51 protein-coding genes and 2 riboswitches (2 of these 53 running past the window's edge) are annotated in these 57,671 nt (G+C 38.5%); of the genes, 12 read left to right on the top strand and 39 right to left on the bottom strand.

All coding sequences use genetic code 11. The features are described from left to right. Positions 1-484, bottom strand: the 5' end (the start) of a protein-coding gene (gene aspA / locus D1B33_RS08385; protein ID WP_118875925.1) for an aspartate ammonia-lyase. It extends 953 nt beyond the left edge of the window; only the first 484 of its 1,437 coding nucleotides appear in the window; its start codon is at positions 482-484; its stop codon lies beyond the left edge, outside the window. A gap of 432 nt (positions 485-916) precedes the next feature. Here aspA and D1B33_RS08390 point away from each other — a divergent pair, with 432 nt between their 5' ends. Beyond that, the gene (locus D1B33_RS08390; RefSeq protein ID WP_118875926.1) at positions 917-2,308 is read left to right on the top strand and encodes a nucleoside-diphosphate sugar epimerase; all 1,392 of its coding nucleotides are present in this window, start codon (positions 917-919) and stop codon (positions 2,306-2,308) included. Between the two features lie 79 nt (positions 2,309-2,387). Here D1B33_RS08390 and D1B33_RS08395 read toward each other — a convergent pair whose 3' ends face one another. The 5 genes from D1B33_RS08395 to D1B33_RS08415 all read right to left on the bottom strand — a co-directional run bounded on the left by D1B33_RS08395 (position 2,388) and on the right by D1B33_RS08415 (position 7,104). Next, positions 2,388-4,091, bottom strand: coding sequence for a sensor domain-containing protein (locus D1B33_RS08395; RefSeq protein ID WP_118875927.1), 1,704 nt, complete (start codon positions 4,089-4,091; stop codon positions 2,388-2,390). Between the two features lie 266 nt (positions 4,092-4,357). Continuing rightward, positions 4,358-4,543 (bottom strand): transcriptional regulator, encoded by a 186-nt coding sequence (locus tag D1B33_RS08400; RefSeq protein ID WP_118875928.1) that lies wholly within the window; start codon positions 4,541-4,543, stop codon positions 4,358-4,360. 206 nt (positions 4,544-4,749) lie between these two features. Further along, entirely contained in the window at positions 4,750-5,178 is a 429-nt protein-coding gene (locus tag D1B33_RS08405) for a GatB/YqeY domain-containing protein (protein ID WP_118875929.1), read from the bottom strand. A 105-nt stretch (positions 5,179-5,283) separates the two neighbouring features. Next, positions 5,284-6,156 carry a tyrosine-type recombinase/integrase gene (locus D1B33_RS08410; protein ID WP_158582947.1) on the bottom strand — a complete coding sequence of 291 codons (873 nt, stop codon included), beginning with the start codon at positions 6,154-6,156 and terminating at the stop codon, positions 5,284-5,286. 135 nt (positions 6,157-6,291) lie between these two features. Next, the gene (locus D1B33_RS08415) at positions 6,292-7,104 is read right to left on the bottom strand and encodes a hypothetical protein (protein WP_118875931.1); all 813 of its coding nucleotides are present in this window, start codon (positions 7,102-7,104) and stop codon (positions 6,292-6,294) included. Positions 7,105-7,239: 135 nt separating this feature from the next. Between D1B33_RS08415 and D1B33_RS08420 the strand changes: the two genes are divergently transcribed. Then, positions 7,240-8,406: an aminotransferase class I/II-fold pyridoxal phosphate-dependent enzyme gene (locus D1B33_RS08420; protein WP_118875932.1), complete on the top strand. Its 1,167-nt coding sequence runs from the start codon at positions 7,240-7,242 to the stop codon at positions 8,404-8,406. A 58-nt stretch (positions 8,407-8,464) separates the two neighbouring features. On the opposite strand, the gene D1B33_RS08425 is transcribed toward D1B33_RS08420, so the two are convergent. Together D1B33_RS08425 and D1B33_RS08430 are read right to left on the bottom strand one after the other, a co-directional pair. After that, entirely contained in the window at positions 8,465-9,691 is a 1,227-nt protein-coding gene (locus tag D1B33_RS08425; RefSeq protein WP_118875933.1) for an AI-2E family transporter, read from the bottom strand. A 72-nt stretch (positions 9,692-9,763) separates the two neighbouring features. After that, entirely contained in the window at positions 9,764-10,717 is a 954-nt protein-coding gene (locus D1B33_RS08430) for an LCP family protein (RefSeq protein ID WP_118875934.1), read from the bottom strand. A 183-nt stretch (positions 10,718-10,900) separates the two neighbouring features. On the opposite strand from D1B33_RS08430, the gene msrA (D1B33_RS08435) reads away from it, so the two are divergent. Continuing rightward, a complete protein-coding gene (gene msrA, locus D1B33_RS08435; protein WP_118875935.1) occupies positions 10,901-11,416 on the top strand; it encodes a peptide-methionine (S)-S-oxide reductase MsrA in 516 nt (171 codons plus the stop codon). A 101-nt stretch (positions 11,417-11,517) separates the two neighbouring features. Here the strand turns inward: msrA (D1B33_RS08435) and recQ are convergent, their stop codons facing one another. From recQ to D1B33_RS08460, 5 genes are all read right to left on the bottom strand, one after another. Continuing rightward, on the bottom strand, positions 11,518-13,272 hold the full coding sequence (gene recQ / locus D1B33_RS08440) for a DNA helicase RecQ (RefSeq protein WP_118875936.1): 1,755 nt from the start codon (positions 13,270-13,272) through the stop codon (positions 11,518-11,520). Between the two features lie 209 nt (positions 13,273-13,481). Continuing rightward, the gene (locus D1B33_RS08445) at positions 13,482-14,930 is read right to left on the bottom strand and encodes an MFS transporter (RefSeq protein WP_118875937.1); all 1,449 of its coding nucleotides are present in this window, start codon (positions 14,928-14,930) and stop codon (positions 13,482-13,484) included. 67 nt (positions 14,931-14,997) lie between these two features. After that, positions 14,998-16,212: an FAD-dependent monooxygenase gene (locus D1B33_RS08450; protein WP_118875938.1), complete on the bottom strand. Its 1,215-nt coding sequence runs from the start codon at positions 16,210-16,212 to the stop codon at positions 14,998-15,000. Between the two features lie 19 nt (positions 16,213-16,231). Beyond that, positions 16,232-17,524, bottom strand: a complete 1,293-nt coding sequence (locus D1B33_RS08455; protein ID WP_118875939.1) for a phenylacetate--CoA ligase family protein — start codon at positions 17,522-17,524, stop codon at positions 16,232-16,234. Positions 17,525-18,047: 523 nt separating this feature from the next. Continuing rightward, positions 18,048-18,284 (bottom strand): hypothetical protein, encoded by a 237-nt coding sequence (locus D1B33_RS08460; protein WP_118875940.1) that lies wholly within the window; start codon positions 18,282-18,284, stop codon positions 18,048-18,050. Positions 18,285-18,817: 533 nt separating this feature from the next. Here D1B33_RS08460 and D1B33_RS08465 point away from each other — a divergent pair. Then, the gene (locus D1B33_RS08465) at positions 18,818-20,422 is read left to right on the top strand and encodes an ABC-F family ATP-binding cassette domain-containing protein (protein WP_118875941.1); all 1,605 of its coding nucleotides are present in this window, start codon (positions 18,818-18,820) and stop codon (positions 20,420-20,422) included. 147 nt (positions 20,423-20,569) lie between these two features. Further along, positions 20,570-21,256, top strand: a complete 687-nt coding sequence (locus D1B33_RS08470) for a hypothetical protein (RefSeq protein ID WP_118875942.1) — start codon at positions 20,570-20,572, stop codon at positions 21,254-21,256. A gap of 164 nt (positions 21,257-21,420) precedes the next feature. On the opposite strand, the gene D1B33_RS08475 is transcribed toward D1B33_RS08470, so the two are convergent. Both D1B33_RS08475 and D1B33_RS18825 read right to left on the bottom strand, forming a co-directional pair. Next, positions 21,421-21,621 carry a cold-shock protein gene (locus tag D1B33_RS08475; RefSeq protein ID WP_036179813.1) on the bottom strand — a complete coding sequence of 67 codons (201 nt, stop codon included), beginning with the start codon at positions 21,619-21,621 and terminating at the stop codon, positions 21,421-21,423. A gap of 246 nt (positions 21,622-21,867) precedes the next feature. Then, positions 21,868-22,353 (bottom strand): DUF1033 family protein, encoded by a 486-nt coding sequence (locus D1B33_RS18825; protein ID WP_325049436.1) that lies wholly within the window; start codon positions 22,351-22,353, stop codon positions 21,868-21,870. 41 nt (positions 22,354-22,394) lie between these two features. Between D1B33_RS18825 and D1B33_RS08485 the strand changes: the two genes are divergently transcribed. Both D1B33_RS08485 and D1B33_RS08490 read left to right on the top strand, forming a co-directional pair. Then, positions 22,395-23,039 carry a 5-bromo-4-chloroindolyl phosphate hydrolysis family protein gene (locus D1B33_RS08485; protein ID WP_118875943.1) on the top strand — a complete coding sequence of 215 codons (645 nt, stop codon included), beginning with the start codon at positions 22,395-22,397 and terminating at the stop codon, positions 23,037-23,039. Further along, positions 23,039-24,151 (top strand): toxic anion resistance protein, encoded by a 1,113-nt coding sequence (locus tag D1B33_RS08490; protein WP_118875944.1) that lies wholly within the window; start codon positions 23,039-23,041, stop codon positions 24,149-24,151. Before D1B33_RS08485 ends, D1B33_RS08490 begins: the two co-directional genes overlap by 1 nt. 41 nt (positions 24,152-24,192) lie before the next feature. Here the strand turns inward: D1B33_RS08490 and D1B33_RS08495 are convergent, their stop codons facing one another. The 11 genes from D1B33_RS08495 to dapF form a co-directional block, all read right to left on the bottom strand. Then, entirely contained in the window at positions 24,193-24,390 is a 198-nt protein-coding gene (locus D1B33_RS08495) for a DUF6501 family protein (RefSeq protein ID WP_118875945.1), read from the bottom strand. A gap of 291 nt (positions 24,391-24,681) precedes the next feature. Next, the gene (locus D1B33_RS08500; RefSeq protein WP_118875946.1) at positions 24,682-25,587 is read right to left on the bottom strand and encodes a TIGR01777 family oxidoreductase; all 906 of its coding nucleotides are present in this window, start codon (positions 25,585-25,587) and stop codon (positions 24,682-24,684) included. Between the two features lie 118 nt (positions 25,588-25,705). Beyond that, complete coding sequence (locus D1B33_RS08505; RefSeq protein WP_118875947.1) at positions 25,706-26,443, bottom strand: amino acid ABC transporter ATP-binding protein; 738 nt, start codon at positions 26,441-26,443, stop codon at positions 25,706-25,708. Positions 26,444-26,463: 20 nt separating this feature from the next. Then, positions 26,464-27,195 (bottom strand): amino acid ABC transporter permease, encoded by a 732-nt coding sequence (locus D1B33_RS08510; protein ID WP_118875948.1) that lies wholly within the window; start codon positions 27,193-27,195, stop codon positions 26,464-26,466. 85 nt (positions 27,196-27,280) lie between these two features. After that, the gene (locus D1B33_RS08515) at positions 27,281-28,132 is read right to left on the bottom strand and encodes a transporter substrate-binding domain-containing protein (protein ID WP_118875949.1); all 852 of its coding nucleotides are present in this window, start codon (positions 28,130-28,132) and stop codon (positions 27,281-27,283) included. A gap of 103 nt (positions 28,133-28,235) precedes the next feature. Beyond that, positions 28,236-28,419, bottom strand: a riboswitch (Lysine riboswitch). A gap of 158 nt (positions 28,420-28,577) precedes the next feature. Beyond that, positions 28,578-29,849, bottom strand: coding sequence for a 2-oxoglutarate dehydrogenase complex dihydrolipoyllysine-residue succinyltransferase (odhB, locus tag D1B33_RS08520; RefSeq protein ID WP_118875950.1), 1,272 nt, complete (start codon positions 29,847-29,849; stop codon positions 28,578-28,580). A 97-nt stretch (positions 29,850-29,946) separates the two neighbouring features. Then, complete coding sequence (locus tag D1B33_RS08525; RefSeq protein WP_118875951.1) at positions 29,947-32,751, bottom strand: 2-oxoglutarate dehydrogenase E1 component; 2,805 nt, start codon at positions 32,749-32,751, stop codon at positions 29,947-29,949. A 256-nt stretch (positions 32,752-33,007) separates the two neighbouring features. Further along, on the bottom strand, positions 33,008-34,411 hold the full coding sequence (locus tag D1B33_RS08530) for a sensor histidine kinase (RefSeq protein WP_118875952.1): 1,404 nt from the start codon (positions 34,409-34,411) through the stop codon (positions 33,008-33,010). Next, complete coding sequence (locus tag D1B33_RS08535; RefSeq protein WP_118875953.1) at positions 34,408-35,082, bottom strand: response regulator transcription factor; 675 nt, start codon at positions 35,080-35,082, stop codon at positions 34,408-34,410. Before D1B33_RS08535 ends, D1B33_RS08530 begins: the two co-directional genes overlap by 4 nt. Positions 35,083-35,307: 225 nt before the next feature. Beyond that, on the bottom strand, positions 35,308-37,332 hold the full coding sequence (locus tag D1B33_RS08540; protein WP_233549438.1) for a PAS domain S-box protein: 2,025 nt from the start codon (positions 37,330-37,332) through the stop codon (positions 35,308-35,310). Between the two features lie 74 nt (positions 37,333-37,406). After that, on the bottom strand, positions 37,407-38,375 hold the full coding sequence (gene dapF / locus D1B33_RS08545) for a diaminopimelate epimerase (protein WP_118875955.1): 969 nt from the start codon (positions 38,373-38,375) through the stop codon (positions 37,407-37,409). A gap of 348 nt (positions 38,376-38,723) precedes the next feature. On the opposite strand from dapF, the gene D1B33_RS08550 reads away from it, so the two are divergent. Continuing rightward, entirely contained in the window at positions 38,724-39,272 is a 549-nt protein-coding gene (locus tag D1B33_RS08550; protein WP_118875956.1) for a GNAT family N-acetyltransferase, read from the top strand. A 47-nt stretch (positions 39,273-39,319) separates the two neighbouring features. Here D1B33_RS08550 and D1B33_RS08555 read toward each other — a convergent pair whose 3' ends face one another. The 10 genes from D1B33_RS08555 to D1B33_RS08600 form a co-directional block, all read right to left on the bottom strand. After that, positions 39,320-40,396 carry an undecaprenyldiphospho-muramoylpentapeptide beta-N-acetylglucosaminyltransferase gene (locus tag D1B33_RS08555; RefSeq protein WP_118875957.1) on the bottom strand — a complete coding sequence of 359 codons (1,077 nt, stop codon included), beginning with the start codon at positions 40,394-40,396 and terminating at the stop codon, positions 39,320-39,322. A 403-nt stretch (positions 40,397-40,799) separates the two neighbouring features. Continuing rightward, a complete protein-coding gene (locus D1B33_RS08560; RefSeq protein ID WP_118875958.1) occupies positions 40,800-41,645 on the bottom strand; it encodes a CAP domain-containing protein in 846 nt (281 codons plus the stop codon). 229 nt (positions 41,646-41,874) lie between these two features. Beyond that, positions 41,875-42,783, bottom strand: a complete 909-nt coding sequence (locus tag D1B33_RS08565; protein ID WP_118875959.1) for a CobW family GTP-binding protein — start codon at positions 42,781-42,783, stop codon at positions 41,875-41,877. A gap of 308 nt (positions 42,784-43,091) precedes the next feature. Then, entirely contained in the window at positions 43,092-44,591 is a 1,500-nt protein-coding gene (locus tag D1B33_RS08570; RefSeq protein WP_118875960.1) for a lmo1851 family serine protease, read from the bottom strand. Between the two features lie 524 nt (positions 44,592-45,115). After that, the gene (gene deoD / locus D1B33_RS08575) at positions 45,116-45,820 is read right to left on the bottom strand and encodes a purine-nucleoside phosphorylase (protein WP_118875961.1); all 705 of its coding nucleotides are present in this window, start codon (positions 45,818-45,820) and stop codon (positions 45,116-45,118) included. A 119-nt stretch (positions 45,821-45,939) separates the two neighbouring features. Beyond that, a complete protein-coding gene (locus D1B33_RS08580) occupies positions 45,940-46,161 on the bottom strand; it encodes a YozE family protein (RefSeq protein ID WP_118875962.1) in 222 nt (73 codons plus the stop codon). A 151-nt stretch (positions 46,162-46,312) separates the two neighbouring features. Further along, a complete protein-coding gene (msrB, locus tag D1B33_RS08585; RefSeq protein ID WP_199677387.1) occupies positions 46,313-46,750 on the bottom strand; it encodes a peptide-methionine (R)-S-oxide reductase MsrB in 438 nt (145 codons plus the stop codon). Further along, positions 46,737-47,270, bottom strand: a complete 534-nt coding sequence (gene msrA, locus D1B33_RS08590; protein WP_118875964.1) for a peptide-methionine (S)-S-oxide reductase MsrA — start codon at positions 47,268-47,270, stop codon at positions 46,737-46,739. Before msrA (D1B33_RS08590) ends, msrB begins: the two co-directional genes overlap by 14 nt. Before the next feature lie 11 nt (positions 47,271-47,281). Continuing rightward, positions 47,282-47,860, bottom strand: a complete 579-nt coding sequence (locus D1B33_RS08595) for a YpmS family protein (protein WP_118875965.1) — start codon at positions 47,858-47,860, stop codon at positions 47,282-47,284. 103 nt (positions 47,861-47,963) lie between these two features. Further along, positions 47,964-48,905 (bottom strand): GDSL-type esterase/lipase family protein, encoded by a 942-nt coding sequence (locus D1B33_RS08600; protein ID WP_158582948.1) that lies wholly within the window; start codon positions 48,903-48,905, stop codon positions 47,964-47,966. A gap of 418 nt (positions 48,906-49,323) precedes the next feature. Between D1B33_RS08600 and D1B33_RS08605 the strand changes: the two genes are divergently transcribed. The 4 genes from D1B33_RS08605 to D1B33_RS08620 all read left to right on the top strand — a co-directional run bounded on the left by D1B33_RS08605 (position 49,324) and on the right by D1B33_RS08620 (position 53,897). Continuing rightward, positions 49,324-50,538, top strand: coding sequence for an ATP-grasp domain-containing protein (locus D1B33_RS08605; protein WP_118875967.1), 1,215 nt, complete (start codon positions 49,324-49,326; stop codon positions 50,536-50,538). Between the two features lie 29 nt (positions 50,539-50,567). Then, complete coding sequence (locus tag D1B33_RS08610) at positions 50,568-50,960, top strand: CotY/CotZ family spore coat protein (protein ID WP_158582949.1); 393 nt, start codon at positions 50,568-50,570, stop codon at positions 50,958-50,960. Positions 50,961-51,543: 583 nt separating this feature from the next. Beyond that, a complete protein-coding gene (locus D1B33_RS08615; RefSeq protein ID WP_118875969.1) occupies positions 51,544-52,779 on the top strand; it encodes an ATP-grasp domain-containing protein in 1,236 nt (411 codons plus the stop codon). A gap of 89 nt (positions 52,780-52,868) precedes the next feature. Beyond that, positions 52,869-53,897, top strand: a complete 1,029-nt coding sequence (locus D1B33_RS08620) for a YheC/YheD family endospore coat-associated protein (protein ID WP_118875970.1) — start codon at positions 52,869-52,871, stop codon at positions 53,895-53,897. 220 nt (positions 53,898-54,117) lie between these two features. Here D1B33_RS08620 and D1B33_RS18320 read toward each other — a convergent pair whose 3' ends face one another. From D1B33_RS18320 to D1B33_RS08645, 3 genes are all read right to left on the bottom strand, one after another. Next, positions 54,118-56,193 carry a PAS domain S-box protein gene (locus D1B33_RS18320; RefSeq protein ID WP_147370390.1) on the bottom strand — a complete coding sequence of 692 codons (2,076 nt, stop codon included), beginning with the start codon at positions 56,191-56,193 and terminating at the stop codon, positions 54,118-54,120. Between the two features lie 14 nt (positions 56,194-56,207). Next, positions 56,208-56,292: riboswitch (cyclic di-GMP riboswitch) on the bottom strand. Between the two features lie 132 nt (positions 56,293-56,424). Beyond that, a complete protein-coding gene (locus D1B33_RS08640) occupies positions 56,425-56,994 on the bottom strand; it encodes a hypothetical protein (RefSeq protein WP_118875971.1) in 570 nt (189 codons plus the stop codon). Between the two features lie 354 nt (positions 56,995-57,348). Continuing rightward, positions 57,349-57,671, bottom strand: partial view of an EAL domain-containing protein gene (locus D1B33_RS08645; RefSeq protein WP_118875972.1) — the end only. It continues 1,963 nt past the right edge of the window; 323 of the gene's 2,286 nt are visible here — the last part of the coding sequence; its start codon lies off the right edge, out of view; it ends in the stop codon at positions 57,349-57,351.

Consider the following 57,671-nt stretch of genomic DNA (forward strand, 5'->3'; position numbering starts at 1 on the left):
GCAATTCATTCATTAAGTTCAAAATCGCAATATGTGTTGCTGTCGGAAAAGCGTCGTTTGTGGATTGGGACATATTAATATGGCTATTCGGGCTAATCACATCATAATTCCCTTTCTCTTCTCCCATCAGTTCCAGCGCACGATTCGCAATCACTTCATTGGCATTCATATTAATGGAAGTTCCTGCTCCGCCCTGGATGGGATCCACAATAAATTGATCGTTCCAACGGCCGGTAATTACCTCATCACATGCTTCAATAATATATTTGCCTAGAGATTGATCCAGCATCCCTGTTTCCATATTGGCTAAAGCGGCTGATTTCTTAACCATTCCAAGCGATTTAATCAGCACAGGATGAATTCGATAACCTGTAATCGGGAAGTTTTCAATCGCTCTCATCGTTTGCACACCATAATAGGCATCATTCGGTATTTGTTTTTCTCCCAAAAAATCCTTTTCAATACGAAAATCTTTCAGTTCCATTCTACTATTCTCCATTTCTATCTTTTATACAAAGGTGCATTAGCTATTCCTGCTTTAAATAGAAATCTCAAGTTAATGCTTGAATGTACGAATACCCTTGCCAAGAATTTTCTCTGATTTAACAAAAGCAAACGTACTCTTACAAGTATATAATCAAGGAAGTGCAGAAATTAATCAATCAAAACATAAGACTTCTTATTTATTTTCATTCCCTTTCACTTTTCCCAGTAAACAAATTAGTTGGAAATATCTGGATTAAAGCCTGAAAATTTGAGCAGTTAGTTCTAAAGCGAAAATTTTCTAAATATGTTAATAGAGTGGTGCAACTCTGCTATTATAGAATAGAATTCGCATCAGATTTTTTTGTGATGCCGCACTTATTGCTATAATTTCTCGTTCCAGTGAAATATAATGAAGTTATGGAGGGCAAGCATGCTAAAAATTAAAAAAATCGACTTTATAAAAACAGTTTATGATGATTCTCTCTCACATAATATTTTTTCAATTGCAAATATCCAATTTTCCAATTATCCACCGATAAATGGGGCTCTTTTATATTGGAAAAAAAACACTTCACAATCTGACTTTACACCTGAAGGCGACTATAAATTTTTCTATGATATGGCGAATATTACATACTATGCTTCCGTAAAGTTCCCTAAAAACATCAAACTAACCAGAGACCAGCGGCAAGAGTTGGCCTATATCTTATTGGATGAACGGGGCTCAATCGGCACTTACAGCCTTAAAACACATCCAAGCCGCAAAAGAAAATTCAGTCCTCGAAAAGCCTTGGAAAAATTGAGCATTCCGGAAAATTTTGATGTAAAATCAATTCCATCCTATGTTGGTCCCATCATTGACGAAATTGATATGAATCAACTACTGGAATGGAATCCTTCCATATCAAAAAAATTCATCCATGATTATTGCTTTTGGAGATATAATCTCGTGAAACTCCACCCAAGCGAGTTTGAAGCGTTTTTGCCATACGTCGATTTTGCCTATGTTTGCTACGCATGCGACCAGTTGACAGAGCAATATCTAATCGAGCATCTGGAATTAGTCGATGTTGCCTCGCTGCAATATAATTATCCGGTATTATCAAGGCTTTCTGCTTCATTCAAAACTTATATTGTCAATGAATTAAAAAAGCAAAATGCAAAAATCAACAAACATTTTGAAGAAGAAATCCAATTATTTATTGAAGATGAAACTTATTTTAGCGAGTACAGCACGATCCACCTGCTGGACGATGAGGAAATGGAAGAAGAAGAGGAAATTGTGGACTATCAATTTTTTGAATTTGACCGTGGGCAATATAAATGGCCGGGAAGCGAACATATGATTAAAGGAATTCCCTCATTTGCAAGCCAGATTTATGATGATATGGGCTACCGAAAGCGTACCAATAAGGAAATGGACGAACATTTCGCCCAATATACACATGAACAGATTCGATTGATGAGCGCCATTTTGGAGCCGCATTGGCTGCACCGCTACCGCGATAAAATCGATTGGCAAGCCGCCTGCCAATATAACGAATATTTAACAGAGGAATTTCTGGCTGCCCACCTATCTTATATCAACTTTGAAGCATTGGGCGATAATTTATGGTGTGGGCTTTCCGAAGATTTTATTGAAAAGTATTTGAAACATTTTAATCACAACAAGCCAGTTCCGATTATAATCCGTCATTTAACGGAAGAACTGTACTTAAATTATAAAGATATGATCAAGGTCGATTCAGACTTATTGTTTCAGTATTATGATGCCATTGGCGACGAGCAATACGAGCGATTGCAGGAATTATTAAGCCAATAAGCGAATGAGGAAAGGTTTTCTTGTAGCGATACCTTACAAGAAAACCTTTTTGGTTTGTGTACTTTTCTATCGAGTTTTCCTAAAATTCATTTTGAAATTTGCTAGTAAATTCTGTTGCGTTTAGCGGTTTACTATAGTAATAGCCTTGCACATATTCGCAATTATAGCGCTTTAAGATTTCGAGTTCTACATCTGTTTCGACACCTTCAGCGACCACTTTTAATTTAAGCGCATGTGCCAATGATATGATGGCAGCAACCATAGCAATTCCCGACTCCCCTTGATTTATATTAACGATGAAGGTACGGTCAATTTTGAGTGTATCAATCGGAAATTCCTTCAGATATCCCAATGAACTATAACCTGTCCCAAAATCATCAATTGCAATTGTGAAACCGAGTTTTTTCAATTCATTGATTTTATTGATTAGTTCTTCATTATAATCCATCATGCTCATTTCGGTCAGTTCAATTTCAAGATGCTCAGGACGCACTTTTGTTTCATCCATAATTTTTACAAGCCGTTCAACAAAATCCACTTTCTTGAAATGCAAGGGGGAGATATTGACAGCTACCCTTACATTAAAATCGGATTGTTGTTCCCATTCTTTTATTTGAAGCGCTGTATTTCTTAATACCCATTCCCCTATGTCATGAATTAATCCACACTCTTCCGCAAAAGGGATAAATTCACTCGGCGGTATTTGCCCTAATTCCGGATCTCGCCATCGCAGCAGCGCTTCCATACCGATCAGTTTTTCCGTTTTCGCATCAATTTTTGGTTGATAATGCAGCTCCAGGGTATTTTCTTTTATGGCGTGGCGAAGCTTGGATTCGAATATGAGAATATAATCATTTTTGCCATGCAATTTATGTTCAAAAATTTTATATTGATTCCCTTTTCGAGTTTTGGCCACATACATGGCCAAGTCCGCATTCACGAGCAAACTTTCAACATCCGAACCATGGTCCGGATAAATAGAAATTCCCATGCTTATGCTCGAATAAATTTCGTTTTGATTTAGGATGAAAGGTTTTTCAAACATTTCGATTAATGTTTTTGCGGTCTTTTCCAATTGACCGATGTCTTCAAGCAAAAAAACAAATTCATCTCCGTTTAATCGATAGAAGGATTTTCCATCGTCCTCGATTGAGCCGAATCTTTCAGCCACTTCCAGCAAGAACATATCGCCCACATTATGGCCTAATGCATCATTAATATGACGGAAGCGATTAATATCTATAAAGAATAATGCAAACTTTGATTGTGATTCATGGCTCTTTTCGATCAGCTGATGCAAATTTTGCGAAAGAGATCGGCGATTCGGCAAACCTGTCAAGATATCATGGTTAGCAAAATGCGTGATAACTTGAATGTTCTTTTGGTCTGTTATATCTGTTCGTATCGAGATATATTGGTATGGTTTCCCTTTTTCATTTAAAAATGGAACAATAGTCGTCTGAACCCAATACAGTGACCCATCTTTTGCACGGTTGCAAATTTCACCATTCCAAACTTGCCCTTTACCAATTGTTTTCCACATAATTTTAAAAAAATCTTTGGAATGAAAATTGGAGTTTAAAATTCTATGATTTTGGCCGATTAACTCATCAGGGCGATATTTTGAAATCTCGCAAAATCGTTCATTTACTGCTTTAATTGTTCCTTTGGCATCGGTAACGGCCAATATGACGGCTTCATCCAATGCTGCTTTTATCTCTTTCAGTTCTTCATATGTATGGTCAATTTTGGATATTGTCGTCAATTGCAGATGATCATTCATAAAGTCCCTCCATTCTCAAATGGATCAGCTCTCACACAATAATTATTTTTAACTAGTATTACATTTTATTATACAAGAGTATTGTCTAATTTTGTATTATTTTTGTGACAATATGATGATATTGGTGTGGTGAATAAGTCACTCTGTTTCAAAAAGAAACAACCCTACTTGAAAGATATCAAATAAGGTTGCTAATTGACGTATTTAATTGACAATCGAATTTTCAAAACCACGCCTCCTTGCGATATCTGCAAATAGCATTGGGGCTAAACCCAGCTTGGCAGACCATGTTCTTCCGACAAACTCCCATTCATTCGTTTTGCTTGTTCATTATAAGCATCCAGCTGTTCTCGGGATAAATGCAAAACGTAATAATAAAAGTTAATTGGTTCTAGACCGAAATCCATACACTTTGCAACATAATATTCATAGCCTTCACGATATTTTGACATCTACTTTCCCTCCAATATGTTATATAACAGTTTTTATTTATTAATACTAATATAGTACAGGTTATTTTGTTCGTCAACTCATTTTCTGAAAAGAAAGTAAAATTTTTTTGTCTTTTCCCCATAAAAAAGGCGGTGCCTCATAGTCTTGGGACACCGTCTTTTTCCGCGGCAAAGTAAAACGCTGACGTTAAATCCTTGCCGGATTTTTATGAAATTAATTCTTTTACTACTTTTGAAATCGTTGCTCCGTCTGCTTTGCCGGCAAGCAGCGGTTTTGCAATTTTCATTGCTTCCCCCATGTTCATCTCTTTGTTGATGCCGGCTTCAGAAAGTGCAGAAGCAATTTCCTCTTCAGACAATTGTTTTGGCAGGAAGCTTTTCAATAGTTCCAATTTTGCTTCCTCCTGCTCAATTAGATCCGCCCGGTTCGCTTGTTTAGCGCCTTCCAATGATTGGTTGGTTTGCTTTACTTCACGATTTACGATGGCAATTTCTTCTTCACTCGACAATGCAGCACCCTTTTCTTTTTCTGCTAGATCCAGTGCCGACTTTAGAATTTGCAATACTCCCTTTGCCAGGACATTTTTTTCTTTCATTGCGGTTTTTAATTGTTCAAATACTATTTCCTTTAACATGCAAATCTTCCTCTCATTATCCAGAACTTGTTATTCACTTTTAAATATAGTGGAAAATTGATATCTTCGCCAATGTTGGGATTTATGCAAGAATATAAACCTCGCTTAATTTTCTTTAAATCGGTTGACTCTGTCGACCAATACGCTTTTCCGTGCGTAGCCATAGCGAAGATACAAGTCTTTTAACTGTTCATCTTGGTGTGTTTTTACTTCTGAATTCATCAGTGTATAGCGCATACTGGTAGGCGTTACTTTAAACCCTACCTGATTTGAAATGGTTTTGTAGATTCTTTCGATTGTTTTGACGGTAATCGGTTCATTTTGTTTATTGCCGAGTCCCAGCCACATATACGCGGCATTTTCACTTGATGGCAGCAAACTTTTGGTTTCATTTTTGTAAATCTCCAGCCAATCGATCATGCTATCTGATAAACAAAGCGTCCTAATACGTTTTCTCTGGAGAATGGTGATTTCCTGCTGCTTCAAATGCGTCCACTTCATCCTGGTTACTTCCGACGGTTTCGTTCCTAATTCAGCCATTATATTAACGATGCAGAAGTTTCTTAATGCCAACCATCGATGTTCTGGAATTAGTGCTGTTTCGATAAGTTCAAACCAATAATTTAAAATCTGTTCAATTTGTTGTTTTGTATAGTATTTCAGTTTTTCTTTTTGCTGTTTTAAGGGCGTTAATAAGTGTACAGGTATTTCAGCAATAACATTGCGCATCTGTAAAAAATGCAAAAAATGCTTTAAGGATGCCTTTTTGCGATTTATGCTTGCAGGCGAAGAATAATTTTCTTCCAACTGTTGGTTATAAGCCGCCACAATTTCCTTGATGGGTGTATCAAAAGTGTGCTCGTTTTTTAGCATGAAACTTAAAAATTGTTCTGTATCAATACAATACTGCTTAATGGTATGCGGTGATTTTCCAATTGACTCTAAGTAACTTCGATAAAAAACAAGATATTGATCCACATTCATCTCCCCTTGTTTACCATAGCGTAAAAAAAGTTGGTATTAATGAATAAAATGGGCGTGTGTCCACTTATATCCATTATAAAATAAATGTCGGATAATATTCAAATGATAAAAAGAAAAAAAGCTGAAAAATCAGCCTTTTTTAAGTATTCCTTTTATACTAATTTTGATTGCTGAAGGTTCAAATTCAAAATGACGAACAAATTCATCAATTATTCTTCTTTGCAACAGACGTATACTTTTCATTGTTTCCTCATGAACAGGAGAATTGAGGAACACGGATAAATAAATGACTTGCTCATAATCTTTCATCACAAAGGAAATCGAATCAACTTTAATATAGTCTTTATATTCCCTTGCAATATGTTGAATCAAATCAATATACACTTTTTTAGAGATGTCAATCAATTCTTGATGAAAATCCGGCTGGACGATTGTCGTCTCTCCCAGTTTCACTTTATTTTTCGAAAAAATTTCCAATCCCCTCTGGATTAACCGTTTGAAAAAGTTTTGTTCTACTTGTTTATATGGAACCGGCATTACATGTTTGCCTTGTGTGATCCGTATGAATTTTGCCATCTGAATTTCTCTGGAAGAACGAATATCTTCAATATGATGAAAATGATCGATAGGTTCAAGTTCCAGCCGTTTCGCAATTTTCTTTGTCATTTTATCGGATGTGCCAATAATGAGAATGCTTCGTACGTTATTCTCCTTCATTGCTTTCAAAACTTGTTCTTTATGTAAATCATCCTGGAAAATAGCTCTTCGAACAGCGGTCAATGTATTCTTTTCAAATTTGGCTGAAATACCGGCTTTTTTTTCGCCATTAATAATTAACAAACCATCATCTATAATTGCTTCTATTCGATTGTCATATGCAAATTGAATCGCACTCGTGCTCTTTCCTGTTCCGCTGGGTCCGCTTAAAGAATGGACAATCACTTCAACCCCTCCACTTCCATCATGTTAATAATATTTCACAAATTCCAATCTTCTTTAAGTTTTTTAATAGATTTCCTCTCTATTCAATCCGACTATGTTAAAATAAATCTTATATTTTTTTAAGGAGTGTTTCCCTTGGAAGTTGTACCATCAAAGAAAATGTCATTATTTGAACCCGCTATTTTTGGTCATTTAAAAAAATTTGCGAAAGAACAGGAAGAACAAAAAGGGCTGGATTTAATTGATTTAAGTTTAGGCAGTCCCGATCTTCCGCCTCATCCCATGTTGCTCCAATCCATGTCCGACCTGAGCAAGCGAGCTACATCTTACGGCTATACATTAACTGGCTCCAAAGAGTTCAATGAAGCTGTCTCCAGTTATTATCAGCGTGTGAACCATGTGGAAGTTGATCCTGATACAGAGGTGCTGCAAACAATTGGGTCACAGGAAGGTCTGGTTCATTTGCCAATTGCCTTTTGCAATCCAGGGGATATTGTATTAACAACCAACCCAGGATATGTAGCCTACGCTGCAGGCATCAGTCTTGCCGGTGCAACGCCTTATTACATACCGCTTGATGAAACGAACGGTTTTTTGCCGGATTTAGACGCGATTCCCGAACATATTGCACATAAAGCAAAACTGTTGATTTTAAATATGCCCGGAAATCCGGTACCTATGTCCCCTTCCATTGAATATTTCACAAAAGTCATCAAGTTTGCCAAAACCTACAACATTCTTGTGGTTCATGATGCAGCATACTCCGAGTTCTACTTTACAGGGAATTCGCCAATTAGTTTTTTAGCGGCACCAGGTGCCAAGGAAGTTGGGGTCGAAATTAACTCGCTTTCAAAAAGTTTCAGTCTTGCCGGAGCGCGTGTTGCCTATATTGTCGGCAATCCTAAAATGGTTGACATCATGAAAAGATTAAAATCGAATCTGGACTTTGGTATTTTTGATCCAATTCAATCCACTGCTGCCGTTGCCTTGAATCATGCTGAAGAAATTACAGCTGATTTAAGAAAGACATTTGCCAGCCGACATTCTATCTTGATGAAAGGTCTTCAAGAAATCGGATGGGAAGTTGCACCGTCCAATGGCGGCATGTTTGTCTGGACAAAATACCCCTATCCGCTCGATAGTATTTCTTTCACCTTTAAGGCAATCGAAGAAACAGGCGTTCTCATGGTGCCTGGAACGGCATTCGGCAGCAATGGTGAAGGTTTTGTTCGACTTGCACTCGTACAGGAAAATGAACGGCTGCAGGAAGCCGTAAAACGCTTGAAAACAATGGCGGTTTAACCGTTTTAAAAAAAGGAGACTTCTCAATCTGAGGAGTCTCCTTTTGCATGTCTTAAAACTATATTTCATATTTATTTTCTGAATCTGTTTCGAATCGATTATACCGTTTCTTCACTGATTCGAATAAATGGCTGACTAATACTTTTAACAGCGCATAACCCGGTATTCCCAATATGACGCCGGCTACCCCAAAGAGCGAACCAAATGTCAGCAAAGCAAAGATAATCGTGATGGGATGAATTGACAACGTTTTTCCCATTATATTCGGCGTTATAAATTTTCCTTCTATCAATTGAACAACTGTCCAAACGATAATTAATTTAACCAGCATAAATGGAGACGTTACGATGGCAATGACCAGGGCCGGTGTAATCGCAATCGCTGGTCCCAAATAAGGTACAACACTTGTAATCATAGCCAGCATACCCAACAAAAACGCATAGTCCAGTCCAATGATTAAAAATCCAATTGTCATCATTACGCCGATACAGATGGATACCAAAATCTGTCCCAGTATGTAAGAACTCACTTGCTTATCCATTTCCTTCATTACTTGGCCTACTTCGTTGCGCGCACGAGGCGGGAAAATGCGCAGAATGAATCTTGGCAGTTTTTCGCCTTCATAAAGCAAATAAAATAGAATGAAAGGAACGGTCACAAGCGACAGCAAGATACCGGTTAGTGTCGATACAAAACCTGTAATGCCTGTGGCAACACTGGAAGCAATATTCGCGAATGTATCTTTTATGGTGGAAACAAGGTCATTCGTAACATTCGTTAAAAATTCGTCATAATTGAAGTTCAACTTGGCAAACAGTTCATTAAACCCTGAATTATTCAGGTAAGTTACCGTTGATTCAATTAATGCCATAAAATAAATAGGAAATTCCTGAACCAAATTTGTAAATTGATCGCGCAAAAATGGATAGACGAGCAGTACAAGCAGTGTAAGAAGTGCTGCAACAATCACATATAAAATTAAGATGACAATGCCGCGGGGAACTCTTCCTTTGCCGCTTTTATCCGCCAGACGAACAAACGGCCGCAAAAGGTAATAACCGATTACCGCCAAGACACCCGGCAAAATGACGACTTCAAATAATACCTGTAGTGGATAAAAAATGAAAGATACTTTATCAAATACAAAAATAATGCATCCTAGCAGCAACAAAGATGCAAATAAAAAGATCAGGTTCTTGCCACCGAGAAATCGGATAAAACGCGTTTGAAAAAATGGAATTCTTTCTTTTGGCAATTGTTCCTTATATTCTTTTTCCCTTTCCAAAAAACCACCCCGACAACCTATGAAATTTATACACTTTTTATTTTACCATGACAGCGGTTTTTTAGATAAAATTTACTCCCCGTTCAGATCTAAAAAGTTGTGCAATTGCTGTTTATTGTACTCGACATCAATTTCGATGACTTCCCCTGCATGTGGATAGGATTGATAGCTATAGCTTCCCTCTACCGGAATAGCCATCTTTTCAATTTCAACTTGTCCGCCCACTGCAAGCGATAAAACTGTTTTCAACTCTTCTCCCGTTGTTAGGTCGGTCGTTATATATCCTTGTGCCGCGCCGATAAATTTAGGTAAATTGATAAAATTCATGGGATTTAATATTTCATTTTTTAATGCATCAATTACCTTCTGTTGACGCTGGACTCTTCCAAAATCCCCTTCCTCATCGTGACGGAATCTTGCATAACCAAGAAGTTCTTTGCCATTTAATTTGTGAACGCCTTTTGTTAATGTCACATCGATATTGGCCGACATGTCTTTTTCAACTTCCATTTCAATCCCATTTGGCGCCAAAATGTCAATGAGGGACTCAAAGCTTTTGAAATCGACCAGAGCGTAATGGTGGATCGGTATATCGAACATATTATTTAATGTATCTTTTAACAGTTGAACGCCTCCAAGATAATATGCGGTATTTAATTTATACGATTGGTATCCTGGAATATCTGCATAAATATCCCGCATAAAAGAAACTAGCTTTAAATCATTCTTGTCCTGGTTCCACGATAAAACCATCATCGTATCGGAACGGGAATTTTCTTCACCTCTGCTATCAACCCCAATAATTAAATAGTTTTTAATTGTATCGTGGGCTTCGTCTGCAACAAATTCCTGTTGCGGCAATTTGCCCTGTTCGGCCTGCTTCAGTCCGCTCCGATATTGAACAATCGAGTAGATGCCCGCTATCATTACGAAAAGCACAAGCAGTGTAAAAAAAAGCCGTCCCTTTCGCAGCTTTCTTTTTTTGCGACGAGTTGAACGAGTTTGATGCTTTCTATTTTCTTCCATAATCTTTCTCCCCTTCAAAAAGTTCAAATACGAGACGTTTCATATATTGAAAAGGTTCAATTTCCATTATTATACTACGCCATAAGCCAAGAAGCTTAATTAAATGCAGATTGTCCAATAATTTGTTTCTCTCTCCTAATGATGGTAAAATACTACTTATTTCAAACATCGGAGGAATTGACAATGGAAAAAGCAACATTTGCAGGCGGCTGTTTTTGGTGCATGGTCAAGCCATTTGTGGAATGGGACGGTATACATAAGGTAACATCTGGTTATATGGGCGGCACGCTCGAAAACCCAACATATGAGAAAGTAAAAGAAGGAAATACAGGACATTTGGAAGTTGTACAAATTGAATTTGATTCTAAAGTTTTTCCGTATGAAAAGCTTTTGGAAATTTTTTGGATGCAAATCGATCCCACAGATGACGGCGGTCAATTTCATGATCGCGGTGAATCGTATAAAACCGCAATATTTGTTCACTCTGATGAGCAGCAAAAACTTGCCGAAAAGTCAAAACAAGATTTAGCGGATTGTGGCCGCTTTAAAAAGCCCATTGTCACCGAAATCAGAAAAGCGCAAACCTTTTACCCAGCGGAGGACTATAATCAAGATTATTATAAAAAAGAGCAAAAGCACTATCTGGAGGACCGCGCTGCTTCAGGACGAGATAAATTTATTGAGGCTCATTGGAAATAATTTCACGGGCAATAAGGAAATTTAACAAAAGCCGACAAAGTCAAAAAGGATTTTGTCGGCTTCTGTTTTAGTTTAGGCAAATAGGCTATTTTCTGCTTTTGTTATACAAACTCCTTGATTGCTGCTATAAATTCCTTGCCATAGCGTTCAAGTTTATTTTGTCCTACTCCGCTTACCTCCAGGAACAATTGTTCATCTGTCGGTTTTTTCTCGCACATATCTTTCAAAGATTTATCCGAAAAGACAACAAATGGGGGGACCCCTTCTCTAGTGGCAATTTCTTTTCGAATTGCGCGCAAGTGTTCAAATAACGGATCATCATTCCTGATTGTAGTTATTTCAACTTTCGTACGGCGCCATACTTTTCTTTTCCCCATCAGTACATCTTTTCCTTCATCAGAAACGTAGATGGTTGGAAATTGGCCTGGCTGTACCAACAGAACTCTCTCGGAAATTAAAAACTCGATGAAATTTGCAATGTCTTTGGCACTCATTGCTTTTAATATGCCAAAAGTCGATAACTGCCGGAAGCTTTCCATTTTCTTATTGCGCGAACCAGCCAACACTTGTGCGGTTATGGTTTTGCCGAATTTTTGCCCCATACGGACAACACAGGAGAGAACCTTTTGTGCATCTTCCGTCACATCCATTTTTGGACGTTCATCGATACAATTGCTGCATTGTCCGCATTCCGTTGTATTTGTTTCGCCGAAATATTCGATGATGTAGGATTGCAGGCAATTTTCCGTATGGCAGTAGTCAACCATTCTTTGGAGTTTTTCCAGTTCAAGAGGAATACGGGAGCGGTCTTGTGCTTGATCGATCAAAAAACGCTGTGTTTGTTCATCCGAAGAGCTATACAGAAGAATACATTCACTCGGCAGTCCATCCCTTCCTGCCCTGCCGGCTTCTTGATAATAACTTTCCATATTGCGGGGCATCTGGTAGTGAAGGACAAAACGTACATTGGTTTTGTTAATGCCCATACCAAAAGCATTCGTTGCAACCATGACTTGCACTTCATCCTGCAAGAATCTGTTTTGTTCCCGTGTTCTCTCTTCTTCTCCCATTCCACCATGATATTTGGCAACTCCAACGCCGTTCTTTAGCAACAGCTCGTAAACGGCTTCAACGGATTTTCTTGTTGTTGCATAGATGATGCCAACCTCATTTAGATTGCTTTGAACATATTTTTTTATATATTGATCCCGATTTTCCCCAATCAGCACCTTGAATGAAAGATTATCCCTAGAAAAACCGGTGATAAAGGAATCATTCGAGTTAATATGTAATAACGAACAAATATCCTGGCTAACGGTCGGTGTAGCAGTTGCGGTTAACGCAATGACAGTCGGCTTTTTTGCCCAAAGCGACAATAGCGAGGAAACTTTTCGGTAGCTTGGTCGGAAGTCATGTCCCCATTGGCTAATACAATGAGCTTCATCGATTGCCACTAACGGAATATTCAATTGCGACAGTTCAGCTCGAAACTCATTATGTTCCAGACGCTCCGGTGCAATATACAGCAGTTTAATTGTTCCATTTTTCACATCGAGCATCGTTTGATTTATTTCACTATATGTTAAAGAACTATTGATATAAGCAGCCGAGATCCCATTGGAATGAAGCAAATCTACCTGATCTTTCATTAGGGAAATGAGAGGCGAGATGACAAGTGTTGTTCCTTCCATGCATAATGCCGGCACCTGGTAGCATAAGGATTTTCCTCCACCGGTGGGCATCACGCATAAGGTGTCTTTTCCGTTAAGCACGTTGTCGATGACTTGTTGTTGGCCAATGCGGAAACTTTGATATCCAAAGTATTGTTTTAGTATTTGCTGTGCCAAAAGCAATATGTACCCCCCTTTATTAATTCAAGTTCCATGATATTATACTATGAAACAAACAGAAACAACATTGTAGCCCTTGGAAAGCGCCAAATATAAAAAATCAGGTTTTTGAAAAGGATTTTAGTAAACAATCAGCCGTCATAAAATATAAAAAGAGATGTCCCAAAAATAGAGACACCTCCTTGAAATTAGCAGGATCGGATTGTTCTTGATTTCTACTGTGCTGTCACTGGCTCTGAAGCCTTCACCCTTTTGCGGGCTCTTGTTGAAATTAAAATAATGCAAATACAGCTTGCAGCAATTAGCGCACCATCCAATAATAATGGCGCACTCCAGCTTTCTGTTCGATCTCGCAAGACACCTGAAATGACCGGGGACAGCAATGCACCGAATTCAGCGATCAAGTTCCATAAACCAAACGCGGAACCGCGATGCTCTGCTGGTGCCAAATCCGATATAAACGCATGTTGAATGGATTGTACGGCAAAGAACAGCGTACCCGATATGAACAAAATCGTGGACATAACCGCTAAACTAGAAGCACCGCTCATTAAATAAAAGGCGAAAATGAATACAGATGCTGCGAAAGCAACGGTTAAAATAAATAAAATATTCCGTCGTCCATTTTCGATCGATGCAACTTTATCGGAAATATAGCCGCCTAATGGGAAGCCGATCAATCCTGCAATTGCATTAAATGATGCTACCAGGGCAGCGGTCAATAATGTACCGCCCCCGAAATCCTGGACGATTGAAACGGACCAGAAACTATAGAACCATAAGTGCCACATGATAGGAATAGCCGATAGATAAAGCAAAAATAAATTGCGGTTTTTTAGTACCGGCCGTACTTCCTTCTTCGTTTTGTAAATATAAAAAACAAAGCCTATCGAGAACACTGTAAAGATGGCGGCGATTAACCCCTCGGACAGACCGAGAGCATCCGTTATGATATAAACGCCCATAATGATTATTAGAAAGATGATCGAGTAGCTCCCTAAACCTTTGACGGAATTTTTAAATCCATCCGGTTTCGCTTTTGCATCGGCAGATTTAGGAATCACTCTTGACATAACAATCGCCACGATTATGGTACTCGCACCCAATAATAGAAATGGCGATTTCCATGCATTATTTCCCATAATCGGAACTGCCCATTCGATTAAATAAACGGTTCCTACTAATCCAAGTGTCAAACCTACCGATAGTCCACCCATTACAATTCCCATTCCGAGACCCAGCTTTTTGGGCGGCGTTACTTGGGCAATCAACGACCGGTCATTGGAGTAAAACGCCCCTTCACCAAGCCCTGTTAATACACGCAGGGCAATGAATACAAGCAATCCTTCAAACAGACCGGTCATAACTGTCGTAATGCCGGCCCATAATAAACTCAAGATTACCATGTTGCGATGCCCGTATTTATCGCCGAAGTATCCCCCCGGGAACTGAGTCAGCATGTAACCTGCAAAAAATAAACTTCCCAATAAACCACCAAGCGCATAAGGGTTTGATGAATCTGCCAAAAATGCTACGTCATTTGCGATCATCCAGGAAACGACCGGTCCTGTAATTGTCCGGTCAAAATAGGCAAAAACCCAACCTACAAATAACATTCCCCAAATTCGTTTATACGGCTGTTCTGCTTCTGTTGCTGTATTCATACATCATACCCCCTTTGGAACGAATCATGAAAGGAAGGCCATCCCGTTCCTTCCTTTCACTGAATTATCAATATTTTGTCGATAGTTTAGGCGGACCAGAACGTGGACCGAATGGACCTTCATCCAGCCACTTCCCTAGCGCAGGAATATGGGGCGCCAGGAATGCTGCCATTTCACGTTTTAGTCTAATCTCTTCATTTGTGCCTTGAATATGTTCAAGAGCCAAATTGGAACATTCGCGGTTCCATAATCCTGCCGATAGACGTTCATCCGCAGCTGCTTGAATAGCTGCGCGTCTTTGTTCCGGATCTGACTCTACCTTGAGTGCTTTTGCAATTCCATCAACCGCCACCGTTGCATCCGGTACCCCCGAATTTAGGCCGCGTGCCCCAAATGGAGCAAATAGGTGTGCTGCTTCACCGGCTAGAATGACCCGATTATTTTCATCGGTATATTTGTCGGCTACAACTTGGTAGAAGGTATACGTCGAGATCCATGTGATTCGATCTGCATATTTCGGATCCATCACTTTCGGCAGCCACTCGCGAACGCCTTCTTCGGAGCCATACCAATTGCGATCATCCTCATCAAATAACTGAAGATCAATTCGCCATCCTCCTGCGAACGGTACATGCATGACATTGCGTCCCCCTGCATCCGGATGTTGGTAATGGAATACTCGTTCAATAGGCAGTGGGTTTTCCCGGTCTTCTTCTACATCCACTACGATAAACGCATCGGATTTACGTGGACCTTCAAAGTTAATGCCGACTGATTGACGAACAACGGAACGTGCTCCATCCGCCCCAATAACATACTTTGCAAACCAAGAACCATTCTCTGTTTCTACCGTTGCTCCTTCTTCATTTGTTGATACGTTTGTTACAGGTTCTCCCCAAACAAATTCAACTCCTGCTTCCAGGCAGCGTCGATACATCGCTTTCTCAATTTCGTGTTGATGCAAACTTGAAAAGGCTGGCAATGTATTTGGCTTTGGCGGCTCATATACTCGTTTATATACTTCGTCTCCTTTATATAAGGATCGTTTAACCGGCCAGACGACCCCAATATTGGCTAATTCCATTCCCAGCCCCGGCGAAATGCCTTCCAGTAATTGAAGGGTTGCTTTGTGAATATAAATCGCACGGCTTCCCGCACGTTCACGCCCTTCCTTTTCCGCTTCCAAAATCGTTGCCTTGATGCCTTTGCTCTGCAAGGCAAGTGCTGCAGTCATTCCAACCGGACCCGCACCAATTACTAGTACTTCTCTTTCATTTGCCATTTTTAAACCCCCTATTATGTTATTTTTCTACTAAACATCTTTCTGGATTGTCATTTCGTAAATCAAGCACACGTTTTGCTTTCATTTCAAAACGAGGGAGCGTATTTTCTTCCACATGCTCTACTTCTATCCGTAACCCAATCCGCTCACGCAATAAATTCGAGAGAGATGGAACAATTTCTTGCGGTCCTTCAATTTGCAATTTAATCTGGTGCATCTCTTGTTCGATATAATAGATAATACGGAATTCCTTAATGGCACTAAATTCGCGGACAATGGCCTCTATTGACGAAGGATAAATATTCACGCCTCGAATGACGACCATGTCATCGGTTCTGCCCACAATGCCTCCAGGCAGGAATTGATAGTGATTGCCGCAAGCGCATTGTTCTGTTTGGTAGATGACCGCATCCCCTGTGCGATAGCGAATCATCGGATAACCAAAGCGCCCCAAGTTTGTAAGCACCAATTCGCCTTGTTCGCCAGGTTTTACATGCTGAAGCGTCTCCGGATTGATCACTTCCATTATGAATTCGCTTTCATTCACATGTATGCCTTTTTGTTCTTGACATGAGTAGCCGTATGCCCCCATCTCCGTCATGCCGATATGATCGAAAAGTTTTGCGCCCCAGAAATTTTCGATCTGGGCACGGGTTGATGGTACAGATCCCCCAGGCTCTCCAGCAGTAATAATGGTACGGATTGCCGAGTTTTTAATATCCAGCCCAAGCTTCTCTGCTACTTCAGCTAAATGCAGTGCATAGCTTGGCGTACATAAAAGAACCGTTGCGTTATTGCCAATCATGCTTTTCAGGCGTTCTTCAGATGACATTGAGCCTCCCGGTATCGCAAGTGCCCCTAATTTCCGGATTCCTTCATGGGCAGCCCAGAAACCGATGAAAGGTCCGAATGAGAAAGCCAGGTAACAGCTATCAGCTTTTGTAACACCGGAACTTTTTAATACTTCTTTCCAGCAATTCGCCCACCAATCCCAGCTTACTTGTGTATCCAGTACTTTCAGCGGCCTGCCTGTTGTCCCGGAAGTTTGATGATAGCGGATATAGCTATCTTGGGGATAGGAATGATTTCTGCCCAGCGGCGCATAGTCGATTTGATCTTGTGCAAGCTCCTTCTTCGTTGTAAAAGGAAGACGGCTTAAATCTTCAAAATCCTTAATAGGCAAATGAACTCCATCCAGCTTCTCTTTATAAAATTCATTGAAATTGGAGATAAATACCAAAAGCTCATTTAAACGTTGAAATTGATATTGTCTTAACCCTACTTCTGTTTCATAAACTTGATGAACTGTCATAGTAGCCCTCCTCATAAATCGAATTTTCTATATTTAGAAAATTGTTAATTATCAATATAGGGAACATGTTAAGGTCAAAATCAATTTTTGAAAAGGCTTTAATTCCGCTATGTGGAATTTCTGGCAACTTTTTTAGATAAATATACTTTTTTCTTTACGAGTTTTCTTAGTTTTGAAATAAAAAAGTCCTGTACTATTACAAGTCCTGTTTTAAAGTTCAAATGACATACGATATGAAAAAAACCACCTCAACATTATGGAAATATGTGTAAATGATTAAAAAGCATGTCAGTGCAGCTATTTACATATTGATTCTTATTTTTGCTTGAATCTTCCGTGCTGTAATAGAAACATTTTGTTTAAGTAAAGATTCAGAGGAGGAACGTAAATGATTTGAGTTAGTAATGCAGGTCTTCGTTACGTAGATCACAAACTATTTGAAAATATATATATTAAAAATGCCCTCCATCAATTATTCTGGAAGGCATAAGTAAAGCACCCTCAATTGAGAGTGCCCTATATTTTATACACTTGGTATTGAATCCGTTGTTTTGTTTTTACTTTCACACTTAGGACATTTAACGACTATTTCCAATTCTACCATTACACCATTTGTAGCTGGAACGTTACCAGTCGCTACTACTGATTCAGCAATGACTGAATCTGTTTTAATCATTTTAGTGGAACCTAATTCGCCCACATAATTAATATTCTGACCACATACATAACATGTCGTCTCTCCGAAAATTGGTTTTTCCATTTCTTTCACCTTCCTTCTATCTACTAAATTCGACAAAAAGACTTATTTTACCTTTGGAATAAATTTGACAATCTTGTTAACTTATAGTTACAGAAGATTGTCGAATTATAGAGACATAATTTAATTAAACACTCCTGGCATCGATTAAATTCGACAAAAGAAATGCATTCCCTTTGTAAGATAAATGTTGAAACCAACCTTTCTCCACTATATATGCCTATGTGTCTAATAATCTTTCTACTATGTAATAAAAATGCCGCAGTAATTAATGCTAAGTTTCACTTCAGCAAGTCTTGAATCGTAATTACTTTACCTAGCATGAAATAATTGTTACTCCCTCTTTATTCATTATTAGGATGATAATTAGAGAACATCCTCAACATTTACTTACCTATTTTGTTCCTTCTTTACAAACGCTATAAATTATTTAATTTAAATTGCATAATGTGTTATAATGAAAAGCATTGCGTATATAGATTTAAACATTGATAAACCGCATAATATCCATTCTTTTTAGATGAGGGAGGCAACACATGATTCAAGTTAGCAATGTAGGTCTTCGTTATGGCGATCGCAAACTATTTGAAGACGTAAATATTAAATTCACGCCTGGCAACTGTTACGGGCTGATTGGAGCGAACGGCGCAGGAAAATCCACTTTCCTGAAAATCCTTTCGGGTGAAATCGAACCGCAGGAAGGCCATGTTTCCATGGGTAAGGATGAACGTTTATCCGTATTGAAACAAAATCACTTCGAATACGATGAATTCAACGTGCTAGATACGGTTGTAATGGGTAACAAACGTCTTTGGGAAGTAAAATCGGAAAAAGATGCAATTTATATGAAAGAAGATTTTACAGATGAAGACGGTATGCGTGCTGCGGAATTGGAAGGTGAATTTGCTGACTTGAACGGTTGGGAAGCAGATTCGGAAGCGGCTACGTTGCTTAACGGATTGGGTATTGGCGACGAGCTTCACTACATGAAAATGGCCGATCTGGAAGGTTCGGATAAAGTCAAGGTATTGCTTGCTCAAGCTTTATTCGGCAAGCCGGATGTACTATTACTCGATGAGCCTACCAACCACTTGGATTTAAAAGCAATCAAATGGCTGGAAGAATTTTTGATCAACTTCGAAAACACAGTAATTGTTGTATCCCATGACCGCCACTTTTTAAACAAAGTTTGTACGCATATAGCGGATCTGGATTTCTCCAAAATCCAGATTTATGTTGGGAACTATGATTTTTGGTATGAGTCTTCGCAACTTGCATTGAAAATGGCGCAAGATCAAAATAAGAAAAAAGAAGAAAAAATCAAAGAACTGCAAGCTTTCGTTGCGCGTTTCTCTGCCAACGCTTCGAAATCGAGCCAAGCTACTTCCCGTAAAAAAATGCTGGATAAAATTGAACTTGAAGATATTAAACCTTCAAGCCGCAAATATCCTTTCATCAACTTCCAAATTGGACGCGAAATTGGAAATGACGTTTTGACGGTTGATGGTTTAACAGCTTCCCACGAAGGTGAAGTTCTGTTCAAAGATATCCGCTTTATGATGAACAAGGAAGATAAAATCGTTCTGCTTGGCAGCCCGCTTGCGAAAACGGCTTTGATGGATATTCTGATGGATCAAAAAGAAGCTGACAGTGGTACGTTTAAATGGGGCGTAACAACGTCTCAAAGCTATTTCGAAAATGACCATGATAAATATTTCACTGGCTCTGAAAAGTCATTGGTAGAATGGCTTCGTCAATACTCTCCTGAAGATGAAACAGAAAGCTTCCTGCGCGGCTTCTTAGGACGTATGCTATTCTCCGGAGAAGAAGTGAAAAAATCCCCTTCTGTGCTTTCAGGAGGAGAAAAAGTACGTTGTATGTTATCGAAAATGATGCTTTCAAATTCAAACGTGTTATTATTGGATGAACCAACTAACCACTTGGACTTGGAATCCATTCAAGCACTGAACGAAGGATTAATTCGTTTCAAAGGTGCCATGCTCTTCACATCACATGACCATCAATTTATCCAAACAATTGCAAACCGCGTAATTGAAATTCAAGAAGACGGTTCTATTTTGGATAAACAACTAACTTACGATGAATTCCTGGAGTGGAAAGACGCTCAAGGAGTTAAATAATTCCAGCCCCCCCTAACAAAGGTTCTGTTAGGGGATTTTTTTCGTCGCCACTTTAGTTTACATAACATTATTACGACAATTATATTGCTTTTATAAAAGAATTATCTATAGAATACAAATAAGTTCTTAATTGAGGAGGTTTTCGAATTGAAACAGCTTTTATTGATTTTATGTACCATTTTGCTTTTAGTTGGCTGCAGCAGCCAAGATGAGAAAGCAGGAGAAACTCAAGAAACTAAGGATTCTTCTATTAGCGGCGACACAGAAATCGCCGATAATAAAAAGCAAGCAAACAGCGATGAAACTGAGGCTGTTGATTTTAAAAGATATTTTAAACCTGATCAATCTATTGCCTACTTTCTTGGCGAGGGAAATGAATTCGCTAGTTACAAGGAAAAAACAATCTGGTTATCAGATGAGTATGTTGCAACCGTGGTTTATTCAGGTGCAACCGTGATGAAAATATACCGAGTGCTGGAAGATCGCATTGACTTGGTTTCAGATGAAATGATTGATGAAACGCATGAAGAGGCATCTTATCCAAATCCAGCTGCCCTCGATGAATTCTCTCCGATGGAAACATCTTTAGCGGGACCTCTGGAGGTTGGTACAATCTTTGGCAATTGGACAATTACCGAAACCAATTTGACACTTGAAACACCCTACAAAACATTCGAGAACGTATTTGTCATTGAAGAGTCAGGGGATGATTTTACGAATCGAAAATATTTTGCCCCCGATGTTGGTTTGATTAAGACCGAATCGATCATGGCCGTTGAACAAACAGAAGAAGTGGTTGTTACCTCCACATTGGAAAACATTGAACTTCCATAGTTAGAGATTCCCCATTTTTCTAAATATTGCATGGCTCCTATTGAATGCCGCCATTTCTCTTTACAGGGGGCTGTCTCAAACACACGTCCCCTCTTTTCTGATATAAAAAAGAGACATCCCCATCTTGGGATGCCTCGAAAAAACGAATGTTTAGTTAGTCAAAATTAAAGTTTTACAACATTAGCAGCTTGTGGTCCGCGGTTTCCATCAACAACCTCGAATTCCACTTTTTGACCTTCGTCAAGTGTTTTGAATCCTTCACCTTGAATAGCAGAGAAGTGTACGAATACATCGTTTTCGCCTTCTACTTCGATGAAACCAAAACCTTTTTCTGAGTTAAACCATTTTACTGTACCTTGTTTCATTTAAGAAAACCTCCAAAAAATATAAATATTAACAATATGCGCTTTTTACCGAAATAAAAATTCACATATTACGAAGAGTACCGACATTACACCGATCACTCTTTGTAATATGTGAATCATTTGTACCCGGTCTTGAACTTTTATTGTTGTCTTTAGTATACCATCTTATGACAATTTGTCAAACGATTTATCCAACTTTTTTTCCAATTTTCATTTATTTCAGTAAATTGTATAAAATCATTGGAGCTACTCTTTCAACCCTTCACAAATGATTCCATGATATACTTGGATATCATCCTCACATGCTTCACAATATACCCTTTCTTCGTCCTTCCAAAACGCAAAATAGTTATTTTTTTTTGATTCATACTTATATTGTTTGCGAAATTCAGCCAAAGTATGCGCCAGGCACTGTTGAAATTCCTTTTCAGAGAGAAATTCCTTTGTAAAAACAATCTGTTCTTCCCAACCATCAAATTTCCACCATGGTTCATATTCCGCTTTCATATAAATTATTTTGTACACTTTTGACGTACCTGCCTTTCCATTAATATGTATTCTAATGGAAAACTCTATGCTATGTCTAATCAGTTGACTTGCCCCGCTCCATCGCTCATTAAATAAAAGAATAATCATTGCAAATACTAGGTATGTATTAGAATCAAAACTTTGTACTAGAAACAAAATGTATTTTATAATAAGGATAAGTACATTTTGAAACTTTTCGACCATCCAATACGTAATACTATTAATAGAAAAAAGGAGGTACGAATATGCTCGGGGCTGCAAATTTATTTACACGACATGCACTCAACTTTCTAGCGACTTTTACACTCTTAGTAATATCCGGTTTAAATTTTGATCTTGGCTTTTTGTTCGTGCCCATAGCCATCGGAGTTTATTTCATTAGTAATGTTACTATAAAGGCGATCCAGAAAAAGAAGAAAACAAAAGAGCTTGGATTAACACGCTCTGAATATAGACATATTGAAGCCCAAATCAAGCTTGCCAAAAATCATATACAGTCACTATCACAACAATTTATTCGAGTACGCTCGGTTCGCTCTTTTAAATTGTTGAATGAAATGCTGAAGTTGTCAAAAAGAATCGTTGGCATCGTTCACCGGGATCCGCATAAATTTTATTCGGTGGAAGATTTCTTCTATTCACACTTGCCATCCGCGGTGGAATTAACAAAAAACTATACAACCTTGTCACAAAGCCAGGTCAAGGATACAGAGATTCATCTGGCTCTCGAAGATACGCGCAAAGCTTTAAAAGGGTTACATGGCACGATGGAAGAAGATTTAAAGTCCGCGCTCTCGTCCGACTTGGAAAATTTGCGGATGGAACTGGATTTTGTCAAACTTGAAAACGATAAAAAACGCCAGCAAATTGAATTTAGAGGTGGAAAGTAATGAATAAAAAAACGAGCCCAAATCAACCATTTGAAGAGTTTTCAAATTTTGAGGGCTCTTTTTTAAATCCGATTGATCTAAATGAACATACCTTTGCTACGCCAAACTTCCATTCCCTGAATGACGAAGAGCAGCCTCGTGCCTTGCTGCTTGCAAGCGAACTGGATGTTTCCCGTTATGAAAGTGTGCTGCAATTTGGTCAGGGCATTCAACAGGAGCTAAAAAGCTTTACACATAATATGCTTGTGCAAGTTCAGCGGAACGACACTTCCCCGATCCGGGAAATTCTACATAAGCTGGTGGAACATCTTGATAAAATTAATCCCGATGATCTGATTGAAAAAGAAACGAATTTTTTCCAAAAACTATTTCATCGCTCAAAATCGTCGATACAGGAAATGGTATCGCAATACAATCGCATCAGTAAACAAATTGACCGCCTCAGCATTCAATTGCAGCACTCTCAAAAAGGATTGCTTGCGGATATGAGGATGCTGAATGACTTATATCAGCTAAATGAAGACTATTACCATAACTTAACGATCTATATTGCGGCCGGAGAGATGAAGAAAAAGGATTTATATAATCATCAACTGCCAAAATTAAAACAGGAATTTGTGGATTCAAGCAATCCCATGGATCAGCAACGGTTAAATGACTTAAAAAACTCAATCGAATGGCTGGATAAACGTTTATATGACCTTCAAATCTCCCGTGAAATCGCCATTCAAACCGCAGCGCAAATTCGTATGATCCAGGAAACCAACAGAATGCTGGTGGATAAAATTCAAAGTTCGGTCATGACGACGATTCCGCTGTGGCAAACGCAAATCTCGATGCTTGTCAATATGAACAACCAAAGAAGAGCAAATCATGCTTCTCGACGATTAATGGAAACATCTCAACAAATGATTGGCAAAAATGCCAAAATGATTGAAGCAACAGCAAACGATGTTAAAAAACAAAACATTTCCCACTCTGAAATCGATGAATTTAAACAAACGCAGCTGAAACTCATAGATTCCATAGAAGAAACACTGCGCGTACAAGCAATCAGCAATGAACAGCAAGCATTAGTGGAATCAAAGATAATGGATATAGACAGAAAATGAAAAGCGCAGGTGTTTTTAAAACATCTGCGCTTTCGATTGCTTTATTCAAAATATTCTTTGTAGTAGCCACCCACATTGCCTGTATTATCGATAACAAAAATGAATTCTTCCGTTTCATTTTTCACTTCATATTCTTGCCCCACTGTCAGGACATTGGATACTAAATATTTCTTTGCATCTGTATTTATACACTTTACTTTACGTATTGTTTCGGCGTTTTTCCATTTTAAATTTAACATCATTTAACCTCGCTTTAATCATTCACTGTATGATACTTATTTTAATCTTTATTCTACCTTATTTCCACTCAATTGTGGAATAAACACAGGAATAATTGTGATTGATCATGAAAAATGTTACGCTTAAAGAGAGGTGATTGTCATGCACATAGGCGGTTTTGGTGGTGTGCCTACTTGGTTTTTTATCATCGCCATCATCTTTGCGATTGTTTTTATTATTATTGCGGAATGGAACTCCCGCAGTTAACCACGAATATTGGAATTAAATGATAAATACTAGAATCCCGTATTTTATAACGGCAGCAAATCTTTTAATGCCCCTTCCAGGGTCGGAAATTGAAATTTAAAGCCTTCTTCCTCCAAAACTTTTGGCTGTACATATTGCCCTTGAAGCACTAGTTTACTCTTTTCGCCTAACGCAATTTTTAATGCAAGCGATGGAACCGGCAACCAATGGGGACGCTTTAAAACCAATCCAATCGTTTTACCGAATGCCTTCATTTTCGTTGGGTTGGGCGCTGTAACGTTTACGGGACCCTGTACTCGATTGTTGTGTATTGCAAAATCGATTGCTCGGACAACATCCTTTACATGAACCCAGGAAATCCATTGTTCTCCCGATCCCACTGTACCCCCGGCAAAGAATTTATATGGCATGGCCATTTGTGTTAGTGCGCTTCCTTCTTTTCCAAGCACCACTCCAAATCGCATAAAAACTGTCCGTACACTATACTGCTTTACTCTTTTGGATGCGTTTTCCCAATCCTGAACTGTCTTCCCCAAAAAGTCATTTGGCACCACAGCTGATTTTTCCGTATATCTTTCAGTCAAAGATACCGTATAAATCCCTACCGCACTTGCGTTAATAAGGACAGCAGGTTTTTTGCTCAAAACCGAGATGATTCTTAATAGCTCATTTGTAGCGGCAATTCGGCTATTGTATATTTGCTGCTTGTGATGAGTTGACCATCGACCCGCATTCAGGGAAACACCCGCCAAATTAATAAATACATCGGCCCCTTCCAATTCCTGTTCAGGCTTCGCCCCCTCATTTAGCCATTCCACGGCAGCAACTTTTTCTGAACGATGCTTCTTGGCGTTTCTTGTTAAAATAATTACTTCATGACCATTTTGAATGAAAAACTCCATGCATTTCTCCCCTATAAATCCAGAACCACCGGCAATCACAATTTTCAATTGAATTCACCTGCCTTGTTTTCATTTCTACTAAACAAACCATCTTGTTCCATTATAATATAGACGAATAAAAAAAGATAAATTCCCTTTTCTATGTCGAGGGAATTTATCTTTTCGGTTATTGTTTGATTGTTCGTTTCAAGAATTCTTTTGTTCTTTCGTGTTTCGGGTTTACGAGTACTTGCTCCGGAGAGCCTTCTTCCACGATAACGCCTTTATCCATGAATACCACCCGATCCGAAACTTCGCGGGCGAATTCCATTTCATGCGTAACGATTAACATCGTATGACCTCCATCGGCAAGGTTGCGCATTACTTTTAGTACTTCCCCAACCATCTCAGGGTCGAGCGCGGATGTTGGTTCATCAAACAACATCACTTCCGGATCCATGGCCAAAGCGCGGGCAATCGCGACACGCTGTTTTTGGCCTCCGGATAGTTGTCGCGGTTTTGCATTTACATATTGATCCATTCCGACCGTTTTCAGATATTTCAGTGCATTAGCTGCCGCTTCTTCTTTTGAACGTTTTAAAACTTTTTGTTGGCCAACCGTACAGTTTTTCAACACATTGTGATTGTTGAACAGGTTAAATTGTTGGAAGACCATACCTAAATGGGTACGGTATTTTTTGATATCATGCTGGTCATCCAAAATATTTTCACCTTTATAGATAATCTCGCCCCCACTTGGCGTCTCCAGAAGGTTGATGCAACGCAGTAAAGTAGATTTCCCGGAACCTGAGGAACCGATCAAGCAAACCACTTCCCCTTTATTGACGGAGAAATTCACATCGCGAAGCACTTCATGGCTGCCAAATGATTTATTTAAATGTTTAATTTCAATTACTTTTTCCATCATTCTCTTTCCTTTCGCGCTTAAACTATCGGTTCTTCTCTTTTTGATTCTACGCTATAAGCATTTTGGCCATCCATCTTTTTCTCGATCATACGTAAAATACGGGATGCCACAAATGTCATGATTAAATAGAAGATACACGTTATGAAAAACGTTTCCGCAAATCGGAAGTTTGCCCCGGCAATTGACGTTGATGTGAAGAATAATTCGGTTACACTAATAACGCTTAAAACGGCAGAATCCTTAATGTTCATAATTAACTGGTTTCCGGTAGCAGGTAAAATATTACGGAAAACTTGCGGTAAAATAACGGAAGTCATTGTTTGGAAGTGCCCCATACCGATTGCTTCCGCTGCTTCATATTGGCCTTTGTCAATTGAAACAATTCCGCCCCGAACATATTCTGCCATATACGCACCTGTATTTAATCCGACCACAATAATAGCTGCGATAAATCGATCCAATTGAACTCCATATGCAGCCAGTCCATAGAATACAACCATTGCCTGTACAATCATTGGTGTGCCACGGAAGATTTCTACATACACTGTTAAAATAAAATTAAACACTTTTAAAATAACAGATTTAATCGATTTCTTTCGAACAGGAATAGTATGCATGATTCCGATAAATAATCCGATAAGAGCACCAATAATTGTACTAATTATTGCTATTAACAGCGTCATGTAAGCACCGTTTAAAAAACTTCGCCAATTCTCTTCAAGTATTGAGAGTATAATGTCTAAACTCATAAAAATCCTCCTAAATATTTTGCAAAACAAAGAGACTCATGAAAAAGAGAAACTGGCCACGGATTGATGTGACCAGTACCATCACTTATTGGGCTGCAGGTTGGTTTGCAACTGCTTGATCCATAATTTGTTGGCGTTCTTCTTCAGTAATTGCATTCAATGTTTCATTGATTTTTTCTAGGTTTTCGTCACCTTTAACCAGGCCGATTGCTACAGATACATCCGCTTCATCTACTTCAAAACCATCTTCCAATTCCACATAAGTAAAGTTTTCATTAGCCGAAGATGCAGAAATTGCTTCAGGTCTTTCAGCAACATAGCCATCGATCACACCAGACTCAAGTGCAACGCGCATATGCGAGAAACTTTTCATTGCCGTTTGTTTTTGAACATCAGGAATTTGGTCGATAACCGCATAGTTCGTTGTATTGATTTGAGAAGTAATTTTTGCACCTGAGAAATCAGCAAGGGATTTTGCATTTGCATAATCTCCACCTGATTTTGTAACAATTACAAATTCACTTGTATAATAGTTATCTGTAAAATCAATTACTTGTTTACGTTCATCAGTTGGGCTCATCCCTGCAATAATCGCATCAATTACTCCGGTTTGCAGCGCCGGTACTAAACCGTCCCATTCCGTTTTCACGATCACCAATTCTTTTCCCAAGCTATCCGCTACGCGTTTTGCGATCTCAACATCGTAACCGCCAGCATATTCGTTAGAGCCTTCGATTTTCACGGCGCCATTAGCATCATCTTTTTGAGTCCAGTTAAATGGCGGGTATCCAGCCTCCAGCCCTATTTTAAAAACGTCACTTTCTTTTGCTTTTGAATCAGAAGTAGAACCTGATGTACCTTCTTCAGAGCTGCCACAAGCTGCAAGCAGTAGCATTGCAAATAGTGCAGTCATTAGGAAACTTAATTTTTTTGCCATTTTTCTCTCTCCTTTATATAAATGAAGATTCTTTTTTTGTACTAAAAAAACGACCTAAGATGAACTTAGGTCGCCATTATAGCCCAAATCCTCTTACGTTCCCGGTTGAGATAGCACCCCTCAGATGGCTGGGACTCCATCTGAGACAGTCCTGCAATTTTTCACTGCAGACCCAGCATGCAATAGAGAGCCTACTACACACTTCGGCGACATTTCCTCATTTTTCATATCATTGTTTCGCTCTAAACTCCATGAAAACTAATAAATATCGCGCCTCTACCTCACAGTCGCGTGAGGTTTTTAATATTAAATTACTATTCACATACTACTATATGAATAGGTGGATGTCAACGTTCAATTATTTGAAAATAGAATAAAAGGAAAGAAGAAAAAACACATATTTCTACGATAAAAGCCTAGCGAGAATACGCTAGGCTTTTATCTATTAAGAATTTAGAAGCAAGTCTTCTGGATTTTCAATTAATTCTTTTACCGTTTTCAAGAATCCTACAGAGTCTTTGCCATCAATGATACGGTGGTCGTAAGAAAGCGCCACGTACATCATTGGACGGATTTCAATCTCTCCGTTAATTGCAACCGGACGTTGAACGATTGAGTGCATTCCCAAAATTGCCGCTTGAGTACCATTCATAATCGGTGTTGACATTAATGAACCGAATACCCCACCGTTTGTTATTGTGAATGAACCACCAGCCATGTCGTTTAATCCTAATTTTTTGTCGCGTGCTTTTTTCGCTAAATTCGCGATATCTTTTTCGATCTCCGCGAAGTTTTTGCTATTTGCATCACGCACTACCGGTACTACTAGACCTTCTTCAGTTGAAACGGCAATACCGATATCGAAGAAGTTATTTAAGTGAATTTCATCTCCATTGATTTGTGCATTCACGTATGGATATTTTTTAAGCGCAGCAACTACTGCTTTCGTGAAGAATGACATGAAGCCAAGTTTGATGTCGTTTGCTTTCACGAATTCTTCTTGTTTGCGTTTGCGAAGTGCCATAATGTTCGTCATATCGATTTCGTTGAATGTTGTCAACATCGCAGTAGATTGTTTTACTTCCAATAAACGTTTTGCGATTGTTTGGCGACGACGGCTCATTTTTTCGATTGTAATACGGTCGGAATCAGCAACTGGCGTGAACACAACCGGTCCACCTGTTACTGCTGCCGGTGCTGGTGCAGCAGGTGTCGACGCGGGTTCTGTACCGTGTGCTGCTACATCTTGAACGCGAACGCGGCCTTGTGGATCAACCGGTGAAATCGCCGCTAAATCGATTCCTTTTTCACGCGCTAATTTACGAGCTGCCGGTGACGCGACAACGCGCTCATTTGATGTTTCTTCTGCAACTGGCGCAGCTGTTGTAGGTGATTGTACTGCAGGAGCAGCTTCTGTTTTCGGAGCTTCTTGTGCCGGTGCAGCTTGGGCTGGCGCCGCAGCCGGTGCAGGTGCTGCACCCTCTCCAGCTTCAACCACAGCGATGACTTGGCCAACAAGTACTGTGTCGCCTTCTTCAGCCAATACTTGAGTTAAAACCCCAGCTTCTTCCGAAATGATTTCTGCATTTACTTTATCTGTTTCCAATTCAACGATAAATTCGCCTTTTTCCACACGATCTCCAACTTTTTTAACCCATTGTGCAATTGTTCCTTCTGTAATCGATTCTGCTAATTCAGGGACTTTAATTTCAGCCACTTTAATATCCTCCTTTGAAGATCATGTACAGCTATTTTGCAGCTGCACATGATTCGCTACTACCCATTTGTAGCTTATTTTTCAGTAATAGTATTCATTATTTTGCAAGTGCTTCGTCAATAACTTTCGCTTGAGCAATTTTGTGAGAGTCCATATCGCCTTCGGAAGTTGAAGACATTTCCGGACGGCCTACATATTTTACTTTTTTGCCTTCGCTAAGTTCCAGCAAGTATTCAAGAACATATTTCCAAGGCCCTTGGTTTTTCGGTTCTTCTTGTACCCAAACGATTTCTTTAGCATTTGGATATTTCGCAATAATGTCCGCTATTTTTTGCTGCGGGAATGGATAAAGCTGTTCTACACGAATAATATGGATGTTTTCAAATTCTTTACCGTCTTGGACACGGTCTGCCAAATCAATTGTTACTTTACCCGAAGCAAGCAAGATGCGTTCTACTTTCTTTGCATTTCCACCCAAGCCCGGTTGTTCAATAATCTCTTGGAATCCGCCTTCTGATAGCTGTTCCAAAGAAGCAGCTGCCAATGGATGGCGAAGCAATGATTTTGGCGACGTAATGACTAATGGACGAACTGCTTCAGTTCCCAGCATTTTTGCTTGGCGGCGCAGCAAGTGGAAATAGTTTCCTGCATTTGAACAATTGGCAACAATCCAGTTATTTTCTGCAGATAATTGCAGATATCTTTCAATGCGTGCAGAAGAGTGCTCAGGTCCTTGGCCTTCAATCGCATTAGGCAATAAAAGCACCAACCCTGATTTTTGTCCCCATTTCGAACGGGCAGAAGAAATGAAATTATCGAACATAATTTGAGCCATGTTCGCAAAATCCCCGAACTGAGCTTCCCAAATTGTCAATGCATTTTGGTTTTCCAAGTTATATCCATATTCAAATCCTACAATTGCCGCTTCAGTCAATGGTGAATTGTATACTGTAAATGAAGCTTTAGAACCACTAATATTGTGCAGAGGTACATGCTCTGCTCCATTATTTTTATCATGCAATACTAAATGGCGTTGAGAGAATGTTCCGCGCTGCGCATCTTGACCACTGATTCGGATTGGGTTGCCATCTTGTAAAATCGCCGCGAACGCCAATGTTTCTGCATGGCCCCAATCGATTTTTTCGCTTTCAAGCGCTTCTACTCGTTTATTCAGGATTTTTGCAAGTTTATTTTGCGGCTCAAAGCCTTCAGGCCAAGTTAGCAAATCTGCATTAATTTGTCTTAAATCCTCCGCTGATACACTCGTATCAACCTCTGGGTAGTCGTTTTTCACTTCTTCAGGCATTTTGATTTCAAAGTGGTCTTCTTTAGCCCCGACTTCTTTCACATGATCATAGGAAGCCTGCATCTCTGCGTAGATTTTTTCATCAAGTTGATTCACTTGTTCTTGTGAAAGAATACCTTCGTTCGATAATTTTTCACCGTAAAGCGCACGTACAGTCGGGTGTTTCGTAACGATTTGATAAGTCAACGGATTCGTTACCGTAGGATCATCCGTCTCATTGTGGCCGAAACGGCGATAGCCGATTAGGTCGATCAAGATATCCTTGCCGAATAATTGGCGGTATTCGAATGCCAAATTCGCTACTTGCAAAACAGCTTCCGGATCATCTGCATTCACGTGAATAACAGGAATTCCATAACCTTTCGCTACATCCGAAGAATAGCGTGTAGAGCGTGAATCATAATGTTCTGTTGTAAATCCGATCATATTGTTGGAGATAATATGAATAGATCCACCTGTCGAGAATCCAGCTGTATTGGCATAGTTAAATGTTTCTTGGACAATTCCTTCACCGGCAAATGCAGCATCCCCATGTACAAGAACGGCCAACGCTTTGCTTGGATCGTGTTTTGGCGACCCAGTATTTGTCGTATCCTCTTGTGCAGCACGTGTGGAACCCGTAATAACCGGGCTTACTACTTCCAAGTGGGATGGGTTATAAGCCAATTTAACTTTTAATCCCGATGGCTTAGTATGAGTCGCACCCATATGGTATTTCACGTCACCCGTCCATCCTTTGGAAATTTCCAAAGAACCGTCTTCAGGGAAGAAATAATCATTTGGAACGTGGGCAAAGTCTGCGAACATCATATCGTAAGGCTTATTAACAACGTGCGTTAATACATTCAGGCGACCGCGGTGAGCCATTCCGATTTGCAGGTAATTCATTTTTGTTTCGTCGGCTTTGCGAACGATTTCATCCAGCATTACAACCAATGTATCCAGGCCTTCAATCGAGAATCGTTTTTGTCCAACAAAAGTTTTATGGATAAATTTTTCGAAATCTTCAACGCGTGTCAATCTTTCCAATAACGCTTTTTTGTCTTCAGCAGTTAAGTTAAGCGCAGATTGTGCAGATTCTATTTTATCTTGAATCCATTGACGCTCTGCATCTTCTACATGTGCATATTCATATGCGATTTTTCCAGTATATTGTGATCGCAAGAAATCAATCGCTTGCTTGCCGTTGGTAACGCTTCCAGGAACATTATTAAAGAATAATGAAGCCGGCATCTCCATTAGATCTGCTTCAGTTAAGCTATAAGTTGACAATTCTAAGCGGGATGAATCCAATTTACGGTCTTTTAATGGATAAATATCAGCAGCTAAGTGACCGTGGGAACGAATTGCATCTGCTAATTGCACAGCTGAAAATACTTTTTGGATATTTCCAGGTTGGCTAGTTGCACTCCCAGTTGCAGCAACTTGTTCGTTTTCCGTAGCAGGAGAACCAAATTGCTGGAATAGCGCTACTAACTCTGGCTCAACTAGTTCAGGAGATTGCAAAAATAAATCATACTGCTCCATCACATATCCCAAGTTGGGACCCGAGAATACTGACCAAGGGGAACCAGCAAATACTACATTGTTCGACATGAGAATAACCTCCAAATTTCGCCCTAAGGCTGTTCCATTGTTGTATCTACAATATTATTTCATATTTTACCATTCTTCGACAATAGATTTTATCTATTGAATTCATTTACTTTCTTTATGAATCACATATTTGAAGAAGGTTTTTTTTCCATATCAATCTTACTACTCTTCACAAAAAATACAACTATTTTTCACAAATTCGGCAAATTCTTTAACAATTAAACTAGAATTGGTCTTGAAATAATAAAATTGTTCGTTATACTCTGAATTTTAAGGTAAACATAGTCCCGATTCCAATTTCGCTTGAAACATCCATTTCTATATTGTATTTATTGGCCAGCATTTTGGTAATGCTCAGTCCGAGACCTGTCCCTCCCCCTTTATTTTCCCTTGAAGCATCAACTCGATAAAATCGATCGAATATATAAGGCAGGTGTTCTTGCGAAATCCCGATTCCATTATCTTTAACCGTGATAAAAACACTCTCTGAAAGATAATTAACTTCAATTCTGACCAGTGGACTTTGCTCGTTATAGCGGATTCCGTTTTCAATCAGGTTGCGCATGATTTGCGCGAGGGCATTCTCTGTTACTCTCGGTTGTACCTCTTCCCCACTTTCAATTATTTCAATCTTGGCTTCAGGATAAATCATTTGAAGCTCCTCTTTCACGGATGATAGAGCATTCGCCACATTGGCGGTTGCTTCTTCATCACGATCTACTTTTCTAGCCAAATTCAGTAATTCTTCAATCATATTCTTCATTCGCGCCACTTCTTCCAATGAAGTATCCAAGGATTCCTTCAATACCTCCGGATCATCCTTTCCCCATCTCTTTATTAAAGAAAGATGTCCCTCAATCGCCTGAATGGGCGTTCTTAACTCATGGGATGCGTCCGACACAAATTGCTGTTGTTTTGCAAAGGAATTTTGCAGATCCGCCATCATGGATTGGTAAATTTTCAATAAGTCGCCCACTTCATCTTCTGCATCATATTCAAAATTTATTTTTTCTTCGAATCCTTTTGATTGAATGGACAGCATCGAATCTCTTAAGTCCTGTATCGGCCGAATCAGAATATTTGCCAAATAATACCCGATTAACCCCGCAATAAGAATTGCCCCTATTCCTGCAATCAGCATTGTTGTTAAAACATACTTCATCATGGATTGAAAGGCCGTCAATGGATGAATCAACTGCATGATTCCCGTAAAATTGCCAATGGTCACAAGTCTAGTCACTACAAAAGCGTCTTCATCATCCACTGTTTCTTTTGAAATGGCAGTCCCCCCCAATAATTGTTCAAACGATAATTCAACCGGAGCAGCGGAATTGATATTGTTAATGGTTAAAACCTCATAACCATCTTTGTTGAAAATTCGCACTGTTTGATTTTGATGGACAATGGCTTTAAATAAGCCTGTGTTTCCTTGAAAATCCTGAATAGAAAACGAATGGTCCTGGGAACGGAAAAAAGACGTAAGGTCATCTGCCGTTCTGGCGGCATTATTTTGCTCGTTTTGTATTAACCAAGAATACAGTGCCAGGTAAATCACGCTGCAGATTAGTGTATAGCTAATAAAAATGACAATGGCCGTAGAAAAGGTCCATTTTTTTTTGAGCGATTGTTTTTTTAATAAACGGGCATATTTGGTTTTCATTCTCTCACCACGTATCCAACCCCGCGAACGGTTTCAATATACGAATCCTGTTCTGTTTTTAATTTAGCGCGCAAATGGCGTATGTACACGTCCACGACATTTGTTTCCACTTCCGTATCATATCCCCAAACATCCTGAAGAATCTTTTCTCTTTCAAGAACGCGATTTTTGTTTTCACATAATAACTTCAGTAAATCATATTCTGTTTTTGTTAAGTCGATTTTCTTGTTTTCCAATTTTACTTCATATGATTCCGGATTAATGACCAAATCTCTTACTTGAATTAATTGGCTCACGTCTTCATCGATCTTTGCCGTTCTTCTTAAAATGGAACGAACTCTTGCCAGCAATTCTTCAATGGCAAAAGGCTTGACAATATAGTCATCGGCCCCGGCATCCAACCCTGCTACTCGATCCATGACAGCATCGCGTGCAGTAATCAATAAAATCGGAACATCGGATTGGGCTCTAACTCTTCTGCAAATTTCAATGCCATTCAAGCTGGGCAGCATCACATCCAGCAAAAGACAATCAAAGTTTCCTTCCAATGCAAGTTCCAGCCCCTCCCTTCCATCATGGGAGACGGACACCTCAAATTGTTCATGTCTCAACTCCAGTTCAATAAACCGAGCAATATTTTTCTCATCTTCAACAACTAAAATTTTCTTCATCACAAAATCACCCTTTTATTAATAGAAAAGCGAAGGCCGACAGGATGGAGGTCAGTTAGCCGTTGACACAGGACGTGTCGTTCTTAGGCTAATTTCCTCATCGTTTAGCTCCGACAACAACTGGCCGACAAAAACGCCACGTCGTGTGGAGCTGGCTTTCGCAGCTGGACATTTAAAAAGCCTCAGCTTAAGTTTAACTTAAGATGAGGCTTTTTTAAAATAATGCTATACATTTTCAAAAATGGTAAAGTTGTTTTTCGAAGATGCTTTCACACGGTATAGAGCTTTATCCGAACATTCCAATAATTTCTCCAAGGTTTGACCATGATCAGGATAAAGAGCGATACCAATTGACGCTGTTGGAGAAAAGTGATGATTGGAAATAAACCAGCCCTTCTTAAGCGTTTTATTAATTCGGTTGATGATTTTATTTATTTGTTCATGCCTTTTTTCTTCACTATAGTCAAGACCGGTTAAAATAATCGCAAACTCATCCCCGCCCATTCGAATGACGATATCATTGCCCCGCACCGTTTTTCCCAGCGCCTGGCCAAATTCATAAATAAACACGTCGCCAACATCATGCCCGAATTGGTCGTTCACTGTTTTAAAATTATCCCCATCAACATAAAGGACAGCCAATGACTCTTGATTTTTCTGGGCTTCTTCTAAAAGACGCGGGAATTCCTTTGCAAGATATCTTCGGTTAGGCAGGTGCGTTAACGTGTCATGGAAAGCCAGAAAAAGCAACTGGTTTTCGATTTCTTTGCGTTCTGTAATTTCTCTTGCCACTAAAATGATATAACTTCCCTGATCACGAACATAATCATTCACCACCGTATAGCTGCATTCTGTCCAGAAAATATCACCGGTCTTGGATTGGTGCGTCAACTCCACTTTGGCGTGATTCTGATTTTCAATATGGAGAAGCTTTTCTGTCCAAACACCTTTGCTGTCAGAAGTTAATAAATTGGTATATAACTGGCCCACCAACTCATTAGGCTCATACCCCAATACTCGGGTATAGACGGAAGAAGAGTATAAAATAACTCCCTCTTTGTTCATAAGGACAATTAAATCATTCGTATTTTCGGTAATCAATTTAAACATTTGTTCTATATTGCGCAGTTCATTAACCATGCCTTTTTTATCGGAAATATCGTAAAAAATGGAAATGTATTGCTGGATGTTTCCTTCATCATCTACAAAAGGAATCATGGTCGTGTCAGTCCAATAAATCTTGCCTTTTTTTGTATGGTTGCACAATTCCCCACGCCAAATCTCACCTTTTTGAAGAGTCGTGATGATATTTTCGACAATTTCCTTGGTGCTATTTTTACCGTTGATCACTTCCAAGGAATTACCAATCAGTTCTTCCCGACAAAATCCAGTTTGCTCTACAAAACGTCTATTGACGTCCAAAATTTTGCCGTTCCGATCGATAATCGCAATTTCCGCGGCACTGTTTATCGCTTTTTTGAAGTTAGACAAACCAATGGATGTTGTCCGCAATTCCTGTTCCTGCTGGATGAACTGCGTGATTTCCTGAAGGATGATGAATACCGCTGCCACATTGTTTTCCTGCATTAAAGGCGAAAATGCAGCAGTATAGCTCCTTTGCCTACCATCTTTATCTACAAAGTTTAATAATTTAGATTGTATGCTGACTCCGGTATACACTCGATCCAGATATTCTTTTAACTCATCCACGCTTTTGGAAGTGAAAGGCAATTCAAAGAGAGATTTTAATCTTGCATCTTCAAGATTTAAGTTGAAATCTTCTATAAATTGAGGATTGGCTTCCAAAAAACGGCCATCTGTAGAAACAAGCACAGTGGAAAGGAACGTGTTGGAAAAAACCGAGCGCATAAATAAATATTTATCTTCCACATCTCGATTAAAGGCAATTTCTTTTGTTATAGCTAAAACATAGATTTCATGTTGTTCAAAAATGGGAATAACGGTTGTTTCGTATTTTTTAACTTCTCCAACAATATAAGAATAATCTTGGTAATTCACTTGTTCCCTTTTCTCAATGGCTTGGTGGTAATTGTCAATAATCGTTTGATATTCACCATTTTTCATCATTTCGGTGATTGAATGTCCAATTGCATTTTCTGAAAGCAGCTGCATAGCAGGTGGATTTAGAAAAATATAACGAAAATCTTCACCATTTTTCTTCATGTAATAAACAAAATCTTTACTATTATTAAAAAGCAAATCAAATTGAGCTTTCGAAAAGTTTTGCATAGACAATTAAAACACCTCCTTCTTGGGAAAGTGCAAGCACTCCTTAAATAAGACATTTTAGATTTTCATTTCACCTAATAAGAAGCAAAAGAAGCCGTTTCTCTTTTTACAAGTTCAATGCATTTTTGATATAGTTTTTGTTCTTCTGTTTCTTTCAATCCAACAAATTTATAGGCTGTTCCCTCTACATTAAACACATAGGAAGCCGTTACTGTCGCATTCCCGATCAATGTTAAATCGTAAAAATCTCCTAAATTTTTAACTTCACATCTCACAAAACCGCCCGGATTGAATACAGTAATAACATCATCATTTACAATTCCATTTAATCTGGATACAAGTGCCGAGGCAGTCATCGCTGTTCCGCAGGCATTAGTAAATCCTACCCCTCTTTCAAATGTTCGCACAAAAATTGTATCATCATTCATAGGGTAAACATAACTTACATTGACGCCGTCCGAACAAAAGTCATTTTCACCGTTCAGCATCTCGCTTAAATTTTTCTGGTGAGCATTATCCTTGATATTAGCCTGATCCACGATTCCAATTAAATGTGGGTTTGGTACAGATACAGCTGTAAAAGGAATTGTCGAAGAAAACTCTTCGATTATTTGATGACGGATATTTGTTTGGCCGCGATAGTTCATTGGCAAACTATCTAATTGAAAAGATACTGGCGAGATTTCAACAGCATAAGTGGGAATATCCTCGAGTAATGATGGAGCCTTGCGCACTCTTAAGTTCGCTTTTATGGTTTCGATGATTGCTTCATCCCTGCCCAGCTTTTCGCACACATATCGAGCAACGCATCTTAAGCCATTTCCGCACATGGAAGCTTCCGAACCATCAGCATTGATTACGCGCATTTTGGCATCTGCCACCTCTGAAGGCAAAATGAGCAGCAGCCCATCTGCACCATCATGGCGATCTTTTTCGCAGAGCCATGTTGTAAAACCAGCCCAATCTATTTCATATTCATCTTCTGTTGAATAGAGGTAAAACGTATTACCTGAACCATGAACTTTTAATAGTTCCTTTTCCATTCTTGTTGCCCCGCTCTCTGATCTATAACTCTTTCTTTCTATAATAAATGTAAATGATTTCCGAATCAACTTAATATATATTATAACTACTTAATATTTTGTTCACAATTTTAATAAGAAAATAATTGTTTTTTCGATTAAACTTCTTGTATAAAAACGAAAATTTATTATAAAATAATAGCAGAAATTGTTTTGGAAGTTAGTTGTTTTTATGACTTTAAATAGAAAATAAATTTCTATAAAAATAATGTTTGACGTCCAGTTCCTTTAGGTATATTATTTTGTTCTGTTGCTGGTATTGCAGTAACTTTGAGATTTGCAACTATCCTAAAAAAGGAGGCGTTTCATTTGTTAAAACATCGTGATCTTTCCGAGACAAATGACTTATACCAATTATTGATTCACCCATCCGTTTTTCCATATGTTCGTCATAAAGCAACTTCACCGGAAGAGTATCTATTTATGACCAAACAACTGTTGGAAGAAGAACAGCTAGGAAAGACGATTTCAAGAACCATAACCGATGATTGGGGTCAGCCAATTGGTACGATTGCATTATACGATATACAAGATGGAGCAGGCTTCCTTGGTACATGGATAGGTGCACCATTTCAAGGCAAAGGATATAACCAGCCGGCAAAACAAGAATTTTTGACAGAACTCTTTTTTGAAAAGGACATTCATACTGTATTTTTACGCATTAGAAAAGAAAATGAAAAGTCTAAACGTGCATCGCAGAAATTGGGATATGTGATTGATGCAAAAGAAACAAATCCGGCACTATATGAAGAAATAAATGCCGGGGAAACGAAATTTGATTTATATAAAATTCCGAAAGATTTATTCTATATTGTTTCGGCAAACAACCAGGCCAACGAAGAAGAACAAGCAATGTAGCGTTCTATTTTTAAAGAAGGTGGTTCAAATCTGAACCACCTTCTTTTTTATTTCTCGTACTGAAGCAATAGTTTCACCATTTCGGCAGGCGTTTTTGGTCTTTCTGCTTTTTCCATCGCATCAAGATATTCCGGGCTTCTTTTTGTTAACGTTTCAATTGCTTTCATAAATGTACTTTTCGATAACATTTCCTCTTCCAGAACATGCGCAAATCCCTGCTTTTCGAACAGTTTGGCGTTCAGAATTTGATCTCCCCTGCTTTTTGCAGCTGATAGTGGTACCAATAGCATTGGTTTTTTTAAAGCCAAAAATTCGAAAATCGAATTCGAGCCAGCTCGTGAAACCACAAAATCTGCCGCATGCAATAAATCGGGCAATTCATTCGTTACATATTCAAATTGCTTATACCCTTTTAAACTGTCTAATGACGAATCACTATTTCCTTTTCCGCATAAATGAATTACATTGTATGTTTTCAAAAGGTCAGGCAAGTTGCTTCTTAAAGAGTCATTGAGAACGACTGAGCCTAAACTCCCTCCCATGACCAGCAGCACTTTTTTATGATCTGTAAATCCACATCTTTTTTTCCCTTTTAGGGCATTTCCGCTAAATAATTCTTCGCGTACAATGGACCCCGTACAGGTTGCTTTTTCGCTTGGCAAATAGTTTAGGGTGTCCTGGAAAATCGTGAATATATGTGAAGCGAATGGCAAGGCAATTTTGTTGGCCAAGCCTGGTGTAACATCCGATTCATGAATCACTACAGGAATTTTCGCTAATTTTGCCGCAATGACGACAGGAACAGAAACAAAGCCGCCTTTAGAAAAAATCATCGTCGGTTTAACTTTTCGAATAACCGCATACGCCTGCCCTACTCCCGCTAGTACTTTAAACGGGTCGGAAAAGTTTTTCATAGAAAAGTAACGACGCAATTTACCGCTCGAAATATGATGATACGGTACATCAGGGAAGCTCTGTGTGATTAATTCTTTTTCAATGCCATCATACGATCCTATATAATGTACATCGTATCCCTCTTTTCTAAGCGATGGAATAATGGCCTGATTTAAAGAGACATGTCCGGCCGTCCCGCCACCGGTTAAAATAATGGATTTGTGTTTCATTAAACGTTCTCCTATTCTGATACAAAAAATGATTGTACTAAAATTTATATGATTGCACTAAATGACAAATGAACTATCTGACAATCTTTTGCCAACATCACTTATTTTATTAGTCAAATCAATATTTTATCATAGAAATGCGATGGACGCTTGTTAAGTTCCTGCGACAACTTATGAAGTTTACTATAATAATGTTTAGGCAATTATAATGCCCTTGCTCTCACATTGGAGCCCTTTTAATCCGCTGGTTTTCCTCGTTTCCGCATTAGAACCTTCATTAGAAGCTATTCATTTCACTTTGCTCTGAACATACTCAAAGCTGGCTATAATGATATTTATTTCTATCCCAAAACAAAAAATACCGAGCCAGAAATTTCTTGGCTCGGTACGTACTTTCTTGAGATTATAATTGAATAAATTGTTGTGTCCAGTAGTTGCCGTTTTCAACATGCCCTACACCAATATGTGTAAAGTTTGCATTAAGGATATTTGCACGGTGTCCTTCAGAATTCATCCAAGCTTGAACTACTTCTTCAGGTGTTCTTTGTCCTTGTGCAATATTCTCGCCAGCCGCACGGTATGAAATGCCTGCAGCTTTCATTTGATCGAATGGGCTGCCTAATGTTGGACTATTATGTGAGAAATAATTATTTGCAGCCATATCTTCAGACTTAGCTTCCGCTACATCCATTAATGGTGCATAAGCTTCAAGTGGTGCAAGACCAGCTTTTGCACGTTCTGCATTTGTTAATTCAACAACTTGAGTCTCAAATGCCGATACTGAATCATCATTTGCAACTGGTGCTTTTGTTTCCTCAGTTTCTTTTACCGTTTCAGTTGGTTGTGCAGGAGCAGCCTTTTCAGGTGCAGGTGTTGCCGCTTTTTCAGCTTTTTTCACTGGAGCAGCTGGAGCCTTTTCAGCTAGAGCTTGTTTTTCCGGTGTTTCTTTCGCAACTTCTTGACCGTTCTCTTGTTTTTGCAATTCTTTCTTTGCAGATTCAACTAATTTCTCGATATTCTCTTGTGAAAGACCTACTTTTGATAAGTCTTGTAAATTAGCATTGTAAGTTACGCCGTAATCTTCCTTGAATTCTTTTAGAAGATTTTTATATTCATTAAGATTCACGACTTTTACAATTTGCTTTTCCGTAAACCCTTCTTGACCTTCATTGATAGATGCAGCATCCGCTGCTGGAGCTTGTGTAGAGATAAAACCAAGTGCACAAAATGTGATAACCCATTTTTTCATTTTGTATTCCTCCTCTCGCAACTAATCATATACGAGAATAATTGAAACATATGGTCCATAACTTGGTAATGCTGCCACCTAAATCTCCAAACCTAGAAAACAACCAGTCTCTAAAACTTTAAAAAAGGTAGGATTTTCCCCCAATCGAAAAACTTACAATTGAAAAGCTATTGACAACTTTTGAGAATCGAAACAAAAATACAAGTTTTTTTCATTTGTAACAACAATGTTAATTTCTTGACAAACTTTCAATATCAATTTCCTGAATGTTTTCACCAATCATGACAATTTTTGCTGGCATTTTTATGTATTCCGGAAGCCATTGAACCAAACCATAAGCATATTGAAAAAGAAAGGGATTACGAACACCTTCGATTGGAACGTACCCTTTTATTCGATAAACGGTTGATGGCAAAGATTGAATCCACTTCTCGAATTCCTCCTGAGTAAAACTATTGTCGAGTTCTACCAATCTCGAGCTCAATTGCAGTTGCTTTCCAATCTTTGCGGACTTTACATTTTCAGATGAAGCACGTGCGGTTGCTTGCAGCTCTTCCAGCAGATGCAAAGGTACCTTGCCATTCGTTGTTTGAAGGATAAAGGCGTTCGGGTTAACAGCTTGCAGCTCGTAAACGACTTTTGCTTGCTCCTTTTCGCTCAATAAATCCATTTTATTTGCTAAAAGTAAATGTGCGTGGCGGATTTGTTCCAGGAATAGACTTCTTACTTGGGGAGGAAGCGTTTCACGATCCAACCAAAGCTTACTATCTGCAACGGTCACGATTCCCTTTATATTCAACTGGTCTGCAAACAATGGAGAATACACTGCATCAAGAGCTTCGACAGGGTGGGCCGCTCCGGTTGTTTCAATAATGAGAACATCAAATTGCGAGTCTGCCAATAGCGATTGAATCTGCGCTTCCGTTTTTTCTGCACCGGAACAGCAAATACAGCCTTCCAGCATTTCTTTTAATGGAATTTCTTCATCAACTGCCTGAGAATCAAACGGAAGTTTCCCCAGTTCATTCATGATCACGGCAGGTTTTAATCCTTTTTCCTTTAGTTGCTGTAAGACATAGGTAAGCATTGACGTTTTGCCGCTTCCCAGAAATCCGCTAAATAAATATACATCCTTCATTTGCAAACACTTCCTTTACTATTTTAAATGCATGTCATTTCATGTTGCTTTAACCCAAGCCAACCTAGACAGTCTTGAAGTCACGGATTGCCCTCGAGCGGCTGAAAACTCTATCAGAGGTTTTTAACTTCTCTTGCGAAGGCAAAACGCACATTCGCCGAAGCGAGGCTAAAAGATCAGGAAATTATCCTAAGAACGACTTGTCCTGTCACAACTGCTGACTAACCTACACTCATTCTAAAAGGAAAGGGCTGTCATTGCTCTTATTGAACAAAACAGCCCTTTCCTCGAATTTATAGATCAAACGATTATTTCGTTGATTTTGTTAATATTTCTTTTGCTTTCAATACATGAGGATCTTCTTTTTCGATTTTTTCGCGAATCGAATCCATTAAAGCGTAAGTCGTTTCCCCAGTAAGTACCCCAGTTGGTTGGAGTTGCTCATCGGCCTGGAAAGCTACAACCGCATTTTCTGTTGCTTGATCAAATGTTTTATCCACCGTGCCGACTTCATAACCTAATGCACTTAAAATCAGTTCGGCAGATTTTACGGATTGAGACGAATCTCCGAGAGTAATTTCCATTTCAGGATTAATATAGGTTGCCGTTGCATATTCCGGATATTCAACGACTACGTCAGGTTTAATTCCTTTTTCATTAATCCAGTTGCCTTCCGGTGTCAACCATTTGCCGGTTGTATATTTCAGGTTTGCTCCATCCGGCAAATTGCTTACTGTTTGAATCGTCCCTTTACCAAATGAATTGAGTCCTACCACTTTGGCACCTGCGGATTCACTTAAGGCAGCCGCTAAAATTTCGGATGCCGAAGCACTTCCGTTATCAACCAGTACGACAATAGGCTGTTTGTATTTTTCGCCGCCTTTTGCAGAAATCACTTCCGGTTCACCTTCACGGCTTTGAACTTGTACAATTGGTTTTCCTTCCTCAAGGAATAAATTGGCGATATCGATTGCCGATTCCAGGAACCCGCCCGGATTTTGGCGTACGTCCAGGATAATGCTTTTCATACCATCAGCATCAAACTCTTCAAGCAATTTAACTATTTCATCGTAGGTCTTTTCACTAAATGACGTGATTTGAATATGAGCAATTTTATCGTCGCCCATTTCGCCATACACCGTTTCAATCGGAATATCATCACGTATAATCTTCACATCAATTGTATGGTCAGATTCGCCGCGCTGAATCGTTAATTCAACAGGAGTCCCTTTTTCGCCGCGAATTAATAAAACCGCTTCAGAAGCACTCATTCCTTGAATGCTCTCTCCATCGACAGAAAGAATGATATCTTCCGGTAAAATTCCCGCTTTTTCAGCAGGAGAATTTTTTATAGGTGATACGACGACGATATTTCCATTTCGTTCTTGAATTTCAGCGCCGATTCCCTGGAAGCTTGAAGAAAGATCCGTATTAAAACGCTCCGCTTCTTCCACATCCATAAAATCGGAATAAGGGTCTTCCAAAGCATCAAACATACCATTGATGGCACCTGTCACCACTTTTTCATCATCAATTTCTACATAATACTTGTCTTTCAATTCATCATAAGCATCATATAACTTTGAAAATTCTTCTCTTTCGACAGGTACAGCCACTTCTACTACTTTCTTTTCACCGAAAGTCAGTGCCAAAATTGTTAAACCTGCTGTTAATAAAATGGTTAGAAACATTAACATAATTAACGTAAAAGGTTTAATTCGAATAAACTTTCTCGCTGGCTTTACTTGTGCTTCTTGCTGTTCAGTTTGTTCTGTTTGCTCGCTGCCATTTTGGTTTTGATCATCCATCTAAATTATTCACCACTCTCATTTTACACTTACTACCTTTATTCATTTGCGCCTTGGCGGATTTGAGACGATCCCTTGGCATTCGCCGCAGTCAAAACATGTGAGCCCAGATTTTCGAACTGTGGCCAGTATGATGCAGGTTAGTTAGCCCGTGTACCTGCCGCTTCGCTTTCGCGCAAAAGACATCTGGCGCTGGTTACGGCAATTTTAGTCTAACTTGATCTTTAAACTGCCTCTTGAAATCTGTGGCATCCGCCTGAGGCATTCACCGGAGTTTCATCCCGGAGAATGAAATTAAATAAAATATATCAATATTGTACCATCTAAAATAGATAAAGATAGTCGATTTTTCTAAAATAAAATGTATGATTCCTATTCATGAACACCTGAAAGCCCTATTCGACCAAGGTCAAGTTAATTGTAATTTGCAAGGGTTCCATTGAAACATCCATCTTCCCATCCGCAAAGAAAGGCTGTCAAAAAATAGACAGCCTTCACACAACTAACTTATGAAAAAGCAACCATTACTCTTGTATTGCTGCTTCGAGTGCTACGACGATCATATCATTGAACGTAGTTTGGCGTTCTTCAGACGTTGTTGCCTCGCCAGTAATAATATGGTCTGAAACTGTTAAAACGGAAAGTGCCTGACGTCCAAACTTAGCCGCTAAAGTATAAAGTGCAGCCGATTCCATTTCCACAGCCAATACACCATATTGAGCTAATTTTTCATTTTGGTTTTCGTCTGAATAGAACATATCGGCAGTGAAAATGTTTCCTACTTTTAAGTTTAAACCTGCGTTTACTCCCGCATTATATGCTTTCAATAATAGATCAAAATCTGCCGTTGGAGCGAAATCGATTCCGTTAAAGATGATTTCGTTCATTTTTGAGTCAGTAGAAGCAGATTGGGCAATAATTACGTCGCGAACTTTTACATCTCTTTGAATTGCTCCACAAGTACCTACCCGGATTAATTTTTGAACGCCGTATTCTTGCATTAATTCTGTTGCATAAATTGAAATGGATGGTACACCCATTCCCGTTCCTTGAACAGACACACGCTTTCCTTTATATGTCCCAGTATATCCGAACATATTGCGGACTTCATTGTAGCAAGTTACATCTTCCAAAAAAGTTTCAGCGATATATTTTGCACGCAGCGGATCCCCTGGTAATAATATTATCTCTGCGATGTCACCTTGTTTTGCGTTAATATGGATACTCATTAGCAATCCCTCTTTCCAAAATTATCTCCTAATAAAATATACTTGCTTTTTTTTCATTGTGCAATGATTTACCTTCTATACTTTCATTTTTCCTGTTTCATGAACAGTATACAAACAAATTATTCATATTTTGCCGCATAAAGATCCCAAAGCTCGTCAAATGTTTGGGTGGTCATATTATCATCTGCAATCATTTCAATATAACTTGATATTTCGTCAAATGACATACTTGATTTAGGAAAACTATGATCCAAAAAAGCCGTCTCGGCAAACCGCGTTTTAGAATCTTCCCATTTTCCTCCCCGGTATGTGAGGACAAATGTATAAAAACTTTCTCTCATAATCATTCTCCTCATTATTTTCGTTTTATACGTTTTGATTTCAGTTTGATCAATGGATGTCTCTGCCAGATTAATAAATCCCTCTTTTATCCAGGCTAGTGATTAAAAAATGACCACATAAGTCATTTAGACTATAGTGGTCGGCGTTGAATTATTTTTCAAATAGCTGCAAGTATTCTCCGTAGCCTTCTTCTTCCAGCTGATCTTTCGGGACGAAGCGCAGTGCTGCCGAATTGATGCAATAGCGCAAGCCTCCCAATTCGCGCGGACCATCCGGAAATACATGTCCTAAATGGGAATCCGCTGTTTTGCTTCGCACTTCCACCCTTCTCATGCCGTGAGAGGCATCGAAATGCTCGGTAACTTCTTCTGCTTCAATCGGCTTTGCAAAACTTGGCCAACCGCAGCCAGAATCAAATTTATCAAACGAGCTGAATAATGGTTTGCCGGAGACAATATCCACATAGATGCCTTCTTCGAAATGACGGTCATATTCATTTTGGAACGGTGGTTCCGTTCCTTGCTGCTGAGTGACATAATACTGCATTTGCGTTAATTGTTTTAATCTTTCTTCCTTATTCATCGCGATTCCCCCAATGCTTTTCAATAAATGCTGCTCTTCCTGAACCAATACTATAGCGTTCATAATGGAGCGGGTTCTTTTTGTAATAGTGCTGGTGATATTCTTCTGCCGGGTAAAACGTTTTGGCAGGAAGGATTTTGACAGCGATTGGTTGATTAAATTGTCCGGATTGATCGAGACGTGCTTTGAAATCTTCGGCAATTGCCTTTTGTTCTTCATTATGATAAAAAATGGCCGTTGTGTAAGATTCGCCGCGGTCGAAGAACTGTCCGCCCGAATCTGTCGGGTCGATTAAAGTAAAGTAAGTTTCCACCAGTTTTTCGTATGGGTAGATATCCGAATCAAAAGAAATTTGGACCGCTTCTAAATGTCCTGTTGTTTCAGAGCATACTTGTTGATAAGTGGGATTTTCCACATGGCCGCCAGTATATCCGGAGACCACGGATTCAATACCGGGCTGTTCGTCAAAAGGCTTGACCATACACCAAAAACAGCCACCCGCAAACGTTGCTATATCTCTACTCATCACTCATCCTCCTATTCATTAGGTATGATTACTTCCAATAATATGCGATTATTTTGCAAATCGATTTCTTTCGCTTTTACGTGCGCTCCCGACATGATCGGAAACTTGGATAAGTCCACAAACAATTCTTCCTCATTTGGTCTTACAATAATCCATTCCGGAAATTGGACCGCTTCATCCATTAGTTTCAAGACCGTCATTGGCGGTAGATTCAGTTTACCAACATTTACGGAAGTTTGCTTTAATATGATATTGCCTTCTTCCGTGACCTGCGGATCAAATTGCATGGAGAAAGGAACCGTTACGCCAAAAACCGTCAGTTCACTGCTTAATCCTATTGATTCATCCACCGAAAAATCGATTGGAAGCTGACTGTTCTGGAGTTCCTTTTTCAAATATTTCATCGCAATTTGTTCAAAATCGTCTGCTGTCGTTTCAACGAGCAAAACACTGTCTGAAGGCTTTGCCGTAATGTTTTGTGTTGAAACGGATCCCTCATCTGTAGGAGAAGTCGCCCAATAGTAAATACCCACAAAACCTAATATGATTGCCCCCATTAATGTAAAAAAAGCGACTTTCCAAAAATTCACCAAGCTTCACTCCTTCAAAAACTCTGTTCATCTCTTTTTCTTTCCATTCTATGTATACTATAACGAAAAACAAGAGGAAAAGGTTAACCTTACTTTCTATTCCCTATTCAGTTAAGATTAACCGGTCCTCCGAATCTTCGATGTGGCATGACTTCATCATGGAGATGATTCTCTCTGTCATTATTGTATAGCCATATCCGTTTGGATGAAAGAAATCGGTATGATATACCTTATTTGCATTTTCATCAAACAAATCTTGTATATCCACAAAACAAGCATTGTTATATTTTGCTGCAGTCGCTTCAATCGTTTGATTCCATTCCGTGATAATGGATTCAAATTCGGGTATTTCATTGGTAATGATAGAAAAAGGATTATACAGTCCGATTAAAATGATGGGGGCTTCAGGATTACGAAGTCGAATTTCTTGAAGAATTAGATTGTATCGCTGCTGGAATTCTTCAAGCTCCTTTTCGAAGTTTTCCTTTTTCACTTCAAATAAATCGTTTTTCACGATTTTCATCATATCATTGCCGCCAATCGTAATGGTAATGAGCTCTGAATTTTTAAGTTCGTGATCATAATGTCCCTTTTCGATAAGCGTTAGCAATTGATCGCTTTTTCTGCCTCTTTTTCCGCGATTGTCTATGACTACCTCGGAAATATCTGTCCACTGTTCGATTTTCTCCGCCAATCTTTTAGTATACCCATTTTTTTGCTCTTCATCCCCCACCCCTTTTGTTAACGAATCCCCCAAAGCCAAATAATAGATTTTGGATGAATCGGCCTTTATTTCTTCCGGTGATGGGTCATGAAATTCATCAATGATATATTCTTCGAGAGACGATGGGAATACCATGTCATTTGTTGAAGGCTCCTCTTCCAATTCTTTTTTCTCTTCTGTTATTCTGAGATTTGCACTTTGATCCTCTTCTTGGCTTTCGGCCGGGGCATTTACAGGGAGTAATTCATTTTTTGTGGCGGTAATACCAACTACTAGAAAGAACAGAAAACAGCACCCAAAAAGAAGCATGCTCCATTTCAAAATTACTTCCCCCTCCCTTCTCATTTTGCTTTTATTGCAACTAGACTCACTTTTCCTTGTATTGGACAGCCAACATTAATATGAGCCATTCTCTATTTTTGTATGTGAAATCGAAGGGAACAAGAAAAGCTTCCCGTTTTATTTCCCTTTATTTTTAAAATATAATTTTTTGCCATTGCTCTATTATATGCTTAACAATTAAAAAGTAAGTTATTTCCCATAATCAAATGCAGGTTTCTTGTAATTGATTTGCGAAAGTTTTATTTCACGCAGTATGTAGCCTCTTCTTTAGGATTACATATATTATGATGAGGGAAATGGAGGAGACTCCCTAGATAATCTTGTTTCTCTCCAAATTCAAAGTAAAGTGAGACTCACGCCTATAAACGGATGAATTTTTTATAGTGGAGTGTAAATTATGCCTTCCATCATTTTTTTGGAAACCTATAAATCCGGTTCCTCAAGAGAAGGGTTGAGTGCCGCAAAAAGCCTTGGTTATAAGGTGCACTTGCTTACTTCAAACTTAAAGATTCTAAAGGGAAAAGAAGATTTTTTAGACGTTGATGAATTTCATTTGGTGAATGTTAAAGATATAGACCTAGTAAAGAAAACCGTTTTAGAAATACAGTTAAAAGACCATGTTGCCGGTATAATAAGCTTTATTGATTCGTACGTTTTTCTGGCAGCCAGTTTATCCAATGAACTTTGCGGCACACCGCTCTCCTTAAATGCATATAAAAAAATGGAAGATAAAATACTTACTCGAAAACAACTTCTTGACGATCGTTCGAATCCATTTTTTTTCATCTTAACAAAAGATACAATCTTAAAAGATTTTATCCATCAAGTGAAACATAAATTGCCATTGGTTGTGAAATTGCCAAGTTCCTGTGGTTCTAAAAATGTATATCTCGTTAAAACTGTAGCTGAATTAAGAAATCGACTCCTTTTTTTAAGATATCATTTTGACGAAGATCTGTTAATTGAGGAATTTTTACGAGGACCACAGTGCATTGTAGAAGTGATTGCACAAAACGGGAACTATTCCATCAGTGCTCTTGTAGAACAAGAGATCACACACAAGGAACGATTTATCGTAACTGGATACAGCATTTCAAATGAAGTTGATCATGCGTTGGAAAATTCACTTATTGCCAAAGCGAACGAAGTTTTGCAAAGGTTAGAGTTTGTGCAAGGAAATTGCCATTTGGAATTTAGGTTTGCAGATGGAAATTGGAAACTAATCGAGGCAAATCCTCGCATGTCAGGTGGCGTTATGAATGAATTAATAAAAGAAGCATATGGATTTAATTATGCAGAACAAATTCTTCATCTTTACTTGGGCAACTCTCCGACTTTGAATAAAACAAAAGAAGAAAACGTTTATGCCCATTATTTGACTGTATCCCAACCCGGAAAACTAGTGAAGGTTACTGGTGTCCAAAATGTACTGCAGCAAAGCGGCGTTATAAAAGTATATATAAAGCCTGTTAGAGGTGATATTTTACTGCCGCCCCTATCAATGGGCAATAGGTGCGGTTATATATTAGCAAAGGGAAAAACGAAAGCCGAAGCAAAAAATAATGCCATAAAAGCTGCTGCACAAATAAAATTTCACCTAATCCCCTTATAAGTCTATTTTTTGAAAGGATGTCACAAAATATGGAGAAATGTGTTCAATTATCTAAAAACCATTCATTAGATGTTTTTAATAGTTTTAATAGTTTTAATAGACATCTTCCACTTCCCTTCATGTTCCTGACCAATTGTGGTGGAGAACCATTTATGGCAATAGGAGAAAACAAGAAAGGATATCACTTTTTTTCACCGTATTTCCTGCTGAAAAAGATGCTCGATGAATCCTGTATGCAATTAATGATTCTAGAACCAGTGGGAACAGATGGATGTCTCATAGAATATCCGGAGAGGTTTTATTCTCTGCAAACAACTGGGAGTTCGATTCTTGTTTTAAAAGAGTCTATTAGTGCAATCCAGACTTTTTCAAGTGATGATATTGATCGTAAATTAATTGATCCCGGTTCGAAGAAAGATTGATTATTTTTGCCTTCAAAATCAGAGGATTTGAAAATCTCTTTGAGTTTTCAGAAAAACGTAACTCGGCGAAATGGCCGGAGTTATGTTTTTTTTATGTTGTTATCCCTAAAAACTTATTTCCTTTCCGCTATATAATTTCAACTCTTTGTTAGATCGATCCTAATTTCTTTGTTTTATATAGTGTGTTCCGACTCTTTAGCAGCTCTTCATATTCTAGGAACTTACTGCCGTCGATTTTCAAGTAATATCTCCCCTCTTAGAGTAGTTACTCTTTTTCACTTCCTTGTAAGTAATTTAACTTTCAGACTGAATCTAAATGCATCGGCTTTCTAATCTTATTCAGCAAATATATTTTCTCAACTCATGATAAAAATCCAGTTCTATATCTCTACTAAAAATAGAATAACTAGGGAGGTGAATCGCTGAGTTTTTTTAATTAAGAATTTCGAAACAATAGTAATGGTTGACCATGAATCCAATTAAAAACCTTTCCAGTAGGCTGCGAATTGTTTAAAACAATCAAAATTAATTGAACACAATTGTGATCAATACATTTAATGAAAAGAAATGAGGGAAACTCAAGTTGAGAACCATCATCTTTCTTCACACAATGAAGTCAGGTTCAAGTAGAGAAGCCATTAAGGCCGCTGAAAAACTTGGCTACTTTACTGTTCTTTTTACAAGCAATGAAAAGTTATTGAATCAAAGGGGCGAATTTCCGGACGTTCATAAAATGATATTAGTGGATTTTGACAATCAACAAGAACTAAAGGATGCCATTGAAAATAATCAAAACAACGGGTTAACAATCGAAGCAATTGTAAGTTTTGTCGATCCATACGTTTCATTAGCCGCACAATTACATGAGGAATATTGTAAAGAAAATTTGTCAATTGATGCGATCATAGCAATGGAAAACAAAATTTCAACCAGGGAATTGCTGAAAGACTCACCTTATACACCCAAATTTATTAAGTTAAAGATTAGCGAATTTGAGGAAACACTCCCATCCATAAAAAAACAATATACTTATCCGTTTATAGTCAAATCTCCTCTATCAACCGGCTCAAAAGATGTACTGAAAGTTGAAAACGATAAAGAACTTCAAAAAACTGTAAAATTGTTAACAAATAAATATCCTGACCTGCCAATTTTAATTGAAGAATTTCTGGATGGCCCGCAATACCTCGTTGAAACGATTGTTGTCAATGGAGATGTTCATATTGTAGCTATCTTAGAACAAGAAATTGTTAAATTTAAACGATTTATTATCACTGGATATAGTTTATCAAGTGAAATCGATGAGCTTCTTCTGGAAAACATTCAAGAAGCAGTCAACGACATAATCGGACTTTTTGAAATGAAAAATGGTGCTTGTCATTTAGAGATCCGGATTGTTGATAACCATGTTAAGCTGATTGAAATAAATCCCAGAATTTCAGGTGGGGCAATGAACAGAATGATTGAAATAGCATATGGAATTAATTTAGTAGAAGAAACATTAAAACTTTTACTTGGAAATACCCCTATATTGGAACCGAGATGGGAGAAACCAGTCTTTACACAATACGTTACGATTTCAGATAGCGGAATTCTAGAAAAAGTGACGGGCAGAAAACAAGCTTCTCTATGCCCAGGCGTAGAAGAAATATATATAAAACCAAGAAAGGGTTCGCTGCTTTCTCCCCCTATTTCTATGGGCCAACGTTATGCATACGTAATCGCAACCGGAGAATCTAGTGAACAGGCCAAAGAGAATGCGAAATATGCCGCACAAAAAATTGAATTTCATTTAAAACCCATAGAACAACTAAATTAAATCATAATAATAAGTCTTTTTCGTTTAGAAGTTTTATCGTTTAATAGATTTAACTTAATTTAAAAGCTAAAACAATCGGAGGGATACGGTTGATTACAGTTGGTATGCTACACTACCGAAAGGATCCGCAAACCGTTTTTAAGACATATGCTTTTGCAGCCACCGCAAAAATGGAAGGGATCAATTTTTTCTATTTTACTCCTGGAAGAGTGGATCTTAAAAACAGAAGAATTAATGGACTATTTTACGAGAATGGAGCATGGGTAGAAAGGGAAACTGAATATCCGGATGTTGTTTACAATGCCGGAGGAACAATTACTGCAAAGCAAAGCTCTATAGTGGATGCCTTAGAAAAAGAACTACCTTTTACCAGTCACGCTATAGGAGATAAAATGAGCGTTTATAATCGAATTAAAAAAGGGTCACTTTTCGCTCAATATTTAATACCTTCAGATAATTTCGAACACGTGGAAACAGCCCTTAACTATATCGAAAAATTTAACGCAATTATTATAAAGCCTATTTCAGGTGCCAAAGGGGAAAGTATTCTTTTAATCGAAAAAAGACAGGATGATTATTTATTAATCATTTCAGAAACTGAATATGCAATGTCTGAAGAACGACTGAAAGAGTGGTTAGAGGAGCTATTAACAGAAGAGGAAACGTATTTAGTGCAACCATTTATTCAATCAAAGACGAAACAAGGTCATGCATTTGATCTTCGCCTGCATGTCCAAAAAAACGGGGAAGGTAAATGGGTATTAACGGCGATGTATCCTCGGATTGCCAGTAAAGGAATTGTAGCAAACTTAAGTAAGGCCGGCTTTACAAGCATGACCAATCCTTTTTTCGAGGAACAATTTGGCAAAGATTTTTTTGATGTCAAACGGTATTTAGAAGTATTTTCAGTACAATTTGCAACACATTTTGATAGTTTATTTGACGAACCATTAGACGAACTGGGAATTGATGTTGGACTCGATCAAAATAATAAAATCTGGATCTATGAAGTAAATTGGCGTCCGGGCTTGCCCGTTTTATTTAACCTGGAAATGGATATACCAAAAAATATGCTTCACTATTGTACTTACCTGGCAAAAAAGCAAAAACATAAATAGCCGACCTTAGCCGTAAAGCTTTGCTTATTTTAGTTTACCACTAAGAGAACTTATACTAATCCTCACTAATTTATTTAAAAAGTGCTGTTCTCCATTTTGGGGTTTGGCGCTTTTTTCTTCTTAGATATCAAAAATCAAAAGTTTCCCAGTTTAGCTGCCAGCCAGCTTTTCATAATCTAAAAAAAGAGCCTCCTAATAGGAAACTCCGTTATATCCAATCTTATAAGCTTGATTTGTCAGAAAAGTAGGTCGATGCTAGCTTCACATTATTTCTTCCGTTACTCTTGGCTTCATATAAAGCGGCATCTGCCGACTTCATCAATTGGTTTCTCGTTAAGCCATTTTCACTATAAAACGCCAACCCGATACTTGAAGTGGTATGGAAGGTATGATTGCCGATTTGCCAGGGTTCCTGCAGGGAATGAAGAATCCTCTCAGCAACTTGAATGGCTTCTTGTTTATGTTCTATGTACGGCAGGAGAATCGTGAACTCATCTCCACCCTGCCTTGCCAGAATATCACTTTGACGAAGATTCCTTTTTACCCTCTTGCCAAATTGCATTAAGAGTTCATCGCCAACATCATGTCCCAATGTATCATTAATATGCTTGAATTTATCCATATCCAGATACATAACAGCCATCATTCTATGCTCACTTTCTGCCTCTTTAATGGCTTGGGATAACCTTTCCTTAAACAATCTCCGATTCGGCAAATCGGTTAAGGCATCATGATACGCCATATGCAATAATTTCTCTTCCAAAACCTTCCTCTCCGATATATCCCTGGAGACAACCAGAGCATGAAGGAATTTTCCATGTTCATCGTAAATTGGCGTCCCTTTCGATTCCACCCACACCCAATTTCCGTTCGCATCTTTAAAACGGAATTCAATAAGCGCTTCCTTTTTGGTTTGAATCATGTTTAGAAACTCTTGTGTTACAAAAGCCATGTCATCGGGATGAATCAGGTCAAAAACAACTGTTCCCTCAAATTCTTGAGGTGTATATCCGATTAGAAATCCATAGGAAGGAGAAGCATAATTTACCATCCCATTGACATCAATAATCGCTACCAAATCGGTCATGTGTTCCGTAATCCAGCGATATTTCACTTCACTCTGCCGAAGAGCTTCTTCCGCTAGTTTTCTATCGGTAATATCCCTTACGATCAATTGGGCGGAAGGTTTCCCTTCATAATGAATTCCAACGCCGGTTGCCTCAACATCCATCAGGCTTCCGTCGAATCGAACGATTTTTTCTTCAAGCAGGTCAACGGTGTTTCCCAATTTCTTCAAATTATGCATTCGCTGTTTTACTGCTGTTCGATAATCAGGATGGACAAAATCCAAAATCGGTCTTTCTATTATTTCATCGGAACTATCAATTCCATATAATTTCACTCCGGCATCATTTACATACTTCAATATACCGTCCGTATGAACAATTATGGGATCGGGTGATAATTCAACTAATTTCCGATAACGTTCTTCACTCTGTCGAAGAGCTTCTTCTGCTTGTTTTCTTTCAGTAATGTCATTTCGGATCGCAACATATTGACAGGGTTTTCCATCGTCATCCAAAACAGGGACAATCGTGGTATGAACCCAGTAAAAGCTTCCATCTTTCGCTTTATTTCGGATTTCTCCTTTCCATGATTTGCCGCTGCCGATCATCCTGTACATTTCTCTGAAATATTCTTTTGAATGATAACCAGAATTCAAAATTCGATGATCTTGGCCAATTAACTCTTCCATGGAGTACTTTGAGATTTCACAAAACTTATTATTTGCAAATTCGATGCTGCCTTTGCGGTCAGTAATGGCCAAGATAGAAGATTCCTCTAAGGCCATATGAATCGTTGCCAAGTTTTTTTGGGATTTTTTTAAATCCCTTTCCGTTTTCGTTAAAGATGCCTTCGTTTTATAAAATTCTGTCCGATTGATTGCTACGCCAAAAATCCCTTTAATTTCATCCTTAATGAGTATTGGCATAATCTTGACCAATAAATGAAGAATCTCTCCATTTTTATGATATACCTGTGTTTCATACTCGCAATGCTGCCCACTTAACGTTTGCGCTACGGATTCCATCGTTTTTTCCAAATAGTCAGGCACAATCATTTCCTTATAATGGATCCCTTTTAACTCTTCCTTCGAATAACCATAAATATCTAAGGCCTTTTTGTTGATTTCTAGTATTTGACCATTTGCAGAAAGTATGAAGATTGCATCCGTATTGTGTTCAATGATTGATTGGTAGATTTCAATGGATAATTCGTTTAATGAAAAATTCATTCCTATTTCTCCTTTTTGGCAGCCCAACCATCATAGTACTGAACCTTAGACTTGTGGCTTTGAGTCCCTGTCTTTCGATCAGGTTTTCCTTTTTCAAACAGGTTTTGCAATTAAATATAATAACATATGGCAAATATATATCACTAATATTTTGATAACTTTTTTGCAAGTTGAATGGGGATAAATTCTTCGATAGTCCCATTTAAATGTGGAAACCCCGATGATTTCACCCTAATCATTCGCTTTATTATTATCTTTTTTAAAATGGATATTCAATAAAATAGCAACACCTATAAAAATAGTAACCCATAAAAAGAATTGTTTTCCTATAGATGGGTCGCTTAAATCTACTTCTTCACTTGGGGGATACCCTACACCCAGCATCCCTAAATCCTCCTGTGAAGAACTTAATTGGTTTGTTCGATCGCAAATGACCGAAACAAGCGTTTTTTCACCGTACATAGTGGATTCTTTCGCATAGACCAAATATTCGAACCCTTCTTTAAAATCAATGCCACAATCCCCTCCACCCAGTCCGGTACTAATCTCGATTTGTGTTTGACTGGGACCTTTCCAAACGTTGTTCACTTCAAAGCGAGCGGTCTTTGAAGCAGAACCATTCAAGCTTCGTTTGTCTTCCATCTTGATTACTTTACCACTGAACACTGCACTGGAGCGGTCAAATTCTTCTTCAGCAGTTGGCGACTGTGCACATGAGCAGGCACTTGTATTGGAAGGAAAAGAACTCAAAAATAAAATACTTATAAAAATGCAAATAATCATATGAATATGATTTTTCATATAAATCACCTCACAACTAATCATATTTATTAATGGATTAGTCGCTGGTTTTTAAATAAAGTTACAATAAGTGTGATGATGGAAACAGGATGTTAATTGAAGTGTTGAAGAAAATCGGGTTTGGACCCAATCCAACCCGATTTACCAAATCTCAGCAGATGTAAAAATAGAACCACCCTTTAATTTTAAGGACTTACTGGCTTATTTATAATAAAAAAGTGCCAGCTCCTTGAGGATAAGGAATCTGGCACTTTTTTGAAATACTTTATGAGTGTCTTATATAGCTGTTTTGGATAGATTCAAATGCATATTTACATCATGTAAATAGTAAAAATAGTCCGAGCAAAATTATTGTTAAATTAAATTGTCACTTATCCCCATAGCCAAAGGATATTTAATAGGTAAAATGACATCAATAGTCGTTCCCTTGTTTATTTCACTTTTTATTTCTATTGTTCCACCATACTCTTGAACAATTTTATGACAAATCATTAATCCTAAACCTGTTCCCTTTTCATTAATACTGTAGAATGGTTCTCCAATTTTCTTTATTCTTTCTTTAGAGATACCGTATCCTTGGTCAATAAAACTAAATTTAATGTAATTATCGTCGCATCTTTGAACATTGATTTTTATGATTCCCCCATTTGGCATTGCTTCAACTGCATTATTCAAAA

This window comes from Ureibacillus yapensis (genome assembly GCF_003515775.1).
In the GTDB taxonomy this organism is placed as follows: Bacteria; Bacillota; Bacilli; order Bacillales_A; family Planococcaceae; genus Ureibacillus; species Ureibacillus yapensis.

Bases quoted from the DNA above. Each gene is read 5' to 3' on its own strand.
- D1B33_RS08390 (WP_118875926.1), top strand. From the start codon at position 917: ATGCTAAAAATTAAAAAAATCGACTTTATAAAAACAGTTTATGATGAT.
- D1B33_RS08395 (WP_118875927.1), bottom strand. From the start codon at position 4,091: ATGAATGATCATCTGCAATTGACGACAATATCCAAAATTGACCATACA.
- D1B33_RS08400 (WP_118875928.1), bottom strand. From the start codon at position 4,543: ATGTCAAAATATCGTGAAGGCTATGAATATTATGTTGCAAAGTGTATG.
- D1B33_RS08405 (WP_118875929.1), bottom strand. From the start codon at position 5,178: ATGTTAAAGGAAATAGTATTTGAACAATTAAAAACCGCAATGAAAGAA.
- D1B33_RS08430 (WP_118875934.1), bottom strand. From the start codon at position 10,717: ATGGAAGAAAATAGAAAGCATCAAACTCGTTCAACTCGTCGCAAAAAA.
- msrA (WP_118875935.1), top strand. From the start codon at position 10,901: ATGGAAAAAGCAACATTTGCAGGCGGCTGTTTTTGGTGCATGGTCAAG.
- D1B33_RS08445 (WP_118875937.1), bottom strand. From the start codon at position 14,930: ATGAATACAGCAACAGAAGCAGAACAGCCGTATAAACGAATTTGGGGA.
- D1B33_RS08450 (WP_118875938.1), bottom strand. From the start codon at position 16,212: ATGGCAAATGAAAGAGAAGTACTAGTAATTGGTGCGGGTCCGGTTGGA.
- D1B33_RS08455 (WP_118875939.1), bottom strand. From the start codon at position 17,524: ATGACAGTTCATCAAGTTTATGAAACAGAAGTAGGGTTAAGACAATAT.
- D1B33_RS08460 (WP_118875940.1), bottom strand. From the start codon at position 18,284: ATGGAAAAACCAATTTTCGGAGAGACGACATGTTATGTATGTGGTCAG.
- D1B33_RS08465 (WP_118875941.1), top strand. From the start codon at position 18,818: ATGATTCAAGTTAGCAATGTAGGTCTTCGTTATGGCGATCGCAAACTA.
- D1B33_RS08475 (WP_036179813.1), bottom strand. From the start codon at position 21,621: ATGAAACAAGGTACAGTAAAATGGTTTAACTCAGAAAAAGGTTTTGGT.
- D1B33_RS18825 (WP_325049436.1), bottom strand. From the start codon at position 22,353: ATGGTCGAAAAGTTTCAAAATGTACTTATCCTTATTATAAAATACATT.
- D1B33_RS08485 (WP_118875943.1), top strand. From the start codon at position 22,395: ATGCTCGGGGCTGCAAATTTATTTACACGACATGCACTCAACTTTCTA.
- D1B33_RS08490 (WP_118875944.1), top strand. From the start codon at position 23,039: ATGAATAAAAAAACGAGCCCAAATCAACCATTTGAAGAGTTTTCAAAT.
- D1B33_RS08495 (WP_118875945.1), bottom strand. From the start codon at position 24,390: ATGTTAAATTTAAAATGGAAAAACGCCGAAACAATACGTAAAGTAAAG.
- D1B33_RS08505 (WP_118875947.1), bottom strand. From the start codon at position 26,443: ATGGAAAAAGTAATTGAAATTAAACATTTAAATAAATCATTTGGCAGC.
- D1B33_RS08510 (WP_118875948.1), bottom strand. From the start codon at position 27,195: ATGAGTTTAGACATTATACTCTCAATACTTGAAGAGAATTGGCGAAGT.
- D1B33_RS08515 (WP_118875949.1), bottom strand. From the start codon at position 28,132: ATGGCAAAAAAATTAAGTTTCCTAATGACTGCACTATTTGCAATGCTA.
- D1B33_RS08525 (WP_118875951.1), bottom strand. From the start codon at position 32,751: ATGTCGAACAATGTAGTATTTGCTGGTTCCCCTTGGTCAGTATTCTCG.
- D1B33_RS08530 (WP_118875952.1), bottom strand. From the start codon at position 34,411: ATGAAAACCAAATATGCCCGTTTATTAAAAAAACAATCGCTCAAAAAA.
- D1B33_RS08535 (WP_118875953.1), bottom strand. From the start codon at position 35,082: ATGAAGAAAATTTTAGTTGTTGAAGATGAGAAAAATATTGCTCGGTTT.
- D1B33_RS08540 (WP_233549438.1), bottom strand. From the start codon at position 37,332: ATGCAAAACTTTTCGAAAGCTCAATTTGATTTGCTTTTTAATAATAGT.
- dapF (WP_118875955.1), bottom strand. From the start codon at position 38,375: ATGGAAAAGGAACTATTAAAAGTTCATGGTTCAGGTAATACGTTTTAC.
- D1B33_RS08555 (WP_118875957.1), bottom strand. From the start codon at position 40,396: ATGAAACACAAATCCATTATTTTAACCGGTGGCGGGACGGCCGGACAT.
- D1B33_RS08560 (WP_118875958.1), bottom strand. From the start codon at position 41,645: ATGAAAAAATGGGTTATCACATTTTGTGCACTTGGTTTTATCTCTACA.
- D1B33_RS08565 (WP_118875959.1), bottom strand. From the start codon at position 42,783: ATGAAGGATGTATATTTATTTAGCGGATTTCTGGGAAGCGGCAAAACG.
- D1B33_RS08570 (WP_118875960.1), bottom strand. From the start codon at position 44,591: ATGGATGATCAAAACCAAAATGGCAGCGAGCAAACAGAACAAACTGAA.
- deoD (WP_118875961.1), bottom strand. From the start codon at position 45,820: ATGAGTATCCATATTAACGCAAAACAAGGTGACATCGCAGAGATAATA.
- D1B33_RS08580 (WP_118875962.1), bottom strand. From the start codon at position 46,161: ATGAGAGAAAGTTTTTATACATTTGTCCTCACATACCGGGGAGGAAAA.
- msrA (WP_118875964.1), bottom strand. From the start codon at position 47,270: ATGAGTAGAGATATAGCAACGTTTGCGGGTGGCTGTTTTTGGTGTATG.
- D1B33_RS08605 (WP_118875967.1), top strand. From the start codon at position 49,324: ATGCCTTCCATCATTTTTTTGGAAACCTATAAATCCGGTTCCTCAAGA.
- D1B33_RS08610 (WP_158582949.1), top strand. From the start codon at position 50,568: ATGGAGAAATGTGTTCAATTATCTAAAAACCATTCATTAGATGTTTTT.
- D1B33_RS18320 (WP_147370390.1), bottom strand. From the start codon at position 56,193: ATGAATTTTTCATTAAACGAATTATCCATTGAAATCTACCAATCAATC.
- D1B33_RS08640 (WP_118875971.1), bottom strand. From the start codon at position 56,994: ATGAAAAATCATATTCATATGATTATTTGCATTTTTATAAGTATTTTA.